At 39.7% G+C, this 57,671-nt stretch carries 46 protein-coding genes (1 of these 46 running past the window's edge); 34 read left to right on the forward strand and 12 right to left on the reverse strand.

Annotated elements, in window-relative coordinates:
* Positions 1-480 (forward strand): DDE-type integrase/transposase/recombinase (locus tag EZL74_RS05585; protein WP_161971704.1); only part of this gene is annotated, 480 nt, incomplete at its 5' end.
* A gap of 819 nt (positions 481-1,299) precedes the next feature.
* Here EZL74_RS05585 and EZL74_RS05590 read toward each other — a convergent pair.
* Together EZL74_RS05590 and EZL74_RS05595 are read right to left on the reverse strand one after the other, a co-directional pair.
* Positions 1,300-1,923: a hypothetical protein gene (locus EZL74_RS05590; RefSeq protein WP_131475617.1), complete on the reverse strand. Its 624-nt coding sequence runs from the start codon at positions 1,921-1,923 to the stop codon at positions 1,300-1,302.
* A gap of 85 nt (positions 1,924-2,008) precedes the next feature.
* Entirely contained in the window at positions 2,009-2,590 is a 582-nt protein-coding gene (locus EZL74_RS05595; RefSeq protein ID WP_131475618.1) for a Crp/Fnr family transcriptional regulator, read from the reverse strand.
* 356 nt (positions 2,591-2,946) lie between these two features.
* On the opposite strand from EZL74_RS05595, the gene EZL74_RS05600 reads away from it, so the two are divergent.
* From EZL74_RS05600 to EZL74_RS05620, 5 genes are all read left to right on the forward strand, one after another.
* Positions 2,947-4,035 carry a T9SS type A sorting domain-containing protein gene (locus EZL74_RS05600; protein WP_131475619.1) on the forward strand — a complete coding sequence of 363 codons (1,089 nt, stop codon included), beginning with the start codon at positions 2,947-2,949 and terminating at the stop codon, positions 4,033-4,035.
* Positions 4,036-4,157: 122 nt separating this feature from the next.
* On the forward strand, positions 4,158-4,571 hold the full coding sequence (locus EZL74_RS05605) for a DoxX family protein (protein ID WP_240034563.1): 414 nt from the start codon (positions 4,158-4,160) through the stop codon (positions 4,569-4,571).
* 430 nt (positions 4,572-5,001) lie between these two features.
* On the forward strand, positions 5,002-5,400 hold the full coding sequence (locus tag EZL74_RS05610) for a hypothetical protein (protein WP_131475620.1): 399 nt from the start codon (positions 5,002-5,004) through the stop codon (positions 5,398-5,400).
* Between the two features lie 180 nt (positions 5,401-5,580).
* A complete protein-coding gene (locus EZL74_RS05615) occupies positions 5,581-5,937 on the forward strand; it encodes a bleomycin resistance protein (RefSeq protein WP_131475621.1) in 357 nt (118 codons plus the stop codon).
* 113 nt (positions 5,938-6,050) lie between these two features.
* On the forward strand, positions 6,051-6,683 hold the full coding sequence (locus EZL74_RS05620) for a response regulator (RefSeq protein WP_131475622.1): 633 nt from the start codon (positions 6,051-6,053) through the stop codon (positions 6,681-6,683).
* Between the two features lie 168 nt (positions 6,684-6,851).
* Here the strand turns inward: EZL74_RS05620 and EZL74_RS05625 are convergent, their stop codons facing one another.
* Positions 6,852-8,855, reverse strand: a complete 2,004-nt coding sequence (locus EZL74_RS05625) for a sensor histidine kinase (RefSeq protein ID WP_131475623.1) — start codon at positions 8,853-8,855, stop codon at positions 6,852-6,854.
* 135 nt (positions 8,856-8,990) lie between these two features.
* On the opposite strand from EZL74_RS05625, the gene EZL74_RS05630 reads away from it, so the two are divergent.
* The 6 genes from EZL74_RS05630 to EZL74_RS05655 all read left to right on the forward strand — a co-directional run bounded on the left by EZL74_RS05630 (position 8,991) and on the right by EZL74_RS05655 (position 17,230).
* A complete protein-coding gene (locus tag EZL74_RS05630; RefSeq protein WP_161971705.1) occupies positions 8,991-9,986 on the forward strand; it encodes a WD40/YVTN/BNR-like repeat-containing protein in 996 nt (331 codons plus the stop codon).
* An 11-nt stretch (positions 9,987-9,997) separates the two neighbouring features.
* The gene (locus EZL74_RS05635; RefSeq protein WP_131475625.1) at positions 9,998-11,194 is read left to right on the forward strand and encodes a hypothetical protein; all 1,197 of its coding nucleotides are present in this window, start codon (positions 9,998-10,000) and stop codon (positions 11,192-11,194) included.
* A gap of 24 nt (positions 11,195-11,218) precedes the next feature.
* Positions 11,219-12,529: a T9SS type A sorting domain-containing protein gene (locus EZL74_RS05640; protein ID WP_131475626.1), complete on the forward strand. Its 1,311-nt coding sequence runs from the start codon at positions 11,219-11,221 to the stop codon at positions 12,527-12,529.
* A 102-nt stretch (positions 12,530-12,631) separates the two neighbouring features.
* On the forward strand, positions 12,632-13,813 hold the full coding sequence (locus EZL74_RS05645) for a hypothetical protein (RefSeq protein ID WP_131475627.1): 1,182 nt from the start codon (positions 12,632-12,634) through the stop codon (positions 13,811-13,813).
* Between the two features lie 127 nt (positions 13,814-13,940).
* A complete protein-coding gene (locus EZL74_RS05650; RefSeq protein ID WP_131475628.1) occupies positions 13,941-14,546 on the forward strand; it encodes an outer membrane beta-barrel protein in 606 nt (201 codons plus the stop codon).
* A gap of 476 nt (positions 14,547-15,022) precedes the next feature.
* A complete protein-coding gene (locus EZL74_RS05655; RefSeq protein ID WP_131475629.1) occupies positions 15,023-17,230 on the forward strand; it encodes a T9SS type A sorting domain-containing protein in 2,208 nt (735 codons plus the stop codon).
* A 520-nt stretch (positions 17,231-17,750) separates the two neighbouring features.
* On the opposite strand, the gene EZL74_RS05660 is transcribed toward EZL74_RS05655, so the two are convergent.
* From EZL74_RS05660 to EZL74_RS05670, 3 genes are all read right to left on the reverse strand, one after another.
* The gene (locus EZL74_RS05660; protein WP_131475630.1) at positions 17,751-18,152 is read right to left on the reverse strand and encodes a DoxX family protein; all 402 of its coding nucleotides are present in this window, start codon (positions 18,150-18,152) and stop codon (positions 17,751-17,753) included.
* Between the two features lie 16 nt (positions 18,153-18,168).
* Positions 18,169-18,783 carry a hypothetical protein gene (locus tag EZL74_RS05665; protein ID WP_131475631.1) on the reverse strand — a complete coding sequence of 205 codons (615 nt, stop codon included), beginning with the start codon at positions 18,781-18,783 and terminating at the stop codon, positions 18,169-18,171.
* 66 nt (positions 18,784-18,849) lie between these two features.
* Entirely contained in the window at positions 18,850-19,449 is a 600-nt protein-coding gene (locus EZL74_RS05670; RefSeq protein ID WP_131475632.1) for a Crp/Fnr family transcriptional regulator, read from the reverse strand.
* 326 nt (positions 19,450-19,775) lie between these two features.
* Here EZL74_RS05670 and EZL74_RS05675 point away from each other — a divergent pair, with 326 nt between their 5' ends.
* The 16 genes from EZL74_RS05675 (at position 19,776) to EZL74_RS05745 (ending at position 35,631) form a co-directional block, all read left to right on the forward strand.
* Positions 19,776-20,525 carry a hypothetical protein gene (locus tag EZL74_RS05675; protein WP_131475633.1) on the forward strand — a complete coding sequence of 250 codons (750 nt, stop codon included), beginning with the start codon at positions 19,776-19,778 and terminating at the stop codon, positions 20,523-20,525.
* 222 nt (positions 20,526-20,747) lie between these two features.
* Positions 20,748-20,912: a hypothetical protein gene (locus EZL74_RS13190; protein ID WP_193553751.1), complete on the forward strand. Its 165-nt coding sequence runs from the start codon at positions 20,748-20,750 to the stop codon at positions 20,910-20,912.
* 100 nt (positions 20,913-21,012) lie between these two features.
* Positions 21,013-22,410: an alpha/beta hydrolase family protein gene (locus EZL74_RS05680; RefSeq protein ID WP_131475634.1), complete on the forward strand. Its 1,398-nt coding sequence runs from the start codon at positions 21,013-21,015 to the stop codon at positions 22,408-22,410.
* Between the two features lie 164 nt (positions 22,411-22,574).
* On the forward strand, positions 22,575-23,420 hold the full coding sequence (locus tag EZL74_RS05685) for a class I SAM-dependent methyltransferase (protein WP_131475635.1): 846 nt from the start codon (positions 22,575-22,577) through the stop codon (positions 23,418-23,420).
* Positions 23,421-23,549: 129 nt separating this feature from the next.
* Complete coding sequence (locus EZL74_RS05690; protein ID WP_131475636.1) at positions 23,550-24,155, forward strand: flavin reductase family protein; 606 nt, start codon at positions 23,550-23,552, stop codon at positions 24,153-24,155.
* Between the two features lie 50 nt (positions 24,156-24,205).
* Complete coding sequence (locus EZL74_RS05695) at positions 24,206-26,506, forward strand: oxidoreductase (RefSeq protein ID WP_131475637.1); 2,301 nt, start codon at positions 24,206-24,208, stop codon at positions 26,504-26,506.
* A gap of 19 nt (positions 26,507-26,525) precedes the next feature.
* Positions 26,526-26,879 carry a four helix bundle protein gene (locus EZL74_RS05700; protein WP_131475638.1) on the forward strand — a complete coding sequence of 118 codons (354 nt, stop codon included), beginning with the start codon at positions 26,526-26,528 and terminating at the stop codon, positions 26,877-26,879.
* A gap of 20 nt (positions 26,880-26,899) precedes the next feature.
* The gene (locus tag EZL74_RS05705; protein WP_131475639.1) at positions 26,900-28,489 is read left to right on the forward strand and encodes an AMP-binding protein; all 1,590 of its coding nucleotides are present in this window, start codon (positions 26,900-26,902) and stop codon (positions 28,487-28,489) included.
* 1 nt (position 28,490) lies between these two features.
* Positions 28,491-30,071: an FMN-binding glutamate synthase family protein gene (locus tag EZL74_RS05710; protein ID WP_131475640.1), complete on the forward strand. Its 1,581-nt coding sequence runs from the start codon at positions 28,491-28,493 to the stop codon at positions 30,069-30,071.
* A 108-nt stretch (positions 30,072-30,179) separates the two neighbouring features.
* A complete protein-coding gene (locus EZL74_RS05715) occupies positions 30,180-30,602 on the forward strand; it encodes an acyl-CoA thioesterase (protein ID WP_131475641.1) in 423 nt (140 codons plus the stop codon).
* Positions 30,599-30,952 (forward strand): WG repeat-containing protein, encoded by a 354-nt coding sequence (locus tag EZL74_RS05720; protein ID WP_131475642.1) that lies wholly within the window; start codon positions 30,599-30,601, stop codon positions 30,950-30,952. The genes EZL74_RS05715 and EZL74_RS05720 overlap by 4 nt, the downstream gene beginning before the upstream one ends.
* A 5-nt stretch (positions 30,953-30,957) precedes the next feature.
* Complete coding sequence (locus EZL74_RS05725) at positions 30,958-31,938, forward strand: carbon-nitrogen hydrolase family protein (RefSeq protein ID WP_131475643.1); 981 nt, start codon at positions 30,958-30,960, stop codon at positions 31,936-31,938.
* A 42-nt stretch (positions 31,939-31,980) separates the two neighbouring features.
* Positions 31,981-32,526 (forward strand): hypothetical protein, encoded by a 546-nt coding sequence (locus EZL74_RS05730; protein ID WP_193553752.1) that lies wholly within the window; start codon positions 31,981-31,983, stop codon positions 32,524-32,526.
* Between the two features lie 118 nt (positions 32,527-32,644).
* Positions 32,645-33,754, forward strand: a complete 1,110-nt coding sequence (locus EZL74_RS05735) for a cupin domain-containing protein (RefSeq protein WP_131475644.1) — start codon at positions 32,645-32,647, stop codon at positions 33,752-33,754.
* 46 nt (positions 33,755-33,800) lie between these two features.
* A complete protein-coding gene (locus EZL74_RS05740; RefSeq protein ID WP_131475645.1) occupies positions 33,801-34,715 on the forward strand; it encodes a fumarylacetoacetate hydrolase family protein in 915 nt (304 codons plus the stop codon).
* A gap of 163 nt (positions 34,716-34,878) precedes the next feature.
* Positions 34,879-35,631, forward strand: coding sequence for a maleate cis-trans isomerase family protein (locus tag EZL74_RS05745; protein WP_131475646.1), 753 nt, complete (start codon positions 34,879-34,881; stop codon positions 35,629-35,631).
* 226 nt (positions 35,632-35,857) lie between these two features.
* Here the strand turns inward: EZL74_RS05745 and EZL74_RS05750 are convergent, their stop codons facing one another.
* The 3 genes from EZL74_RS05750 to EZL74_RS05760 all read right to left on the reverse strand — a co-directional run bounded on the left by EZL74_RS05750 (position 35,858) and on the right by EZL74_RS05760 (position 40,019).
* Positions 35,858-36,958, reverse strand: a complete 1,101-nt coding sequence (locus EZL74_RS05750; RefSeq protein ID WP_131475647.1) for a VIT1/CCC1 transporter family protein — start codon at positions 36,956-36,958, stop codon at positions 35,858-35,860.
* Between the two features lie 50 nt (positions 36,959-37,008).
* Positions 37,009-37,839, reverse strand: a complete 831-nt coding sequence (gene ygiD, locus EZL74_RS05755; RefSeq protein ID WP_131475648.1) for a 4,5-DOPA-extradiol-dioxygenase — start codon at positions 37,837-37,839, stop codon at positions 37,009-37,011.
* A gap of 68 nt (positions 37,840-37,907) precedes the next feature.
* Positions 37,908-40,019, reverse strand: coding sequence for an ATP-binding protein (locus EZL74_RS05760; RefSeq protein WP_131475649.1), 2,112 nt, complete (start codon positions 40,017-40,019; stop codon positions 37,908-37,910).
* Between the two features lie 435 nt (positions 40,020-40,454).
* Here EZL74_RS05760 and EZL74_RS05765 point away from each other — a divergent pair, with 435 nt between their 5' ends.
* The 3 genes from EZL74_RS05765 to EZL74_RS05775 all read left to right on the forward strand — a co-directional run bounded on the left by EZL74_RS05765 (position 40,455) and on the right by EZL74_RS05775 (position 42,816).
* Positions 40,455-41,162, forward strand: coding sequence for a DNA alkylation repair protein (locus tag EZL74_RS05765; RefSeq protein WP_131475650.1), 708 nt, complete (start codon positions 40,455-40,457; stop codon positions 41,160-41,162).
* Positions 41,163-41,240: 78 nt separating this feature from the next.
* Positions 41,241-41,684: an SHOCT domain-containing protein gene (locus EZL74_RS05770; RefSeq protein WP_131475651.1), complete on the forward strand. Its 444-nt coding sequence runs from the start codon at positions 41,241-41,243 to the stop codon at positions 41,682-41,684.
* 106 nt (positions 41,685-41,790) lie between these two features.
* The gene (locus EZL74_RS05775) at positions 41,791-42,816 is read left to right on the forward strand and encodes a hypothetical protein (RefSeq protein WP_131475652.1); all 1,026 of its coding nucleotides are present in this window, start codon (positions 41,791-41,793) and stop codon (positions 42,814-42,816) included.
* Positions 42,817-42,870: 54 nt separating this feature from the next.
* On the opposite strand, the gene EZL74_RS05780 is transcribed toward EZL74_RS05775, so the two are convergent.
* Positions 42,871-45,423 (reverse strand): Ig-like domain-containing protein, encoded by a 2,553-nt coding sequence (locus EZL74_RS05780; RefSeq protein ID WP_131475653.1) that lies wholly within the window; start codon positions 45,421-45,423, stop codon positions 42,871-42,873.
* Between the two features lie 439 nt (positions 45,424-45,862).
* Between EZL74_RS05780 and EZL74_RS05785 the strand changes: the two genes are divergently transcribed.
* Both EZL74_RS05785 and EZL74_RS05790 read left to right on the forward strand, forming a co-directional pair.
* The gene (locus EZL74_RS05785; protein WP_131475654.1) at positions 45,863-46,252 is read left to right on the forward strand and encodes a hypothetical protein; all 390 of its coding nucleotides are present in this window, start codon (positions 45,863-45,865) and stop codon (positions 46,250-46,252) included.
* A gap of 7 nt (positions 46,253-46,259) precedes the next feature.
* Positions 46,260-56,234, forward strand: a complete 9,975-nt coding sequence (locus EZL74_RS05790; protein ID WP_131475655.1) for a T9SS type B sorting domain-containing protein — start codon at positions 46,260-46,262, stop codon at positions 56,232-56,234.
* On the opposite strand, the gene EZL74_RS05795 is transcribed toward EZL74_RS05790, so the two are convergent.
* Positions 56,235-56,648 carry a DUF6691 family protein gene (locus EZL74_RS05795; RefSeq protein WP_131475656.1) on the reverse strand — a complete coding sequence of 138 codons (414 nt, stop codon included), beginning with the start codon at positions 56,646-56,648 and terminating at the stop codon, positions 56,235-56,237.
* Between the two features lie 3 nt (positions 56,649-56,651).
* A complete protein-coding gene (locus tag EZL74_RS05800) occupies positions 56,652-57,209 on the reverse strand; it encodes a YeeE/YedE family protein (RefSeq protein ID WP_131475657.1) in 558 nt (185 codons plus the stop codon).
* 102 nt (positions 57,210-57,311) lie between these two features.
* Here EZL74_RS05800 and EZL74_RS05805 point away from each other — a divergent pair, with 102 nt between their 5' ends.
* Positions 57,312-57,671, forward strand: the 5' portion of a protein-coding gene (locus EZL74_RS05805; protein ID WP_161971706.1) for a DUF4199 domain-containing protein. Its footprint extends 120 nt past the window's final position; only the first 360 of its 480 coding nucleotides appear in the window; it begins with the start codon at positions 57,312-57,314; its stop codon lies beyond the right edge, outside the window.

The following is a 57,671-nucleotide window of genomic DNA, read 5'->3' on the forward strand; positions in this document are numbered from 1 at the left end:
CTGAGTTTAATAACCGATGCTTATTCAAGAAAAATAATGGGATATAGTTTTCGTCAGGACCTGGCAGCAGAAGGCTGTATTGAAGCTTTAAAAATGGCATTGAATAACAGACGGTATGGTCAATCGATTATTCATCATTCCGATAGAGGCTCTCAATATTGTTCTCATAACTACGTTGATTTATTAATGAAAAATAATATTGCTATAAGTATGACTGAGAACGGAGATCCCTATGAAAATGCATTGGCAGAGAGAGTTAACGGCATCATTAAAACAGAGTTCAACCTTTACAGTAGCTCGTTAGGCTTTGATCAAACAAAACATAGAATAAGTAAAAGCATTAAGTCTTATAATGAACTAAGGCCACATGCCAGTTGTGATTATTTAACCCCTAACCAAGCACATTTACAATCAGAAATATTAAACAAGAGATGGAAAAACTATAATAGAAGTTTTAATCATGAAAAAGCAATTGTATAGCAACTTTAGGATTAAAAAGTATATTTGTATAGCTATAATAGGATTTATTTAATAACCTGTATAGTTATTTTAGGACGGGTCACCTATATAGATAAAACATACCAAAAGCATAGATAGTGTATGAGGAGTGTATGAAAAGCAGCAGGATTACTACCCTAAAATGTTTTATGATTATTTCAGGGACCTGCCGGGAGCAACAAAGCAAATACCTCATTTTGAAACTTCACTGTATGAGCAAATCTATACCGACTTCAAGGTAGTTAATTATCTCGGCGGGGTGTAAGATTTCAGAATGAAAAGAAAAAACATTACCTTCTTTTTGTGTGCCTATGGCATTCTTAGTTTACTTAAACACTTTTCTCTTTTCTAAATTAATGATTTAATAAAAACAAATCTAAAAATCTATTAAAACATATCGAGAATCCAACCATAATAATCCCCTTATCAGTAATATCATTTTTTGAGCCCACTTAAAAGACAATCGCACAAAAGCAGAAAGCCCATAAATCCCTAGCCTCTTCAACAGAATCAGGGAGACAATCTATTGATGGATTAGGATTTGTGTGCAAAAATCCTTCTGCGGATACCAAAGGCATTTACATCTTTTAAAACGAAATAAGAACCATCGGAACCTATGAATTGAGGGTAAATTCAGAAACCCTCAACATAACTTGTCTTCATATACTTATCGCTTTAGGATTTAATTATTTTCTGTTACAGATAAGATTTATCTAAGGCAAGCAACAACTAACTATTGCTTGAAAACCGCTGGTGTTCTTTTTTATTTTTTACCGAACTCTTTTATGATTAGGGTAATTGTTAGAAGTTATACCCAAAATGCAATCCAGGCTGTCCGTAGAAAAATCTTGGCCATTTATCGTCAACCTGTTGAAACGTGTCAGGCATTTTTGATTGATAAGGGCGATGAGTTATCGCAATTGAGGGTTGTATAAAAAAACGATCATTGAATAGTTTAATGTGATAACCAATCGAATAAGTGTTAAAGATTTGAAAGCCATTACCAATTGAGTTACTGTCTTCATTCACGAATTTTTGCCAAGCCGGCATCACGTCAACTTGGGCAAAAAGACCTTTCCATATGAACCTGTAGTAAGCGAGTGAAAAACCATATTCTCGAATGTGACCGGGAAACCCCTCACCGTCTGCTTCATACGATTTGCCATAAGGAATGCCAATTGGCCAACCATATTTCCATGTTTTTAATTCAAGTGAAATTACGTCTTTCCCTGTGAGGCGATAACCGAAGTTCAAATAAACCATACCCGGCGGATTATTATCAGGTATTAAATCGGCGAGCATAAATAAGGTACTCCCTATAAAATACTTTTTATAAGTACTATTCCCTTTTTCATATTGCGCATTCGCCTTTAAGCTATTTGCTATAACAAGTGCAAGTCCAATCCGTAAAATCTTCTTTTTCATATCTTTTTTACTTGATGTTAAACGATATTGCAAAGAAAGTTTGGCAATAGACTTAAAATTGTTCACTTAAGTTAAGAAATGGGTATTAATCTTTATTTTTTTCAAAAATCCTCGCTCTTAACCGGCTTAATGATTGTGGTTTTATACCCAAATAACTGGCTAATTGGTGCTGAGGGACACGTTGAATAAGGTCCGGTCTTGATTGCAATAAATTCAAATACCGCTGCTCTGGCGAAGACGTTTTAAACTCATCAAAATCCATTTGTTGTTTGGCTAACAATTCTTCAGACAAAATTCTGCACATCATCTCAAACTTTGGAAATTTACTATTTATTTCTGCTTCCATATCAGAAGTTGAAATTGTCAGAATACTGTCTTCAATACAGCTTATATAATATAGGGATGGAGTTTTACTAATTACACACGGGGGTGTTAAAGCATCCATTTCTGTATAAAAAGCAGTAGTTTTCTCCTCACAGTCTATCATATAATAGGTACGAATACAGCCCTTTAGAACAAAATAACTCTCGTTTGATTTTTGCCCTTCTTTCAGCAAAACAGTCCCTTTCTTTACTGTGCGAAACAGATCTAATGAAAGTAATGCACCCTTCTCATCCTCAGTCAAAGAGATATATTTTGATATAAAGTCAAATAGAATATCCTGCATTTTTTTAATATTGTTACTCGTTGGACTACCCAACTACGTTCCGCGCTTTCTGCAGTGGTAGCACGTTAATGAAAATGTAAGAAGCGGTTGTAACGATCAATGTATTTTCTATGAATGAAAATCTGGCTATTAGGTCAAACCGCTGTCAAAGGTAGTTTTTATTCTATAGTTTTAAAATTTTATAATTTATCCTTTTCAGAAAATTCAGTTTTGTCATAGAATCTATAACTGCCTTCACTGGGATTGTATACTGAATATTATCTAATTTATAGTGTTAAACTATACCTTTTTTCAGGTATAGTATAATTGCCTTTCTGAAATTAAGTTTACATATTGAATTTATCTAAAAGTTAAAAATGAAAAAGTGTAACAGATTACCCGTTTTAATAATTATGTGCATTGCTTTTTTTACTGCAACTGCTCAAATTACCGTAGTTGCATCAGGTTTATCAGGTCCGTATGGGCTGGCCTTTGATCAAACAACAAACAGATTATACGTATCCCAATCTGCGGATGCTCTTAATTACAAAGTATCATATATTATACTGAATACTACAGAACCCCAAATAGTTGATTTATTATCAACTAATATCATTAAACCAACGCGTCTTAAAATTTCAAACGACTCTTATTTATACGTAGTAGAATCGGATCCGAATATGGGTAAAATTTCAAGAGCTAACATTAGTGGAACAGATACTCCACAAATAACACCCTATATAACCGGTGGTTTAGTGACCCCGATGGGACTAGATCTTAAAAATGGTAATCTCTATATTGGAGATTTTGGAAATTATGCCATAAAAAAATTGACTCCTCAAGGTTCCTCTTTCCAAACAACCCTATTAAGAAATGATTTGGCTAGTGATCTGATAATAGATGGTAACATCTATTACTATTCAAACCCTTATTATGGGGTTTTTTCAAATAGTATCACTAATCCAAGTCCCGTATCTACCCAAATAACAACCGGTATCTCTAATCCTTCCTCTTTACTGCTTAATGGAGACTGGCTATTCATATCCGATAGCCAGAACGGTAGCGTCTACAGAGTTAATCTCTACACAGGCTCCTCGTCTGCTCAATTACTGATTACAGGACTAAACCAACCTCAAAGCATGGTTGTATACAATAATGAGCTTTACATCGCAGAGAGTGGTGCCAATCGTATTGTAAAGTTTGATTTAAACAGTCTAAATACAAAAAAATTTGAATCTAATCTAATCGTGACAATTTCACCCAATCCTGCCAATGATAAACTAAATATACAAACAGAGTCAGATATTAAAGACATTTCCGTATATGATATCTTAGGCAAAAAAGTTAGCATTAATCTAATTTCTGTCAATCAAATCGATTTAACCCGACTGCTGAATGGCTTATATTTCATTAAAATTACTGCCGAAAACAATGCTGTATTCTTAACAAAGTTCATTAAAAATTAAAGGTGACCCCTGAGGCAATTTAATTGTTTTAAAGATTTAAATTTAAAAAATAAAACCAAAATACTTACATGTTGAATTGAATCCTTAAAATGACAACAGGTTGTTGTTTTGTAAACATACATATGAATAACCCGAACACAATGACAGTACTTTGCTCCAATTTTATATTGCGTATCGCTCTAGCGGTAATTTTTCTGTCCCATAGCTTACACGGAATTTTCACGAATAACGATGTTAACGATTTTGGGAACCTGTTTTTAAATAAAATTGGATTTGCTCCTTTTGGAAATTTAATTGCTTGGTCAGTTGTAATCCTCCAAATTATTACCTCTTTTTTACTGATCATTAACAGATATTGCAAAACGGCCTGTGCAATAAATATTTTCATTCTCACAGCCGGTATTCTAACCGTTCATTTACGTGAAGGTTGGTTTGTAGTAGGTGGAGGTAGAAATGGTATGGAATTCAGTTTCTTACTTATCTGTGTATTACTGTCAATCATCATATCAAAAAATTATAAAAAACATGTTTCATAATTTAAAAAAATATTAGAAACCTGCCGGTTTTAGTCAATTATCATTCCATGACAATTATGACCAAATTAATATCCAAAAACTCCATACAGGAAGTTACTTTTAAATATTCAGTCAGACAATAATACACTGGAAACCTATAACAATAACAAATACCGTCTGCCCAATAAATAAGTATAGAAGCTTTACATTTTTCAGAACAACACATCATAGTATACAGTTTTTCAATTGTTGATTCTGGTAAACTTCCATACTGTATTTAATTGTAATCAAACTTTAATTTAAAGTCAAATAACTCTCGATATAAAAGTAAATACCTGATTACAGGTATAAAACTTCACTACTTTCTAGGTATAGCAAAATCAATTTGTCACCGGTAAATTTGTCTTTCAACTTAAAAACAAACACTTTAATTAAAAATTAATCAAATGCTATGAAAACAAGATTAAACACGCTATTAATGATTCCGGTTACGATTTTTGCACTTATTTTCTCATTGCTCTTATCATCCTGCAGTAGTGATAGTAGTTCAAATACAACTTCATATCCAAAGAATGTTGAAATCATGTATCGGGTTACCAGTACAACTACCAACAGCACTGCAATAGTCCAATACAAAAATGAAACCGGCGGCAATACTGATGTAACCAATGCTTCACTGCCTTACACAAAATCACTTCAAAGAACAGTCAATAAAAATGATGTATTATCATTGGGCTATGGTACTAACACGAATCAAACGGTAAAACTGGAAATACTGGTCGGAAACACTGTAGTAAAATCTCAGACCTTTCAGAGCACATCAGGGGCAGTAACTTATTTGTTCGAATAAAAGGCAGACATTTGTGTAACAAATAATTTGATTGAACTTCTATTGACTACTTCTTTCACTTTTAATCTGTATATTCAGTAAATTTGAAGTGTAGATAAAAGAAGTTCAGTCTTTTTTATTTTCTGAAATACCATAATGATAATCGTCAAAAACAAAAAAAGATTTAATTTAAAAAAGATTATGCTCCTTAACATAAGCCCAAAATTACCCATGAGAGACCGGAATGTCAGTATTGACTTTTATGTCAATAAATTAGGTTTCGAAAAAATAGACAGCGAGGAATATGAATATTACCTTATGGTAAAAAAAGATAACGTAGAAATACATTTTTTTGAATTTAAAGAGCTGGATATCAATGAAAATTATGGTCAGGTCTATATCAGAACTGATGCAATTGAACAACTATTCATATCATTTTTGGAGAAAGATATCGTGATACATCCAAATGGTCATCTGTCTAAAAAATTATGGGGCCAAAAGGAATTTTCTATTCTTGACCCCGATAACAATTTACTTACTTTTGGCCAACCAATTTAAAGACAACAGTTAAATAACTAATCTAAATATACAAAATCAGGAAGCTCTTTTCGATGATTGTATTTGAACTGAAATATATTTATAACCCGTAAGAGTAATTCAAATTGAAATCTATGCATCTGAAAAAAAAGATAGCGATACTTGATGATCATCCCCTAATAATAGAGGGATTAGTAATGCTTTTTTCAAAATCTGACGATTATGAAGTAATAGCCGGTTTTCAAAACAGTACTGACTTATTGACTTATAAAAAAATTAATACCGTTGATGTATTATTATTAGATGTTTTTCTCTCAGATGAAAATGGAATTGATGTCTGTCAAAAAATAGCCAAGAAACATCCCAGGATAACGATACTCGGGATGAGTAGTCAGGCAGAAAGAAGTATTGTGTTACAAATGATTAAAAATGGGGCTAGTGGTTATTTATTAAAGAGTGCCAGTCTTGATGAATTTTTATTTTGTATCAAAAAAGCTCAAAACGGAACCGTGGTGTTTAGTAAAGAAGTCAAATCTTTAATGGATAAAGCTCAGTTTTCAGACCTGAAAAGTGTTCCGAGATTGACTCGAAGGGAAAAAGAAATTCTAAAATTATTAATAGAAGGTAAATCCACTCAGGAAATATCAGACATCCTGTTTTTAAGTTTTTTAACCACTCAAACACATCGCAGAAATTTACTGAACAAATTTCAGGTTAAGAATGTAGCAGAATTAGTTAGTTTTGTTATCAAAAATGCCCTAATTTAAAAGGGCAGGAGTCCTTAAATTTAGAGTCTGATTATCGCCAAAACCGCTTTATATAAATTACCTCACTCTTTGCATTCCTTATTTTATTACTGTTTTTTTGGCATCATTTATTGTTTATTTAGTTGTAACTGTTTTTAAAATTTCAGAGCCAACAACAAACAGCTTATCTCATTCATTATTTATCTGCAATTCAATATTAAAAACACTCCCCATATTTGGAATTGATTGTATTTCCATTTTTCCGTTAAGTAATGCTATACGGTTCTTAATATTATTAATTCCAAGACCTGTGACAATTTGATCCTCATCATTCTTGAACCCTTTTCCGTTATCTTCAACTACAATTAAGAAAAGATTGTTGTTTTGACTACAATCAACTATAACCTCCGTACATCCCGAATGTTTTAAAGCATTATTAATGAGTTCTTGCACTATTCTGAAAATGGTAATCTGATCGTTAGACTTTAAATCTGTTTTAATTTCATTAGCGGTAAAATAAATCTTGATAGTTTCTGTCGACATGGAACAACACAAATCTTTTAATGCTGCTTCCAGTCCCAATTTTAAAAGCGCTTCGGGCACCAAATTAAAAGCTACTTGTCTGAGTTCTGTTATCGAAACGGTCAATAGATTAATCAACTCATTAAACTCATTCTTATTCTCAACGCCTTCGATTTTTTGGGCCATCTGCATCTTCAACGATGACAACCTACTCCCTACTCCATCATGTAAATCACGAGCCAATCTGGTCCGTTCTTTTTCCTGCCCATCAATCATGGCCTGCATGACATCTAAAGTTTTCTGTGATTTTAGGCTTTCTAAATTTTGAATATAGTTAATCTCTTTTTGTTTAGCTAACTTCCCTTTATTCTTTGAATATCTCCATAAAAAAACCACAATAACTAACAATAAAACAGCAACCAAAATAAGTAGTAAATGATACCATTTGTTTCGCTCCGCATCCAAAATCATCATCTTCTTTTGGATTTCCAAAAGATGAATTTTCTTTTGATTTTCTGCGTCTTTATACTTTGCTTCCAACGAAGCTATTTCCTTTTCATAAGACTCTGTATTTAAACTATCGCTAAGTTTAATATACTCATCAATATAAAATAATGATTTGGGAAGGTCGTTTAGTTTTTTACATAGCCAGGATAGCTCCCTTATACAATTTTTTTTATCAATGATATGAATATCTTTACTGTTTATAACAGTCAGCAATAAATCTCTTGCCTCAGTAAATCTTTTAAGCGCTTTAAGAGTATCGTACTTTATCAAATTTATCCTTACTACTGAAAAGTTATCCTTGTTTAATTTGGCTAATCTTATCCCTTCGTCGTAGGCTATGAGTGCTTCCTTATATTTTCCCTTACTATGCTCAAAAAGCCCTTTAGTATAATAGTAGGATGGGTAAAGATTTGAATTGGGATGCTGTTGCAATTTCTTCTGAGTCTTTCGCAAAAGATTATCCACATTTTGAAACTTACCTTGTGTAATAAGTATTTCCGAATAAAGCAAATAACTTTCAATTAAACTTTCACTATAAGTAGAACTGGAATAAGTCTTTTTTTCAATATTCTTAATGCACTCTTTAATATAAAACTCAGCCTTATCAAATTTAGAATCGTTGTAAAATGTTATTGCAATTGATTTACACAAAATTCCCATCATTTCTGAATCATTTGCATTTTTGGCCATAGGAACAGCCTTTTCAAGTAATATCTTAAATCCTAACTCAGGCTTATTCATCATGGTTAGATTGATATACTGACTCCTGTACAACATTGACCTCATCGAATAAACTTCCCGAAGAGAATATTTACGCAAATGACTGTCTGCTTCTTCTAATGCCCTTTGATACAAAGCCCGATTCTTGGTAAAAATGTACTTTGAACTACTGAAATAATACGAGATATCATTTAGATAGTTATTTCCCGCTCCAAATCGTTGACCTGCTTTCAAATATTTTAAATACAACTTTTCATTTCCGTCTTTCAAATAAATGTTGGATAGTTTAAAGCTAAGTATTGCCTTAATACTATCCGTTTTGGCATGATTAATCTCAGTCTTTAAACTATCAATCATACCCTGGTCATCATATAATGAGTAAAAACTCTGAGCAGAAATCAGAGCGGTATAAAACAAAAAGAAAGGCAAAAAATAATATTTCATTTAACGCCAAATTTAATTCATTGATTCAAAACGATAACTAAAAACGATAAAAATACCTGAATACAGGTAAATACAAATACTGCTTATAAGCGATTTTCAATGCGCTTGGAACTCATTAATTTTGAATTAAAAACTATGAAAAATTCAATTTATCTTTTGGCAGCTATTACCCTGTCAGTATTCTATTCCTGCAGTAGTGATTCAACAAACAACACCGAGACCATCCCTGATTTATCCTTAAGTAACCTGATTACAATAAATGCAAACATTCCTCAGGACTACTATGACGGTTTAACTTTTACCGATGAAAATACAGGCTATGCAGTTTCAAGATTAGGCAAGATTGTCAAAACAACTGATGGTGGTGTCAATTGGAATCTACTGAATTCTAATGTCACTTTTCCTCTGAAGGAAATTCAATTTGTAACCCAAAATACAGGGTTTGTAATAGGAGGAGACAATACGGGGAGTTACCTTCTGAAAACTACTAATGCTGGCCAATCATGGACAACTATCAATTTAAACAATACCGCAAACGGCGCCCCAAACGGAATGTTCTTTAAAAATGAAAATGAAGGATTTATAACCGGAAATAAACTATTCATAAAAACAACTGACGGAGGATTAACTTGGACCTCTGTTTTAGCCAATGCAGACGAAAATTTTAATGATGTAAAATTTAGAGACAGCAATTATGGTATAGCAACGGTAAATAGTAGCGCTTACTATAAAACAATAGATGGAGGACAAAATTGGCAATCAATTGACTTAATCAACCAAAACAATCTAAGTAGCATTTATTTTGTTTCCGGGAAAACAGTAGTTAAAAACGAAGGAAAGTTGATTAATCTTTTGGATAATAGTTCCATTACATTACCTAACCCTGTAAATAAACTGCTATACTTAAATGCGTTAAAATGCATAGGTATTGGCCAACACTATGAAAATAGTTTCTTTCCTTATGGAGATATCTTATTGACCAACAATAATTGGGGTACTTTTCTGCAAAAAAGCTACCAACCCTCAAGTGAAGCGATGAACTTTACTGCTGTAGCCAAAATGGATAGTCATAAAATTATGATATTAGGAAATGGTCAATTACATACAATGGTTGTAAAACTTAACTATTAAAAAAATAAAAAATGAAAAAAGTGATCAAAATTTTTACCGCATTACTAATCGTAACAAATGCCTTCGCAACAGACCGCATCGTGCAGGAAAACGGAGCAGCAGGAACATACCCGACGATTTCTGCCGCGATTACGGCAGCCGTTGATGGTGACCGAATCATTGTATATCCAAAAATTGGTGACAATCCATTCATTGAAAACATCACTATCAATAAATCTCTGGAATTTGCTACTGCTGAAGATGGGGTGCGATACAAAATTCAGGGAAACATTTCATTGGAAGCTTCAAACAACAGGGTTATTACCATCATAGGAGCACACCTAGTATCCGGAAATATTCAGGGATTAACTTCAGGATGGCGCACTAACGTTAACATTATGGGATGCTTACTCGAAGGGGGAAATATCAATTTCAGTAATCAATACTATGTCAATGTCGTTTCAAACATTTTATCAAATGGCAACATCAATATTTCTCACGGAAAGGTAATTGGAAATGAAATCAGCAACCAGATAAACCAAATTGCCATTCAGAATTCCACTTCAATTTCAAATGACACTGTAGATATCATTGCTAATAAAACGCCCAGAATAATGTGTTCGGGAAATGTCTTTTTAAACATCCAAAACAATTTTATAAAAGCACTGAATCCAGATTCATCAAATGCTTTCTTTTCCATATATTATTTCTACTCCACAACAACCAACATGATGAATATAATCAACAATACCATAATTGTTCCTTATGGTACGAGTTCCTTCTCTTCGGAAAGACCAAAATATTTCAACCTCAATGCACCGGCCAGGATTAAAAATAACATAATTCAGGTATCATCAACCACCACATCATATAATCCGAATGTATTTATTACAGCAGGAAGTAGCAGTTCGTATAATTTCATTATCAATACCGTAGGACAATACAACTCCTTATCGTCTACAGACACAATTGTAGCCTCACCTATGGTTGATCAAACTACGGGTCAGTTAGTACAGTCATCACCGGCAAAAAACGGTGCTGATCCAAGTTTTGAATTTTATGATCTAGATCTCACACGTGGGGATGCAGGATGCTACGGAGGTTCATATTCCTTAGAAAACTATTTCCCAATAACCGGTAGTTCAAGAATATATAATATTGATATGCCTTTTGGCATTTCTACCTCAGGGGGACCGCTAAACATAAAAGCAGATGGATTTGACAGATAGCAGTAGATAGTAAAAAATAATATTATGAAACATATACTGGTATCCACTATACTACTATTCACAATATGGGCGCATGCACAGTCAATTGTAACCGCTGAATATTTTTGGGATGTTGACCCCGGACAAGGCAATGGCAATGCCTTATACGCAGCTGATGGAAATTTTAATCAGGCAATTGAAAGTATCTTGGAAGCTACTGCTTCACTTCCTAATCCGGGTAACCATATTTTAGGAATTAGAATTAAGACAAATGACGGTAATTGGGGAATTGTCTGTAAAAGAGTGTTTAGGGTAGCTAACGATAATCATTCAAATAATCTTGTCAAGATAACTCAGGCTGAATATTTTTGGGATGTTGACCCCGGACAAGGCAATGGCAATACAATGTTAGCATTTGACGGTAATTTTAATCAAGCGCTGGAGAATATACTAAGCAATAATACAATACTGCCAACCTCCGGAAATCACATATTAGGAATCAGAGTAAAAGCAGATGATGGTAATTGGGGCGCTGTTTTCAAAAAGGTGCTGAAAGTTTCCGAAAACAACAGCTCAAATAACTTGGCAAAAGTAACTGAAGCCGAATACTTTTGGAATTTAGACCCTGGACAAGGTAACGGCAATACAATGTTGGCATTTGATGGTAATTTCAATCAGGCATTTGAAACCATAAGTGTTGCTGATGCTCTACTGCCTACACAAGGGTTAAATGTTATACATGTCAGAATTAAAGCCAATGATGGTAGTTGGGGACCTGTTTTTTCCAAAGTAATTGGTTTGAATATTACCTTCAACAGCCCTGTTTTATTAATATCTCCCGCAAATAATGCAACCCTTGTATCATTAAACAACCATTTTGTTTGGAACGAGGTTTTCGGGGCTAATACCTATGAATATCAATGTGCAACTGACAATTCTTTTTCTAACATAGTCCAATCAGGAATCACAGGTGAATTGACGGCCGCATTCAACACACTCTTACCTGACACGACTTATTTCTGGAGGGTACGGGTCAATATGCTTGAAAATGTCAGTTTATGGTCTGAGACATGGAGTTTTACAACTGACGAATCATTGGGGAATGATGATTTGGATACAGAACATCAGATAATACTGACTCCAAACCCTGCTTCAGACTACATCAGTATAAAACTTTCAGCGCTTACTAATTATTATCATTATGAAATATATGCTTCTGATAGTCGAACGGTAGCCAAAGGCATAAGTCATAATAATGACATGATCAACATAGAAAAAATTGCTTCCGGAATGTACATAACCAAAATCACAACGGATACCGGTGAAACCTACTCTCTCAAATTTATAAAATCATAACACCAAGTTAAATTTAATTAAGTTAGCCACAAATACCCCTCCCTTAAACTAAATAGTTCAAGTTATCATTAAAGAATCAATAATATAATCAGATTACAGATTATGAAGTCACTTTCGAATATAATAATCCTTTTTTTTGCTCTTACTCTCCAAGCTCAAACAGAGAAAGAAATGTATCTGTTTTCAGATGATATAGCCGCAAAAATTGAAAAAGATACCGTATCCTGGAAATATCAAATTGGAGCAACGGACTATTCTATAAGTGGTTATCATAATCAGGCTTTGACAACTTGGGATAAAAACGGTTCAAGAAAACCTAAAATAACCAAAGAGGATAGTTTATACTTTAAAAATTTCACAGCCCACAATGCTAAAGAATACATAATCAAACGGTCAAAAAAAGAGCAAATAATAATTATAAATGAAGCACATCACAATGCAGGTCATAGAGTGTTTACCACCTCATTGCTAAACGATTTATACCAAAATGGATATCGGTTTTTAGGGTTGGAAGCAATCAACGATACTTCAATTAACAATCGTAAGTTTGCTACAAAAGATAGTGGCTATTATACAAATGAACCTCAATTGGCCAACATGATTCATCAGGCAATACAGATTGGTTTTACAATTTTTAATTATGAAGCTTCTGAAGAAAAAAACGGCAAAGAAAGAGAGATTGAGCAGGCTGAAAATATTGCCGAAATCATTGAAAAAAATCCACGTTCAAAATTTTTGATTCACTGTGGATATGACCATGTTATTGAAGGAATTCCGGGTAATAAAAGTTGGGAGAAAGCAATGGCCGGGAGACTAAAAGATTTAGTTAATATTGACCCTTTTACTATAGATCAGGTTTCATATACTGAGCATGGAAATGCTGAGTTCAACTCCCCATATATTCAAATGCTTAACAAGGATTTCCCTTGCATATTAGCCGATAAAAATAACAACCTATTCACTGGAAATCCCACTAACAAGCAAACCGATTGTAGAATTATTCATTCTAAAACAAAATACAAAAAGGGACGACCTACTTGGTTAACCTTAAACGGTCAAAGAAAATATTTCAACATTCCAAAATCAAAAATCAAACAATTCCCGGCATTAGTTTTAGCATACCGAATGGGAGAATACGAACAAAACGGTATTCCGGTAGACATACTTGAAATCCAAAACAATCAACAAAACACTACTCTAATCTTAGAAAAAGGAAGATATAACATTATTGTAAAAAACAAGGATTATCAGGTTATAGAGCATTTTGAACAGATTATAAAATAACTTTTAACACCCAAAAACAACTTTTTCAGGTATAAAAAGTACTTCTTTGGTGATTACTCGAAAATAATAAACTGGCTGTTTTAAACGAAAATTAATACTTCTTAATAATATCTAAATAAAAACCAAAATGAAAAAATCAATTTTAACTACACTACTTTTAGCATCTAATTTTATAATGTTAGCACAGGAGGGAGAAAATAATACTAAACAATTAACAGAAGTACATTCAACCGCTTTTGCAATTAAAACAAAACTAGGATTCTCTCAATTAGAAATTGACGATTATGGAATCATAAATGGAAATTCAACACAAATAGATTTTGCTGTGCTCTCCAAAATCAACAAACATTTGGATATTGACTATGGTTTAGGATATAATGAATTTAATACAAACTATTTTTCAGACAATAAATCTAATCCTATAAAAAATAAATACTTAAGGATTCCGGTAAATTTGATTTATAAAAGCCAGTTCTCAAACCAACTTATTTTTAATACCGGAGTAGGGCTGTTCGGAAACTATCTTTTTAAAAGCAACGTTAGTAATGTTACAAATCAAAAGGATCATTATATGAATATGGGAGTCAGTGTTTTCTCCGGAATTGTTATAAAAGTTGACCCAAAAGTCAATTTTGGTATTATGATCGAAGGTCAATCTGAATGCTTTAAAGGGAACAAGCAAATACTAAAACAAACTTCTTTGATTTCAATTAATTTCATCTACCTCTTGTAAAAAAATAGTAGAATAACTACTACTTATAAAATTTAGGCTTGACATTAGCATAATATAGTCTATATAGTTTTTATTTGATAAAATAACAGTAGTGAGATATTTGAGAAAAAAATCTTTCTGGTAAATGGTTAAATAATTATCGAGAATACCTCCTATTTTGAAAGACAATCCGTATGGGTTGTCTTTTTTATTTATCAGCAATACTATTACTCCAATAATATTTAGTACAAAAAATACATATTATGATATGTTTTGCTCGGTAAAGCCGCCAAAAAAACCTGTTTTCAGGTAGTGCAAAATACCCTTTTTAAGGGATTCCATGTCTGATGTATTAAGAATAGATTTGAACATAAACATCTATCAAGAAAAGTATGCTGTTCTTTTTACTATAATATGCCATAGCTCACATTATTATGGTTTAAGAACAATAATGAAAAATATATTAAAATAAAATACAAAACCTAAAAAATATAGCTATGAAAAGAAAACAAAAAGTAATTCTAACAATTCAATTATTGGTCTCATTATTAATAAATGGGCAAGAATGGACTTATTACAAAGATTTCCCAAATAACATATCAACCAAAGAAATTGTATTGAATGATGCAGGGACTTTGTTTTTGTGGACATCGGATAATAGGTTTTTTTATAAAACTATTACTAATGGTAGTTGGATAGAATTTAGTAACGAACAGTCAAATTCACCTATAAACCCACGCTGTATTTCCGTTGATAAAAGCTCCAATCGATTTTATGTTGGCGACAGTTATAGCGGAGGTTTATACTACACATCAGACTATGGGCTTACATGGCAACAAAGTTTCTTCGCTAACAACACTGAGACTGGTCTTCATGAACCGATTACAAAATTATCAAATATCAAAAACCAAAATAGATTCTATGGAGCAACTATCGGAGAAATTGGTTCCGAAAATATGATTGTAAAATACACTAATTCAGGGCAACAAGCTGAATTTATTGAATATGACCCGAGCATGAATCCAGATAATGCAATATCCGAATTATTTTATACTACAAACCAAAAATTATTGATCGGAACTAAAGCCGGTGGAATATGGGTTGGCGATAACAACGGTACAAGTTTTAATCAATCGAACTTCAACCATTACAAAATATCATGTTTTACAGAAGATTCAAGTGGAAGAGTGTATGCACTGGGGAATGACGAAAATGCTGGAACTCCATTCTTAATTTATTCCGATAATTACATCGACTGGCAATATATAGCTCTACCGAATCAAACAGAACATTACACAACAATTCATTACGATTTATTTTCACAAAACTTATGGTTAGGTAGTGAAACAAAAATATATAAAACAACGATAATCAATAATGCAACTAGTATTTGGTACAATGCGTTATTTAATAATGGGGAACAATCTGAAATTAAAATAATAGGAGACAATAACGGAAATCTCTATAATTTTTCTAAACAAAAAATAGCACAAAAACTTAATGCAGAGGGAGATAATTGGATTAATATCAACAATGGTTTGTCTGGCACCATAACTAAAGCATTATTTAACTCAAACAATCAAATTTTTGCTTCTAATTATACAACAAATAACATATCAATAGCATTAAATCAATTCGCAGATTGGACAAATGTCAACATTGGGGGTAATAATAACTCGGGTATACGAAATATGTTTATGACAACTAATGGAATTCTGTACGTTAATACAGGAGCAAAAATAAAAAAATCAACTAATAGTGGATTAACATATACTGATATTACTCCTCAAAACACAAACTATATCTTTCAATTTTATGTAGGTGAAGCAGGTGATTTATTCATTGTAAATTTTAATCAACAAGATACAGTTTATCATTCAACAGACCAAGGTCAATCATGGTCTCTACTTCATACATTTCCATCTTTTTTCTCCTTTTTCCCCGATCCAATAAAAACTATTGCTCAAGACAGTAATGGCGTTATTTATGTAACTATGTCTACAATTGAAATTTTCAGCGGAATTTATAAAATTTATTATTCAACTAACGGCGGTTTAACTTGGAATACCAAAGTAATTGACGACCCTAATATAGACCATTATGATGTGGCTGTATTTACAAAAAACAACAAAACATTTGTCCAACTTGGAGGATTTGTATATTCGTTTAACTATGATCAGCCAAATGATTTAGTAATAGTTAATGCTCCATCAGTATTTGATCATTTAAATTATTTATGGGTAGATAATTTGGATAATTATTATATATATGATTCTGGACTGTACAAGTCAAGTGATGGTGGTGAAAACTGGACTTATTTAGGCAAACCAGATTCCCTCCCAACAGACGCAATGATAGATGATTTACTTTTTGACAGCAATAATAGGGCTTACATTGTTGCATCACATACAACTTTACCTTCACAAAGAGGTTTCTATTATGTTTCAGAACTACTATCTGTCGAAAATCCTGTTAACAAAAATGATTGGATTGTATTTCCTGTGCCGGCCGAAAACACGCTTAATCTTAATACTTATAATCAAATTAAAAAAGTTTCAATTTATGATATGTTAGGGAAAAAAATTGAACAAATTGATAATCCGACTAATACTATTGATATAAGCAAACTGGCAAGCGGTAACTATTTATTGTCAATACATGATTTCAATTCACAAGTACGCTCAGTCAAATTTGTAAAAAAATAATAATTTAAAAATAGTGAGAGGTTTGTAATTTGGATAATTTCATAATTGGTGTAAGTTGATTGTCAAAAACCTCTCCTATTTATAAATCATTTTTTTATAAAAATAAATCGGCATCTGAATCATAAAGCAAGTTTCATTTCATAAATTAAGTGTTCAATTCAGTACTCCAATGTACATGTTTAATGATAGACACTTAACAAAACTAACCAGATTGCCTTGTCTTGAAATAGCTATTCACAAAAGCAGTTGTATAGCAACTTTAGGATTAAAAAGTATATTTGTATAGCTATAATAGGATTTATTTAATAACCTGTATAGTTGTCAATCCTATAGCAAAGGCATAGCTAAAGCATAGCAAAGGCATAGATAGTGTATGAGTAGTGTATGAAAAATACACATTATGTAAAATGAGAAAGACACATTTGTCTAAAACTAAGAAAAAAAACTACTGGGTAAAAATCAAAAAAACAGCCAAAACCTAAGTCCTGCCTGTCTTTCAACCAATTGTAAAACTAAACATCTAATCCCACCGGTGTTCGCTGGAAACCGCCAAACGGCCGCCACCGGTAAAAAACAACCCCAAGGCTACCAGTATATAAAGGGCTAACAATTCAACCGCCCAGCCGCCATAGGCATTCAGCGTAAAGACAGCTCCGGTTTGTGTGAGCAACAAAGCCACCAGGCTGTTGAGGGCAAACAACAAACCCGCCAGGCGCGTGCGGTATCCCACCAATAAAGCTATGGGAGCCACAATTTCCCCCAAATAAACGCCATAGGCTACAAACGAAGGCATCCCCAAAGCGGTCAACAGGTCTTTGATAAAACCGATGTCGTTAATCAATTTACTGATTCCGTACACCAACATCGGGAAGGCAATCGCCACCCGGATGACAAACAATCCAATACTGTTTTCTTTTTTCATTTTTAATTATTTAAGGTTAAATCGTATAACGGATAAACACACCCAGATTGGACAGCTTTTTCGCAGCATTCGCAAATTGGTCAAAGTTCCCGGCCAAACCATAGCGAAGCTTGTCCTGCTTAAGTCCTACCCGTACTTGCTGTACACCCCTCATATACGATTCCTTGCTGATGTTGGCCACGCCCTGCACCCGAAAAAACAAGTGCCGGCCGGCGCTTACGGGAGTGTTGTATTCCAACAAAACAAAAGGTTCAAAACTAAATTCCCGCTGGTAGGTAACGCCCCCACTGCACATCAGGACAATCCGTGAGCTGCTGTAATGGTACAATACCGAAGCCGTACCAAAAGCGCCCGGATTCTTGACACCGTGCGCCACACTGAAAACAATGCTTTTAGAAGCCGCATAAGCCAGAGTATTGCGAAAAAAATACAGTACGGCTTTGGGGTCATCATAGGCTGCATCGTACAGGGAGGTATTGCGCAGTTTCAGTTTATCAGTCAACAAAAAGGTCAGCTCGTGCTGATAAAACGAGGAGCGGTGGCCCAAAACCACTTCGGGAGTCACCGTCAGAGGCTGTGCGGCTAAAAAAGAGCACTCCGCAAACAGGAAACACAAAACAAGGCGTACCATCTTCATAATCGATTATCATTATGAAGCAAAACTAGAGGAGGTGAAGCAGAAAAAAATTAAGATATCTTAAGAAAGACGGGAGGCGTATTTTTTTCTCAGGTAACTGAGGTTTTCGGGAGTAGTGCCCAAATAGGAGGCAATAATATATTGGGGCACCCGCTGTTCGATATGACGGTATTGCGTACAAAACTTCACGTACTTTTCAAAAGTATCGGTACTCATATTGTCGAGGGTACGCTCCTGCAAAGCCACATAACCGCTCTGTATCTTAAGCCTGAAAAAGGTATTCATGGCAGGAATCTCGCGGTAAAGTTTTTCCAATACGTCACGGTGAATCTGAAGCACCAACGTCGGCTCCAAAGCCTGCAGGTACATGCGCGAAGGTTGTTGGGTCAGGTAACTGTACAGGTCGTTAATCCACCAGTGCTCAACACCTATTTGTAAAGTATGCTCCTCCGAATCTTCGGTCAGGTAATAACTGCGCATACAGCCCGATGCTATATACCGCATGTGACTCGACACCTGCCCGGCAGTAAACAGGAACTCCTTCGGCTGAAGTGTGGCAAAGGTAACGCTCGAAGCCAACAGCGCAGCCTCATCATCCCTAAGGTCAACTACTGTTCTGATGTGGTCCGTAAACTGACTGATGGCGGCGGCGGTTTCCATAGGCTAAAAATACAGCTAAAATTCGCAAATCTCAAAACAGAAAGACACAAAATACTCAAGAAATTCAGTTGTTTTATTCTCTCACCACAACAGCCCCCTATCAATCTATCATCTATCCGTCTATCATCTATCCGTCTATTATCTATTATCTATCAGTCTATCATCTATCCGTCTATCATCTATTCGTCTATCATCTATCCGTCTATCATCTATCACCCACCAACCGTAACATTTTCCCCCTTACAGCTACTCATGCCTCAAAATAACATCAATCAAATCAACAGCAAATGAACAAAATCACCGCCTTTTCAGTGCTGAGCCTCATCATGGCTGCCTGCACCCCTTTCAAACCGGCTCTCAACAATGCCGATGCCCTGACCGAATACCCCGTAAAAGGACGGCAAGGCCTGCTCATCAACCAAAAAATCAGTTTCGACACTTACACCTCCTCCAGGGTAAAACGCTCCTGGACCAAAGGAGGCAACACCCGCCTGCCGGTAGCCGTCAATCCGGTGGTCGATTTCTGGTACCCCGAACTGCTGGCTGTAGACGCAACCGATAAATCGCAAACCTTCTGCTTTCAGTTGAGCGACGGACTTCAAAACCATAGCGATGCCTACGCCTCCGCCCATTTTGAAACCGAAAGACTGCTCGTGGGCAACAACCCCAACAGCGTGGTAAACATCATGCGGGATGTGATGAGCGTTGACATCGACCGGGAAAACATGTTTTATGCTCAGGTATTCATCAATCAGGACGCCAAACCCTGGCAATTGGTCTTAGACAACATCGAGTCGCAAAAAAACGCCAAACAATACACCGGCCTGTTTGAATACGACAAAGGCCGCTATTACCAACTGAAACCCATCACCCATTTACAAACCTCTCAAGGGCCCAAAGCCGTGTGGATGGGCTCAGTAGGATACGAAATCAGCAATCCCGCCGGACAAACCGTAGCAGCCGTTTCCCTGATGGACAAAGGCATGGTTTACCTGTCAAACGCCAACGCTGAAGAGCGCTTCCTGTTAGCCAATTTGTGCACCATCCTGCTGTTGCAGCAAAATTTAGCCGAGTAAAGCACGGCTTAAAATACACCATACTTATAGCCATCAACAGTAAGAGCCGCCTGAATGAGCGGCTCTCGTTGCAAATGGGAAAACTTAACTGAGGTATAAAAAAGTAATGCATCCACCCGCAAAGTGTTTTCCTAACAAAAGGTTTTATAAAAACTTTGCTTACCTTTAGCAGCACTAACTGTGGTATGGTGAACACTACCATACCCCATAACACCAAAAGCCATGCGAATATTCATGCCTATAGTATTCTTCATCCTCTTTGCAGGTTGGGTACTCTACCGCTTACTGCTGAAAAAAGACCTACTGAAACACAAAGCCGAATTATACCTGGGCATTTTTTTTATAGCGGTTTGGGCAGTCCTTTACTACTGGATTGAGCTCTTTTAGCCTGCCACCACTGAATAACGGCAAACCTTCTCTGCTAAACAGCTCAGACAGCAATCCTGATACAGCTACTATTGTTAACCTCAGATAAACTACTACTTTTATGAAAAAAATAGCCTTATTTGCTTTGGCTTTATGCTCCTCAATTATTGTTTCGGCCCAAGACATCACCGGACAGTGGAACGGACTTCTGACAGTACCCGGCGCCAAACTCCGTTTAGTGGTACACATTACCAAAACCACAACAGGATACACCGCCACCATGGACAGCCCCGATCAGGGAGCCAGCGGTATCCCGGTAACCACCACCACTTTTGAAAGCAACAAACTGAGTTTAGCCATTCCGGCCGGACGCATAACGTACGACGGCGAACTTAAGGACAACCAAATAATGGGTACTTTTAAACAAAACGGAATGGAATTTCCCATGAACCTATCTCGCGAAGCAATCGCCAGGCAGGAAATCAAAAGACCTCAGGAACCCAAAGAACCGTTTGGGTATTACACCGAAGAAGTAACGTTTACCAACAGCAAAGACAACATCACTTTAGCCGGAACCTTATCCTTACCCAAAAAAGAAGGGGCTTTTCCGGTAGTGGTACTAATAACCGGGAGCGGCCCGCAAAACCGCAACGAAGAACTGCTGGGACATAAACCGTTCCTGGTATTGGCCGATTACTTAACCCGACACGGCATAGCTGTCTTGCGATACGACGACCGCGGTGTGGCTGCCTCAAAAGGAAACTTTGAAACCGCTACCACCGCCGATTTGGCAACCGATGCGCAAAGCGCCGTAGCCTACCTCAAAACCCGAAAAGAAATCAACCCCAAAAAAATAGGACTCATAGGCCACAGCGAAGGCGGCATCATAGCCCCCATGGTAGCCGCGGCTTCCAAAGACGTGAGCTTTATAGTGCTCTTGGCAGGAACCGGGTTGCGGGGCGACCAACTGTTGTTGTTGCAACAGGAATTGATTGCCCGTGCCGAAGGCGCCACAGCCACCGAAATCAAAGACACGCAAATAATGAACAGCTACTGTTTCAACAAAGTCCTGAATTCAAAAGACGATACAACGCTCAAAAGCGAACTGACCACCTATTTGAGCGGCATTCTGAAGGACACTCCCAAAGAGCAAAAACCGGAAGGCCTCAGCGATGAAGAAAACGTAGCCCAGCAGGTCAAACAAATCACCAGCCCGTGGATGCTGTATTTCCTGCGCTTCAACCCGGCTACCGTATTGGAAAAAGTAAAATGTCCGGTACTGGCCGTTAACGGCGAAAAAGATTTACAGGTACCGCCCAAAGAAAACCTGGAAGCCATCACCAAAGCGTTGCAAAAAGCCGGCAATAAAAAGCTAACCACCAAAGTATTCCCCAACCTCAACCACTTGTTTCAGGAATGCAAAACCGGCTCACCCAACGAGTACGCCGAAATTGAACAAACTTTCGCCCCCGTAGTGCTCGAATATGTTACCCAATGGATCAGCAATCAGACTAAATAACGGTCTTTTAACCAATCTGCCGATGAGAATCGATACAATTAATCGTTAAAAAACAATCAGATACCATCGATAATTCGTAAATTTGAGGTCATTCTGCTCCACTTGTTCACAGTCCTGAACAACATGACCTACGACCTTTTATTAACGGTTAACAGCAAAAAATCATGGAACAACAACTCGAAGAAATCCGGGAACAGCAAAAAGCCTCATGGAATAAGTTTTCCCCCGGATGGAAAAAATGGGACGCCCTCATGATGGAGTTTCTCAAACCCATGGGCGATGAAATCATCGGTGTACTGAACCTTCAACCCACCGATACGGTTTTAGACATAGCGGCAGGAACGGGAGAACCCGGACTTACCATAGCCACCAAAGTGCCCAAGGGCAAAGTAATCCTCACCGACCTCTCGGAAGACATGCTGGCCATAGCCCACGAAAATGCTCTGTCGAGAAACATCAGCAACATTGAAACCCGGGCCTGTGACGTATGCGAACTGCCTTTTGAAGACAATACTTTTGATGCCATCAGCTGCCGGTTTGGCTTCATGTTTTTCCCCGACATGCTACTGGCTGCCAAAGAAATGGCCCGTGTCTTAAAACCGGGCGGACGCATAGCCACCGCAGTATGGAACGGTCCCGAGAAAAACTTTTGGGTAACTGCCGCCATGGGAACCATCAACCGCAACATGCAATTGCCGCCACCGCCACCGGGTGCACCGGGCATGTTCCGCTGTGCCCAAGACGGATTCATGGCCGATTTGTTCAAACAGGCCGGTTTGCAAAATACCCAACAAACAGAAGTAACCGGTAAACTCAACAGCCAAACCGCAGATAACTACTGGACCATGATGACCGAAGTAGCGGCTCCCATAGTGGCAGCGCTGAGCAAGGCCGATGAAGCCATGAAAGCTAAAATAAAAACAGAGGTCTATGAAGCCCTGCAGCAGCAATACCCCGACGGAAAGGTCTGCATCGACTCGAGTGCCTGGGTCATTTTCGCAGAAAAATAAACAGATTACACCTTCAAAAATACAAATAGGGATAAAATAAAAGTATCCCTATTTTTTATGCTTATAAATTAAATACTGAGTAAAAAAATAACAAAAAATAACGTTAATTTGTAATAAACAAACAACACTATGCAATTTGATCCCAAAGAACTGGAGCATACTGCCGTATACAAACTACTGACCGGAGCCATTATCCCAAGACCCATCGGCTGGGTTTCAACCATCAGTGAAAACGGCATCAACAACCTGGCACCTTTCTCCTATTTTAACGCTGTAGGCGAAGACCCGCCACACGTCATGTTTTCTACAGGCCGCGGAAATAACACCAACAAAGACACCTTAAACAATGTGTTGACCACCAAACAGTTTGTCGTAAACATGGTAACCGAAGAACTGGCCGAACAGATGAATATAACCGCACAATCGGTCCCCGAACACGTGGACGAATTCGAACTGGCCGGAGTAACTCCCATCCCCTCTCACAAAATAAAGCCCATGCGGGTAAAAGAAAGCCCTATCGCTTTCGAATGCGAACTGGTACACCACTATTTTCTGGAAGGACACCAACACGGCGGTGCCTGCGTAATCATCGGAAGGATTGTCATGATGCATTTTGCTGATGAAGTGCTGTCAGAGCATTACAAAATCAACTTAGACGCTTACAAACCCATTTCAAGATTGGCAGGGGCTAATTATGCCAAATTAGGCGAGTTATTTGCCATCAAAAGAAACTAACCCAAAAATTGATACAGCACAATTATCAATAATCAATTACCAATTGAACCATGAAAATAGCAGTTATAGGTGGAGGTCCGGGAGGACTCTACTTTTCGATACTTACTAAAAAAGCAATGCCGCACTGTCAAATTGATGTGTACGAACGCAACAAACCCGATGACAGTTTTGGTTTCGGAGTGGTGTTCTCCGATGAAACGCTGGGCGAATTCCTCAAACGCGACATGCAGTCGTATGAACTCATCCGCACCAATTTTGCCTACTGGGACGACATCATCGTAGCACGCGACGGACAGGAAGTCAGCATAGCCGGTAACGGTTTTTGTGGTTGCTCCCGAAAAACCCTCCTGCAGTTGTTGCAACAGCGTTGCCGTGAAGAAGGCGTTACCCTTCATTTTGAACAAAATATTGAAGACCTGAGCCCATTCAAAGAGGCCGACATCATCATAGCCGCCGATGGTATCGGAAGCCAAATCAGAACCCAATACGAAAAAGAATTTGGGACAAAAATAGCGCTGAAACAAAACCGATTCGTCTGGTTAGGTTCTACCAAACCCCTCGATGCCTTTACCTATTTCTTCCGCAGTACCCCTCACGGGACCATAGTAGCCCACACCTATCAATACGAAGCCGGCATGAGCACCTGGATTTTTGAATGCAGCGATGAAACTTGGCAAAAGCACGGCTTTGAAGTCACCAATGAAGCCGACACCATGGCCAAGATAGCTGAAATATTCAAGGAGGAACTCGACGGCCATCCGCTGATTTCCAACAAATCGCATTGGCGCCAATTTCCGCATGTAACCAATGAAAAATGGTATCATAATAATATTGTACTCCTGGGTGATGCGAAAGCCACCGCCCACTACTCTATCGGCTCGGGAACCAAACTGGCCATGGATTGTGCCATTGCCTTATCGGATGCCGTAATCGCCAACCCAACCCACGTGCAGGCAGCCTTCGAACAATACGACAAAACGCGAAGAAACACCGTAGAAATGATTCAACATGCAGCATTAGTTTCCCTGGATTGGTTTGAACACATGGACCGTCACATGCAGCATCCGTTTTACCAATTCGCCTTTGGCTGTATGACCCGCTCTAAAAAAGTAACCTATGAGAACTTGAGATTACGCGACAAATCGTTTACCGATAAAGTATTAGCCGAGTTCAATACCACACAGCACAGCATTACAAAACAAACACCAGCAGCTTTTACTAAATTCCGTTTGCGTGCACTCGAACTGCAAAACCGCATCGTCATGGCTCCCATGGGGCAGTACACCGCCGAACACGGCAATATAACCGACTGGCATTTGGTGCATTACGGCAGCAGAGCCACCGGAGGAGTCGGACTCATACTGACCGAAATGACAGCGGTATCCGAAACCGGTCGCATTACTCCGGGTTGTGCAGGCCTATACACTCAGGAACAAGTGAGTAAATGGAAAACGGTTACCGATTTCATCCACCACCATTCCTCAACCAAAATAGGCGTACAACTGGGGCATTCGGGTAGAAAAGGAGCCGTAAAAAAACCGTGGGAAGGAACAAATGAACCTATAGAAGTACCTTGGGAATTGCTTTCGGCCTCTCCTATAGCCTACAACGACCAAATGCCGATTCCACGGGAAGTAACCCGTGAAGACATGGATAGGCTCGTTGCCCAATTTGTACAGGCCGCCAAAAATGCGGACCATGCTGGTTTTGATATGATTGAATTACAAGCCCATCACGGATTTCTGCTGGCTTCCTTCTTGTCGCCCTTAACCAACCTGCGCAAGGACGAATTCGGCGGCAGTATCGAAAACCGATTGAAATTCCCACTGCGCGTATTCACCGAAATGCGAAAAGCCTTCCCGAAAGACAAACCAATGTCGGTCAGAATCTCTGCCTGCGATTGGGCCGAAAACGGGATATCCGAAGAAGACGTCATTGCCATAGCCACCGCTTTCAAAAATGCCGGTGCCGACATCATCAATGCATCTACCGGAAACACCGTAGCCCACCAAAAACCGCAAATCGGACGCATGTGGCAAACGCCTTTTGCGGATGCTATACGCAATACGGTTCACATCCCGACGATAACGGCCGGCTACATACAAGACCTTGACCAAATCAATACCATACTGCTCAACGGCCGAGCCGATTTGGTAGCCTTGGGCAGACCGTTATTGGCCGACGCTAATTTTGTCCGCCATGCTCAAGCATACGAACAATGGGAAGCTAATGATATTCCGAACCCATACAAAGCAGGAAGTTCTCATTTATATCCGTTAAAAGCAACCGAACGCAAACAAACCGAAGGCATGAAAAAAGCCTTGAAACCAAAAAGCAATAAGAAGAATTAGGAATTACGAATTGTGAATTATGAAAAAAGATAATGTTGTTCAGGTGAAGAGTTATGCGTTTGCTGTTAAGGTTATAAAAACGTATCAACAGTTATGTGCCTCCCGAAAAGAATTCGTACTGAGTAAACAACTCTTACGTTCCGGAACCTCTATCGGAGCTAATATTGAAGAAGCTATTGGCGGACAATCAGAAAAAGATTTTTATGCAAAACTAAGCATAGCGTATAAAGAAGCCAGAGAAACAAATTACTGGATAAGACTGCTAAAAGATACCGATTATCTCAATGAAGAAGAATCGGACAGTCTGTTAAACGATATTGATGAATTACTGAGGATTATTGGCTCCATCCAAAAAACACTTCGTAATTCCTAATTTATAATTCGTAATTATTTATGAAACATTATGACGACAATTTCGCGCACGACCACTTGCCAAGTCCCGACTTGCAACCCGATTATGTGTTCTTAGACGCACCGCAGTTTAACCGGCCGGAAATGCTCAATTGTGTGCACCGTCTGTTAGATTACCATATAGAAAAAGGCCATGGAGATGCGGTAGCCATCCGTACTTTTGATACCGTCTGGACCTACCGTGAACTATATGAAAAAGCCAATCAGTTAGCCCATGTACTGGTTGAAGATATGGGACTGAAATCGGGAAATCGCGTTTTAATTCGTTCGGCCAACAACCCGATGATGGTAGCCTGTTGGTTTGCCATACTCAAGGCAGGCGGAATTGTAGTGGCCACCATGCCGTTGCTTCGGGCTAAAGAATTAACAACAATCATTGATTGTGCCGAAATAACGTTGGCGTTATGCGACAGCGAATTGGCCGATGAAATGCAGTTGGTAAAATCCGATTACCTCAAAAAAACAAGGTATTACGGCAATGCACAACTGGAAACGCTGATGGCCGGCAAACCAAAGACGTTTACCAACTACCATACTAAATCCGATAGCATAGCACTGATTGGATTTACCTCCGGAACGACCGGCTTACCCAAAATGACGGCACATTTTCACAAAGACATTTTGAACATCTGTGAAGCCTTTCCGCAATACTCCTTGCAACCCACCCCGGAAGATATTTTCACCGGAAGTCCGCCACTGGGCTTTACGTTCGGATTGGGAGGTTTGGTGTTGTTTCCGTTGTATTTCGGAGCGTCAACGTTCTTAATTGAAAAACCGACTCCCGATATGCTCCTGCAGGCCATACAAGAGTATAAAATTACCATTTGCTTTACCGCACCCACCGCCTGGCGTGTGATTACGTCAAAAGTGAAAGAGTTCGATATCTCCAGCCTGCGCAAATGCGTTTCCGCGGGTGAGACCCTGCCGCTTAAAGTTTGGCAGGATTGGTATGATGCGACCGGGTTAAAAATCATTGACGGCATTGGTGCTACCGAAATGTTGCATATCTTTATATCTTCAAACGAAACCAATATGAAACCCGGCGCTACCGGTGTAGCCATAACCGGTTACGAAGCCAAAATTGTAGACCCTGAAGGCAAAACGGTACCGGCTAACGAACCGGGAAGATTAATGGTTCGGGGGATTACAGGGTGTAAATATCTGAACCGTGAAGACAAACAACGCGAATACGTATCCGGGGGCTGGAATTTTACCGGTGACATCTTCCGCCAAGATGAAGACGGCTATTTCTGGTTCGTGGCACGCGGCGACGATATGATTATTTCTTCGGGGTACAACATTGGCGCCATCGAAGTGGAAAGTGTATTACTGACCCACGAAGAAATAGCGGAATGTGCGGTAGTGGGGTTGCCCGATCAGGAAAGAGGAATGCTGGTTTGTGCCCACATCGTGCTGAAAGACAAAACCAAAGCTACCGATAACATGAAAAATCATATCCAGCACTGGTTCAAAGAAGTTGCGGCACCCTACAAATATCCGAGAGTGATTTATTTTACCGATGCCCTGCCCAAAACAGAAACCGGTAAGATTCAACGATTTAAATTAAAATAAAATGAGAAAAGCATTTTTAGTTTTTGCGATTACTACACTGTCTATCATGGGACTACTAACCTATGTCAACTGGAAGTTTAGTTTCTTAGGGTTAATATTTATTCCGCTAATCCTGATGGGGTTTTTCGACATGTTCCAATCCAAAAGAACCATTCGCAGGAACTTTCCCTTGTTGGGCAGAATGCGCTACTTATTAGAAGCTTTGGGACCGGGAGCCCGACAGTATTTTATTGAAAGTGATACCGACGGCAAGCCGTTCAACCGTTTGCAGCGCAGTTTGGTATACCAACGCAGTAAAAAGGAAATTGACACCATGCCTTTTGGTACCCAACTCAACGTTTACGAACCGGGCTACAAGTGGATCAACCACAGCATCAAAGCCATTCCGTTTGCAGAGGTTGATGCCAATCCAAGGATAAAAATCGGTTCCTCGCAATGCGAAAAACCATACGAGGCCAGTTTGTTCAACATCAGTGCCATGAGTTATGGCTCTTTGAGTAAAAATGCCATCATAGCGTTGAATGACGGTGCCAAACAGGGCGGCTTTTATCACAATACCGGAGAAGGCGGCTTATCGCCTTACCATTTACGCGGTGGCGATGTAGTGTGGAACATCGGAACCGGTTACTTCAGCTGCCGTGGCAAAGACGGGAAATTCTCTTATGAGGAATTTGTCAAAAGAGCCACCTTGGACAATGTGAAAATGATTGAAATCAAATTCTCCCAAGGTGCCAAACCCGGACACGGCGGTATCTTACCCAAAGAAAAAGTAACCGACGAAATTGCCACTATTCGTTTGGTTGACAAAGGACACGATATCATATCCCCTCCCACCCATTCCGCTTTCAAAACGCCATTGGAACTGATGGAATTCATCAAACTATTGCGTAAAGGTTCGGGCGGAAAACCCATCGGTATGAAAATCTGTATTGGGAATAAATCTGAGTTCTTAGCCATTTGTAAAGCCATGGTGGCCACACAAACGTATTTCGACTTCATTACCGTAGACGGTGGCGAAGGCGGTACCGGGGCGGCTCCTCAGGAATACTCCGATCATGTGGGCATGCCCCTGCGCGAAGCCTTAGCTTTTGTATACGACAGCCTCAACGGTTTCGGCATCAAAAACGAAATCAAAATCATCGCCAGCGGCAAAGTCATCACCGGTTTCGATATTATCAAATGCTTATCAATCGGTGCCGACCTCTGCAATTCAGCCCGTGGTATGATGTTCGCCTTAGGTTGCATCCAGGCGTTGGAATGCCACAAAAACACCTGCCCGACCGGAGTAGCCACCCAAGACCCGCGATTGACCAAAGGTCTGGTACCCGAAGAAAAAAGCATCCGCGTGGCGCGTTTCCAACACGAAACCGTGAAAAGTGCTATGGAACTCATGGCCTCGGCCGGACTCAAACATCCGGATGATGTCGACAGATCAGTAGTCAGCGCCCGCATCAGCGGCACCAAAATTGAAACCTATTACGAAACCTATCCCGAAATCGAAACGGGTTGCCTCTTACACGAAAATACCGTTCCTAAGGAATATTTGTATTTTTGGAAGAAAGCAACGGCTGAAAGTTTTTAGGAGCTGGTTCCCGCTGTCCGTGCTACACGGTAGCTTGCTCCCATCGGGGCTATTTAAAGTTAAAAGAAGGACAACCGCTGGTTGTCAGGCACAAAAACAAAAATATTAATGAACAACTATTTTACTAAACAAGAAAAAATCCGTTTCAAACATGTTGATTACGCCGGTATCGTTTTTTATCCGCGTTTCCTCGAAATGCTCAACGACTTGGTTGAAGACTGGTTTGAAGAAGCACTTGACCGACCTTTCTCCAAAATCCATGAAACCAATGGCATTCCAACCGTCGATTTGAAAGTGCAATTCAAAAAAGCCGCCCGCATTGGGGAAATCCTCACCAAAAAACTCTGGGTCATCAAACTGGGAGGATCCTCTGTACATTGTGGTTTCCGCTTTGAAGACGAACAAGGCAACACTTGTTTGGAAGGCGAAGTAACCTTAGTTAATGTTGCCATTGCAGCCGACAGACACAATATAAAATCAGAACCTTTTTCGGAAGAAATAAAATCAAAAATCGCTAATTATACATTATGAAAAAGTACTTATTACTCTTATTGCTCTCTGTTTCGCTCAACGGAATGGCTCAGGAAAAAAACCATTATAAAAAGGTTTTCAATTATGGCGAATACAAAACTGATTGGGCTTTAGTGCAAAACATCACCGGAACGTATGGCTTTATCAACAAAGAAGGTAAAGAAGTGGTGCCGGCAATCTATTTAAAAATTTACCCATTCGAAACTCACAAAAATAAAAAGTACGCCCTGATCAAAAATGTGGCCGGTGCCTACGGGTTCATCGATGAAAACGGACAAGAAGCGGTAAAAGCCATTTACTGGAAAAAAGAAGAAGCCACCCAACAGCTAACCATGCTTACCAAAAAATAAACGTCATGACCTTCAAAAAATTCAAAGCCGCCACCGTACAAACGGCACCTGTTTTTCTCAACGTAGAAAAAACAATAGCCAAAGCGATTGCTTTTGTCAAAGAAGCTAGCGAAAACGGGGCACAACTCATCGCTTTTCCCGAAGTCTTCGTAGCCGGTTACCCGTACTGGAACTGGATTATGACACCGGTACAGGGGAGCAAATGGTATGAGCAATTGTATAAAAACTCCGTTGCCGTAGACGATGCGGCGATGCAACCGCTGTACCAAGCTGCCAAAGACCATAACATGCATATCGTTATCGGCATCAATGAGAGAGGAACAAGCTATGGCGAAATTTACAACACCAACCTCATCATTGATAACCACGGAAAACTCATTGGCAAACACCGCAAACTAGTCCCAACCTGGGCCGAAAAGCTCACGTGGACCTCCGGCGATGGTTCATCCTTGAAAGTGTATGATACCGAAGTAGGTCCCGTCGGCACCTTGGCTTGTGGCGAAAACACCAATACCTTAGCCAGATTTACGCTGTTATCGCAAGGCGAATTGGTACACATCGCCAATTACATTTCCCTGCCCGTAGCCCCACCCGATTATGACATGGCCGAAGCCATTAAGATTCGTGCTGCGGCGCATTCCTTTGAAGGCAAATTGTTTACGATTGTTTCTTGTTCCACCATTTCGCAGGAAATCAAAGATGCCTTGCGTGCGGATGTGCCCAATGTAGACGAATTGTTATCGCGCAAAAGTTCGGCCTTCTCCGGATTTATCGGTCCGAACGGTGCGGTGATTGGTACACCGTTAATTGACGATGAAGGAATTGCATACGCGGATATTGATTTAGAAAAATGCATCCAACCGAAACAAATGCACGACATTCTTGGGCATTACAACCGCTTTGATATTTTTGATTTAAGGGTAAATACCGCTCCGACCAGAAAGATTACCTTTGTAGACAACCACGAAGAGTTTAATAAACCCTAACAGGGTTTAAAACCCTGTTAGGGTTATAATTAAAGAAAAATAATGTCAGAAAAAAAAGAAACTATCGAACAAGGATGCTATTACCACATTTACAACCGTGGAAATAATGGCTGTGATGTTTTCTTTGATACAGAAAGTTATAATTACTTTCTGAGACTTTATGATAAATATATTTCACCGGTAGCGGATACATTTGCCTGGTGTTTACTTAAAAATCACTTTCATATTTTAGTTTATATCAAACTTAATCATGAAGTTGATATAGAAAAAATGGAGTTCTCAACAGTTAAACTGCCTAAAGTCATTTCGCCATCAAGACAATTTTCCCACTTATTCAATGCTTATACCCAAGCCATAAATAAAAAATTTAATCGCACCGGAAGTTTATTCGAAACCACGTTTGAAAGAAAAAAAGTTACTTCTGATGCTTATTTACAAAAGCTGATTTTTTATATTCACAACAATCCCGTACACCATGGATTTACACAACATTTAAATCTTTATCCTTGGTCGTCATATGACACAATACTTTCAGATAAAACAACTAAACTAAAACGGAATGATGTTATTGATTTTTTTTGGGAGTAAAAGTAATTTTGTAGAAATTCACAACTCAAAACAAAACTTAGAAGATATAACCAATTTAATCATCGAATAAAACCCTGTTAGGGTTTGAAACCCTAACAGGGTTAAATAAAAACAACCTATGGAAACCAACAACTACTCAGATGACGTCATCGGCCGTGCCCGAGTACAAGATACCCCCGAACTCGAAGCTTATTATAAAGAATTAGAAACTTTGGGAGCGGGCGCACTTTGGAAGGTGGCCAACGATATCGAACCCTGGGAACCCCGAACCAACTCGATACCCATGTTGTGGAAATACGACGACTTACGCAGTTTGGTCTTAAAATCTTCCGAACTCGTAACTCCGGAACAAGCGGGACGCCGTGTGGTGTATTTGGTTAACGACAAACGCAAAGACGTTTCGGCCGCTGTGGGTTGGTTGTACACCGGAATTCAAGTCACCCGCCCGGGCGAAAGTACTTCGGCACACCGCCATCGCGCCTCAGCTTTACGCTTTATTATGGAAGGCTCTAAAGGCTACACCGTGGTGGATGGAAATAAAATCATGTTAGAAGTCAACGACTTTGTCATCACACCCAACTCCGCTTGGCACGAACACGGGGTAGAACCCGACGGACAAACCTGCATTTGGCAGGACGGACTGGATATACCACTCGTAAATGCTTTAGAAGCCAATGATTATGCGGTATACGATGGCAAACAGCCCTTAGTAAAACCCATCAATCATTTGCCGTTGAGTTACAGTTGTGCGGGTTTAATTCCGGCCGACAAAACTTGGGACAAACCGTATTCGCCTCTATTCAAATATTCGTGGAGTAAAGTGTACCCTGCTCTTTTAGACGCTCAAATCGTAAACCATCCGGATCCGTTTGACGGGATATTGATGCAGTACTCCAATCCGCTTACCGGCGGTCATGTGATGCAAACGATGGGCGCTGCGATGCAATTACTACCGGCCGGTTTCAAAGGGAAAGCGCACAAACACACAGGGTCTTTTGTGTACCAATGTGCCAAAGGGAGCGGCTACACCATCATCAACGGACAACGTTTTGACTGGAAGGAACGCGATATTTTTTGCGTACCGTCATGGGCGTGGCACGAACACCACAATTCTTCAGACACCGAAGACGCCTGTTTATTCAACTTCAACGACCTGCCGGTAATTGAAGGCTTGGGCTTATTTCAAGGCAGAGACTATACTGAAAACAACGGACATCAATTAATTTAACAAACAGACCCATCAGAGACTTTGCTACTCTGCAACTTTAAAACAAATGAAACTACTAACCTACATTACCAAAGACACCGAACCCCGATTGGGCTTTCTTCACAACAACCAAGTCATCGATATGGAAGACTTTGGTGAGATTTCCAATTTTCCCTTGCCGTCTGATATGCTCGATTTGATTGACATGGGCATTGAAATTATAGAGGAATTAAACGAAATGGTGGCCGATACTCCCGAAAACTACTTCAACGAAATTGCTTATGCTATGGATGAAGTAACCCTACTCGCCCCGATTCAAAAACCGAGAAAAAACATCATTGGGATTGGGTTGAATTACACCGAACACGTAGCCGAGAGTGCCCGGACTTTAGATACCACCGGTAAATTACCGCAAAAACCGATTATTTTTTCCAAACCGCCTACCACTGTAACCGGAACGAATACTGAGATTATTAAAAACACCAAACTCACTTCGCAACTGGATTGGGAAGTGGAATTGGCAGTGGTCATAGGCCAACACGGCAAGTACGTTCCTAAAGCGGAGGCCTTGGATTATGTGTTTGGCTATACGGTGATTAACGATATTTCGGCACGCGATTGCCGCAGAGAAGGCCAATGGATTGTATCGAAAGGACAAGACACTTTTGCACCTATGGGACCGATTTTAGTGACCAAAGACGAAATTGAAAACCCGCACAACCTGAATTTATCGCTGAAAGTGAACGGTGTAGAAAAGCAAAACTCCAACACCAAATTCATGTTGTTCAACATCAACGACTTGATTGAAGACTTGAGCACGGTGTTTACCTTAGAACCCGGAGACATCATCGCTACCGGAACACCCGCGGGTGTCGGTGCCGGTCGTGACCCCCAGGAATGGTTGTACGACGGCGATGTGGTGGAAGCCACAGTGGAAGGCATAGGAACCCTCGTGAATACGGTAAAGGAGATTTCTAAATAAATGACTTACTGCGTTGGGGATTGCAGTGGAAATCCTTTTTAAATTGCCATGGGTTTTAACCCGGGGCATTTTAAAAAGATTGTAACGGAAAGCCCAACCCGCCAAAGGCGGGTAACGCCCAAAAAGTTAAACTCACCGCTAACTACTTGAAACTTGAAACAAAATGAACAAAAAATATAGAATAGGACAAATAGTTCCGTCGTCGAACGTGACGATGGAAACCGAAATACCGGCCATTTTCAGGGCCCGAGAAACGATATTGCCGGAGCGTTTTACGTTTCACAGCAGTCGCATGCGGATGAAAAAAGTGACCAAAGAAGAATTGGAGGCCATGGATGCCATGAGTTTGAAGTGTGCCGAGGAATTGTCGGATGCGCATGTAGATGTGATGGGCTACGCTTGTTTGGTAGCGATTATGAGTATGGGACGCGGCTATCATTGTGTGTCGGAAGTGAATTTGCATCAGGAAACGGTGGCCAACGACTTCCCTACTCCGATTGTAACTTCGGCCGGTGCTTTGATTAACGGATTGAAAGTATTGGGCGCAAAAAAAGTATCGATTATTACGCCCTATATGCGTCCGCTGACCGACTTGGTTGTGGATTATATTGAGCATCAGGGTTTTGAGGTGGTGGACAGTATAGCGTTGGAAATTCCGGATAATTTGGAAGTGGCTGCGCAAAACCCGATGAATTTATTGGCGATTTACAAACGTTTGGATTTGACCGGTGTGGATGTGATTGTGGCTTCGGCCTGTGTGCAAATGCCTTCGTTGGAAGCCATTGATTTGATACAAAAAGAAAGCGGCATTCCGGTGACTTCGGCGGCGGTGTGCACGACCTACGAAATGATGAAGAAATTGGGCATTGAGGCCAAATCAACTATTGGAGGAGAATTGCTCAACGGTGATTACTAACATGCTGTAAGATTTGAAATACTAACGCGTTAATTAATCGTTAAAGCATTAATTACAAGCACAATACGTCAAATTTAATTGTAAATTTGTGTGTGATTTTGATTAATTACTTGAAGATTCTCAAAAAGAAAATTCAATAGTTGGATGTACAAAAACGGTACAAGTTAATAATGATAAATCAAAATCATGATGTTTAATGAGGAGGTTCAAGCGAACCTCCTTTTTTTTATCCCATAACCGAAACCCCAATCAGTTTTCCGATTCCGAAAGTAATCGCGGCTGCCATTAACCCAAACAAGACTTGGCGCATGCCGGAATACCAAACGCTTTTCCCGGTAAATAACGTAATGGCAGCCCCTATCAGAAACAAACCTCCGGCACTCAATACAGTACTGATTATAACGGCCTCCATGCCTCCCCAAAAGAAAAACGGAAACACCGGTATAATGGCACCAATGGCAAAAAGGAAAAAAGAAGTCAGGGCGGCTTCCATAGCCGAACCTTTTAAATCTTCCGGGTTAATACCTAATTCTTCTTTGATTAAGACCTCGTGGGCATGGTCTTTATTTTTTATGATATCGGCAGCCATTACACGAGCCTGATCTTCGGGTATGCCTTTGGCCATGTATATCAAAGCCAACTCTTTTTCTTCGCCTTCCGGATTGGTTTCCAGTTCCTCCATCTCCAACTGCATTTGGTTTTCATACAATTCCAATGAACTCTTCACCGATATCCATTCGCCCAAAGCCATAGAAAGCGCTCCGGCTAGTAATCCGGCCATTCCGGCTAATAATACTTCTTCCTGACCGCTGGTAGCTCCGGCTATTCCCATCACCAAACTGAAATTGGACACCAACCCGTCATTACCGCCTAAAACCGCGGCTCGCAGGGCATTTCCACCCACAGAGCGGTGGCGTTTTTCAAAACGCGCCAAGTTGGGCCCCGACACTTTTTTATCGTTATTGAGGATATTTTTTAAAATGGTGACATGTGCCGTATCCGATAATGATTCGGCAGTATTCGTCTTTTTACGGGCACTGAGCACTGAAGAAGAAATGCTTTTTTCGGTGTCTAACAAAACGCCCAGTATATAATCATACCCCAAAATTTTACCTATGAAATGTAACGTCTTGGCCCTGCCCGAAGGAGGAGGCAAATGTGAGCTGTCTTTGCCGTATTTGGCCAAAAAAGCAATAGCATGTTGGTGTTCTATCTCACTCATTTGGTGGAATACACGAGCCACATTCTCATCCTCTTCATGGTCGCCCAACACTTTATATAAGTAACTGGCATCAACTTCGGTCTGGATATTTTTTAGATTAATCATAAGCTTGGATTATTATTTTTAGGTACTTATCTGATTTTAAATTGTAAGTTTTAAGCTACTTTTACCGAAGTCATGCTGAGACTGCCGGCTACCATTTTATCGTTAAACAAACTCAGGTTTTCTCCTTTTTGTTGCAGTCCTAACGTATAAAGTAAAGGCAGGTAATGATCAGGCGAAGGGATGGCCAGATTAAAGGCTTTCCCCTGTCGGTCATAATCCAACAAAGGTTGGTAATCTCCCTGCAACAGATAACTGTTTATGGTTTCACGAGCTTCCAAGGCCCAATCGTATCCGTAATCTTCCTTGTTAAAATTATGAAAATCAACCAAACGCAGGTTGTGAACTATATTACCGCTACCAATAATCAACACTCCCTTATTGCGCAGTGCCTGAAGCTGTTTACCCAAACCAAAATGAAACTCTGCCGGTTGAGTATAATCAATGCTCAACTGAATAACCGGAACATCCGCCAACGGATACAAATGCTTAACAACCGACCAAGTGCCGTGGTCGAGCCCCCATTCCTCATCGAGTGTTACCGAAACAGGTTGCAATAATTGTTGGGTTTCCTGAGCCAAAAGCGGACTCCCCGGTGCCGGATACAGCACGGCAAACAACTCTTTAGGGAAACCACCGAAATCGTGAATAGTTCTCGGCATAGACATAGCCGTAACTTTTGTCCCGCGGGTGAACCAGTGTGCGGATATACAGACTATAGCTGTTGGCTTTTGCAGGTCTTTTACACTGTTGCGAAACCCTTGCACAAACTGATTTTCTTCTATGGCATTCATCGGACTGCCGTGACCAAAGAAAAACACAGGCATCTTGTCTGTGTTGGGAAACGTTTGAGCAATGTAGTGCAAGTCGTTTAACGTTGTCATTATTGGGTGTTTATAATTAGGATAAAGTTAAACTTTTTTCAATGACAACCGACTTTATTTCCTGTATTTTAAACGACAGCGTTACCGTTCCCTAGGTATTTCTTCAATAAAACAAATAGTTTTTCTTTATCCAACGGCTTAGTGATATAATTGGTAAATCCGGCCGAGAAAATACGCTCTTCGTCTTCTTTGGAAGCATAGGCCGTTTGAGCAATTACAGGTAGCCCGGGACGAAACGAATGAATGATTTCAAGAGCCTGAAACCCGTTCATAACCGGCATTTTAATATCCATCAACACCAAACTTACCGTAGGATCCTCGAGGCAAATGGTTACCGCTTCCTGACCGTTTAAAGCCCTGATGATGTTGAAATTTTGCAACTTCAGTATTTTTTGTAACAGGAGGAAGTTGATGTTATCATCTTCAGCAACAAGTACTGTAGCGGTACTTTCGGTATGAATCTCGCGGACTAATTTGACCGGCTCTTGCGGTAAAACCGGCATGCGGTCGTATTGCAACGGAATGGTAAAGGAAAATACCGAACCTTTACCCGGGATAGAATTCAGAGTTATGGTTCCTTTCAATATTTCGACATAAGCTTTGGTTATGGCCAATCCCAGTCCTAACCCGCCTTCACGTATGGCTAAATCGGTATCAACTCGTTTAAAACGGTCAAAAATATACTTCTGATTTTCTTCAGAAATCCCTAAACCGGTATCCTCTATGCGGAACTGCAACTCCTGTTTCTCTTCATTCAATGTATACCCAAAACTTACCGTTCCGTTTTCGGTATATTTGATACCGTTGGTAACCAAATTGGTAAGTATTTGCTTGAGTTTGGTTTCGTCGGTAACGATGTTGCGTTGGGGCAATGTAGCCGTTTCATTGATACACAACATTACTTTTTTGGTTTTCGGTATGGTAATTTTAATAGTTTCGTACAATTCATGAATACAGGCTTCCAGATTGATGCTTGAATAGTTAGGAGTCACCTGATTGGAATCAATTTTCGACATCTCAATCAAATCGTCAATAATTGACACCAAATTTTTACCGCTTTTGTCGATGATTTTTAAATATTCCTCTCTTTCCTGTTGCGGCGGATCGGTAGTCATCAACAAATCCGTGAACCCATTGATGGCATTCATCGGCGTTCTGATTTCGTGAGAGAGGTTGGCCAAAAAGGATGATTTCAACTGATCGCTTTCCTCTGCTTTTATCTTGGCATCAACCAATTCTTTTTTCTGCTCGTTATTTTCCTCAAAAAGGTTACCTATATCTCTGAATTCACCCGTGGTATTCTTGAGTGCTGTAATCGATTTTTTATCACCGGTCTCCAATACATTGCGAATCAAATGAAGCGGATAATAAACCCAATTACGGGTAAGCATCAAACTAAGCATCAGATTGACAAAAAAGGTAAAAATAATTAGGTATAATATGGTTGTAGTATTCTCAAAATACACCTCAAAATTGCGCTGAAACTGCAAACAACCGCTGACGGTATTGTCATAATTATTTAGAATAATCTGAGCCGTGATGATGTTTGTGTTTTCATCAACAGGCTTACACTGGTTTTGCAAAGCAATCTTAGCTCCGGTCAACTTTTGGAGGGTATTCAAATAGGCGGCATCCAACAAACGTACTACAAAGAAATAACCACCGGGAGGAGTCTTATCTTTGTGTAAATCAAATGACGGGTGTACTGAAGCTCCAAAAACTTCAGCTGTACCGTAAGGGGTTTGCATGTAAAAATGACTCAAGCCTTTGCGATTCAACGCCGTCATGGCTTGTGGTGGTATGCGCAGTTTAGAGTTGATTTTTGGAGTGAGGGTATGGGTAACAAACTGCTTTTGGGCATCGTAAGCCACCATATAATCCGCCTTGTATATTCCGAGCTCTTTGGCAATAATTTGATTGTACCAAACGGTGTCTCTTTTTCGTATGAATGCTCCAAACTCATCCCAATTGGTATCGTTGTTTATATATACCGCTGGAGGCCTCGCATTCAGTTCAAGCAACTGGGCAATCTGGCTTTGGAATTGTTGGGTAGAATCAGCGTATACTTGTTCCTGTACTTTCAAATTGTAATAATACAATGAAGCATAGAGCAGTATAAAAATAATACTGGAGGAAAAAATCAACAGTACTATTTTGGGATATGTTTTTTTAACTACCATCGGTTGTTTTTAGATTTCGGGGGAATGAAAGTAATAAAAAAACTTTATAAACTGTATTTACATTATGTTAATACCATACTTTTCCTCTCGAAAACAACCTACCTGAGCTGTCAATAAGAGCTTATTTTGAACGGAATGATTTTTATCGCTATACCTAAAAAAAACAAGTATTACTGCCCAAAAAAACCTATCAAACCAAGGCCTGATCCGATTAAAAAAAAGAAAAGATTTTATCGGCAAAAAAATAAAAATAAAGAAAAAACCATACCTTAAATCTGACCTTTCAACCTATTTCGGGAGATAAACCTTACCTGTGCAGCAGGAACACGAACCGTTTATCTAAAACCGCTACTTCGCAAAACGAATACCAATCTAAATCAGCGTTTTTTTTATACTTTTAACTTCAAAAACAACCTTGTTTAAAAACAAAACATTATGACTGTAGCCGAAATCATGACTGAACTTGAAGTCAAAGGCAGTGACAACATCAAAAAAATATTCCTGAAACACGGAGTAAAAGAGCCCTTTTTCGGAGTAAAAATTGAATACCTGAAAGCCCTTGAAAAGAAAATAAAAAAAGATCACGCGCTGGCACTGCAACTGTACGCTACAGGTAATGCCGACGCCATGTACCTGGCCGGATTGATATCCGATGACGATAAAATGACCCGGAAAGATTTACAGACTTGGGCACAACAGGCTATATCTACCAACATTAGCACTTATACCCTGCCGTGGGTAGCAGCCGGAAGCTCCTTAGGTTTTGAATTGGCTCTGCAATGGATTGAGGCCAAAGAAGAACACATAGCCGTGGCAGGCTGGGCTACATTAAGCGGTATGGCAGCCCTGAAAGAGGATGTCGAATTAGATCTCGTTGTCTATAAAAAATTACTACACCGCGCAGGGGCGGAAATTCACTCAGCTCGAAACTCTGAAAAACAAGCCATGAACAGTTTTATCATAGCCGTTGGCACATACATTGTAGCTTTAAATGAAGAGGCCAAAGCCGTTGCAGATAGTATAGGAACAGTTCGCGCTGATATGAATGGCACTGCCTGTAAAGTCCCTCTTGCTTCGGATTACATCCAGAAAGCAATTGACAAAGGCATCGTTGGCCGAAAGAAAAAGAAACTCAAATGCTAACGACTTCTGTAATGGGTTGTTGCAAAATGAGTTGGTTTATACTTATCTTTGCCCCGTTAAAAATTAAAACAAAACCTTATGAAATTTGTTGCATCGCGCCTTTCTTCGGGCAATAAACTGTTTCCGGCCGAGATTTATTTGGAACCTACTGGAGTAACCATCAAGATTCCGGGACTTTTCAGTGGAGAAACCAAGCATTTCGACTACGATCATATTGCTTCGGTAGAAATAGACACCCCACTGGTGGGCTTTTCTTCAATAACTATATTTGCCGGGGGCACGATGATGGCCGCTAATGGGTTTACCAAAGCGGAAGTGAAACAAATCAAAGAAGGTATTGAAAAAGGGAAAACCGACATCAAAAATCAACAACGTGAAATGGCTCAAAACCAGACTCCAACTTCAGCAGTAACAGGAAACAGTTTGGCTGATGAGTTGAAAAAGCTCAAAGACCTGATGGACGCCGGCGTTATCACAACGGAAGAATTTGAACAACAAAAAAGAAAAATGCTGGGACAATAAAATCGTTCCAATCCTATACGAAGAGGCGCACTGATTGCGCCTCTTTTGTTTTGGTAAATATCCTGTCTGTGGTTAAACTTTTGTTACTTTAGCTAAAAAAAAGAATATGCTGCAACAACAATTGGAACTGACCCATGAACAAACCTCTCCGTTGTTCAGAATCATGTGGATACAAAACCCAGACGAACCTCATCGTCGTCATTTTGAAAACAACATTTGTGCATTCCACATCGGAAACGGATTGATTCTCACAGTAGCACATAATTTGAGAACCGAAGCCAAAGCATTTAAATCGATCGAACAATCACTTTTCGAAACCGCAGTTTTACCCCGGTTGAATTCGGTTCAGGCACAATTTTTTGAGACTTGTTTTGTTTTAGATACCACTACAAACAAAAGATATTGGAACAGCTCCAACCCTGCTGATTATCAGTTAGCCGTTGATATTTTGAGGCAAATCCATTTTGACACTCGTTGGATAACATTGATGGATAAAAACATGGCCAAGCCCCATTTAATTATTCAATTTAAAAACAATCAGTTTTACAATGACGAAACTTTGACAAAGCATTTTGGCACGGAAAGGTATTTTGAAGAACCGGGCATCAACAGGCATACTTTTTTGCTCGAATTAGAGTTGAAAGAAGCATTCTACAGTGAAGATATCGCTTTGTATAAAATTATAAATACACCTGCTGAAATAATTCAGGCAATGCCTTATCTTGAAGTTGATTTTTCTGTTTTGAATGACAACCAGGAACGGTATTACTGTTTGCAAAGTTCCCCTACCAGTGAAATCGGTAAGCTGCTTAACAAAGCACAAATAGAAGGGTACACCGATCATTTTAGTTTCTTTCAGGATGCTATTGGGGGCAACTATACTTTTGAAGGGTTGCGGTATTTAATAAAGGGATATTTCCGATTTGGTTCCTCGGGGGCGCCTTATGTTTTTTATGATGAGCAAACTAAGCGATTTAAGGTAAATGCCATTCAAAGTGAAGCCTGTCCCATTCAACTTTCCATTGAAAACAAAAGAGATGGGAATTTTCAATATGTCAATGCCTTGGCTTCTCCCTTATATATAATTAAGGAACAACTGGAAAGATATCTGACAGTTTCAAATAATTCATAAAAAAAAACCACCACATAAAGTGATGGTTGGTTGATAATGATAACAGGGTTAATGTTAGTTCATCAACGTTTTTTTGATTATTGTTACATCGTTATCCAATGTTATTTTCACCAAAAGAGCCTGTGTTCCCACTAACAAGTTTCCGGATTGGAAATGATTAGTGTTTAAGCCTTTCTGAGATAAGATTTGTTTTCCTAAAATATCAAATACTTCTACTTTGGCAATTGGCATAGCATCGCAAAGCACTGTCAATTGGTTTTGGTTGGCTACAACAATAACTGCTGCATTGTAATCCGGAGTTACAGTACCTAAGGCGCTGTTGGTAAAATGAAGTTCAAAGCGATCGTCAAAGGTACCACTGGCAGTGTTGAAATCAACCGGGCCTGCTTTAATATCGTGATAAATACCGGTTACTTTGTCTAACAAGTACACGTTTTGAGTTTCGAATAAACCGTCTAAATTATCCAAAGAAAGTGTAAGCGTTCCGTTAGTAGTTGAACTGTATCCTACTGGAATTACCTCGTTTTCTGAAAAAGGTAAGCTTCTTCCTTGAATTGATAAATCGTACTCTCCTACTTTAGTATAAATAGCTACAGGATTTCCTACCGGCATGGTTTTACCATCAAACATAGCATCAAAATCATTGGTAGCTCCTTCAACATAGCCCAACAACATTTGGTTGTAAGCTCCTTGTGCATCGGTTAGTGACAACCATAATCTGTGTCTTTCAAGGCTACCTGAAACAGAAGAAGTGGCTGCACTGTTACTGTTTCTGAAGAATTGAGCATTGTTTCCTGCCACACGCATTGAATTTTTGAATGAAGCTGTATAGGTTCCGTTAGCCTTAGCCGAATTGGCTTCGATGAAAAACCCTTGACCGGCTCCGATTTTTCCGGTTGGCAGAACACCTCCGGAGAGGGCTGCTGTTGAAGTTCTCACACTACCTGTAAAATTGTATTTGGCATAATCATTAATGGTGTAGTTATTATTGGTAATGCTGGTATTGTGTGTCCAAAAATATACGGTTCCGTTAACAACTCCTGAATTGGCAGCATCAGTCAAAAACAAATCAACATCGATAGCTGACGGGTAAGGATTTCCGATAAGGTTGTAAGTTCCTGCACTTTTAACAATAGGTACATTAACTACTCCATTATTAGGTACTCCAACAAAATTTGTTTTCAATGTAGCAGACAATAGAGGATCCGGAGTTCTTCCTATATAACCAACACCCGGAGTCATAGTAGTTGAGTTGGCTTGGTACACCCAGTTATTGATGCTTGGACTGAATGAAAAACACAACGAATTAGTAGCTAATTGACTCAAAGTAGCGTTAGCCACCGGTGAAGACCAATATGTATAGTCATATAATTTAAGTGGAGACGTTTCTCTTCTGTATGTAATATTACCCGAGTTAACAGCAGCGTCATTAGTTTGTACTAAACTGGCTGTATCATCAAAAGACAATGATCCTCCGGTAACTTTTACTTCATTAACAACACTCAAGGTAGTACCCGTAGTAAAAACCACAGTTCCTGAAGTAACATGACAAGAACAACCGGTCACATCAGATGAAGAAGCATAATCACCGGCAAAAACAATTTTTTGAGCACTTGTAGGCGGTGTTCCGGTTGACCATGAAGTACCATTCCATGTATTAGTAGGAACGCTCAATGTTATATTGCTAGCAGAAGACACACATCCTGCACTATTTTTTACTGTAACATTATAAGTACCGGCAGCAACGGATGTAAAACTACCTGTCGAATTTGTGTAGGTTGAACCATCTATACTGTATGTATATCCTGCTCCTGTTGGTGCAGTGACAGTGATAGACCCTGTAGAAACACTACAAGTGGGATTCACCGGAGTTAAACTAGGAGAAGTAGGTGTCGGAGTTACAGTAACTGTTACGGCTTTTCTTGGTGTAGTCGTTGATCCGGTAGTAGCCTCAACATAATATGTAGTATTGGCAGATAACACTGGCGTAGTGTAAGTAGTAGAATAAGGACTAGAACTAACCGTAGTAGTTAAGAAAGGGCTTCCTGATGTGGCTACAGTATACCATTTATAAACTGTTGAAGCTGTTGGTGTAGGATTTTTAACAGCTGTAATAGTAGCTGTCCCAGAACCACATATAGTTGAAACGGTAGTATTTACTGTGTTGTATCCTCCTCCGGAAACCAAAGCCGGAAAATCCATTAAAACTCCACCGCCGCTACCATTACATGAAGCTACTTTTACGCTTCCTATTTTTATCAAATCTGAAGCACTACAGTTGGTACCTGCGCTTAAATTTCCTCCCGGTTCAACGATTATAGAAGAATTGGCCGCAAATGACAAATCATAATTTCCATTGGAGAAATCAATATTGGCGTTGTTTCTGATAATAAACTGGATGGCCCCCAAACAAGTCAAATCCAAATTAGCATTAATGTTCAAGACAGTGCTGTTGGTTCCGTCGCCAAGATAAATAGTCGTACAAGAGGCCAATGATGTACAAGTTAAAGTACTTGAATTAACGGTAGCTCCGGTTATGGTACATTGCGCTGAAGCTGTAACTGAATAAGCTAAAGTAGTCAATAATAAAAGTAATGCTTTTTTCATATCTTTTAATTTTAATTATAGATTTGGGTAAAAACTACTCTGCAAAGCTACCTTCATATCAACACTTTACACAAGTAAGTCGATATTTAACCGAAAAACTCTACAAACGACACAAAAACGACACTTATTAACAATTCAACCCTAGTTATGAACACTTCGCCGACTACCTGTTTGACTACTTATTATTCATACACAAAACCTACACATTTATGCTTATTTCATTAAAAAACAAATAAAAAATCAATAAAAAAATAAAAAACTTAAATGTTTTTTAACAAAACTCTTAATTCATTTTGAAATTTATTATTCAATTTATTACATTTGAATTAAGTTTTTATTAACATTTAATTTCATGATTTATATTCTGAAAACAAAGACAATCAAGGCTATAGCAAGCAAGCATACGCTGATAGGTCTTCTTGTATTTATTTGTAGCGATATGAACGCAGTTAATTTTTATGTTAATGACAACTGTTTGAAGGGCGATTTGTACACTCGATCTATTGGTAATGATGGTAACGACGGTCTTACGCCCGATACTCCTAAACTAACCCTGACAGCAGCGTATCGCTTAGCCAAAGAAGGGGATATCATTTATGTAGATTACGGCAACTACAAAGAATTAAACGCTAGTGGAGAATTACTGTTCGAAAACGAAAAGAGAGTACTTTTTGTCATAGCCGGTACATCAAGTAAAGTATTTTCTAAATTACCGTTTCCGACGAACGAAAAAATTGCACCCGAAATCTTTTACATAAAAAATGACCTACCTGTCAGCAGAGAAACCTACTTGAAACATTTGCCAAGTAATTCTAAAAAGACTAATTAAGACGGGGATGAAGACGTTAATTTTACAGGCACTCTTATGTTTAAATCTTATCGGTTTTTCAAACATACTTTATGCACAACCTGCTAATGATGCTTGTTCATCTGCCACACCTATAACAGTAACTGTCGGGAGCTGTAGCTCAACTTTATATACCAATGTAGCGGCAACTTCAGTGGGAGACCCGTCAATACCCTCCTGTTGGTTACCTAACAGTTTGAGTCATAGTGTTTGGTTTTCTTTTGTGGCGACCACCGCAGACATTGAAATTTCAACCAATTTCAGCGGATCATTAGCCAACACTCAATTAGCGGTATACAGCGGATCTTGTGGCTCTTTAACTCAAATCGCCTGTCAGGAAGACATTAACGCAGCCTCAGGATTATTTCATACAGATGTTGTATTGCATGGTCTGACCATTGGAAACACGTATTACCTAATGGTTGACGGTAACGGAAACACCACCGGTACATTTGGCATTTGCGCACAAGAAGCACTACCCATTGGTCCTACCTTACCCGTTCAAGATTGTGTGACTGCCTTAACATTGTGTAATCTCAACAGTATATCGGTTCCGAACGGAACCGGTAGTGTGGGAATCAATCAGGAAAGCCCCTCTTGTTTTGGGGCTCCGGGAGAACGTTCTTCTAATTGGTACAGCTTTACGGTTGCTACATCCGGGATATTGCAATTTGCTATAACCCCAAATTCGGTCATCGATTATGATTTTGCGGTTTTCAACACCACTTCATCCTGTCCGGGAACAGAAATATCATGCAACTGGAACGGTACAACAGGACCTGGTGGTGTTACCGGGTTGGGATGTTCCGGACCACAGTGTAATCCCACTATCAATGTTACCGCAGGGCAAACCTACACCATCCTTGTAGACCGATTCACCTCTACTTCATCGGCAGGATTTACTCTTGATTTTACCGGGACGACAGCTACCGTCACAAGTCCGAATCCCTCTTTTACTGCAACAACTGTCTGTATAGGTTCGCCTACACAATTCACAAATACCACTAACGGAAATTATACATACAATTGGAACTTCGGTGATGGATTTACCTCAACATTGGAGAATCCGTCACATACTTATGCCAGTGCCGGAACCTATAATGTGACACTGTTATTGACGGCTGTACCCGGTGGATGTCAAAATGCTATTACATTACCGGTTACTGTAAAACCCTTACCGATTGTAGATGCGGGAACTGCAGCTCCTGTCTGCTCTGGCGGATGTACAACATTAAACGGATCAACTAATGCACTCGGTGCCATTGAACCGTTTTCATTTTCCAACAATAACACCTATGCTATTCCTGACAACAGTACCACTGGTGTTTATTCACCTGTAGCTGTAAGCGGAATCATTCCTGCAACAATTAACAACACATCAATCGCCTCCGTTTGTTTGTCTATTGCCCATGCCTGGGACGCTGATGTAGACATTTTTTTGGTATGTCCTAACGGAACCCAAATAGAATTATCAACCGACAATGGTGGTTCGGGCGACAACTATACCAATACTTGTTTTACGCCTACAGCCGTTAATCCAATTACTTCAGGAGTTCCTCCTTTTACAGGAACTTATGCCCCAGAACAAGCTTTCAGTTTATTAAACGGATGCAATGCTAACGGAACCTGGCAGCTTTTCGTAAGAGATGATGCCGGGGCAATAACCGGAAATATAACCGGTTGGACCATAACTTTTAACAACAATATACCGCCTTACACATGGTCACCTACAACAGCCATGACCAATTCTACTACATTAACCCCTATGGTTTGCCCGAGCTCAACCACAACTTATACTTTAACCGCCAGTAATGGTACCGGATGTACCACTACTGATACGGTTACGGTAACTGTAAACACACCGGTTACCCCAACTTTTACGGCTGTCTCACCTATTTGTTCCGGGGCAACATTAGCCGCATTACCAACTACTTCTAACAACGGTATCACCGGTACGTGGTCACCAGCACTTAATAATACAGCTACTACGACCTATACTTTTACACCTGCGGTTGGACAATGTGCAGTACTAACAACATTAACCATAGTAGTTAACCCAAATATTTCTTCGGTATTCAGCGGTGTCACTCCTATATGTTCAGGAGCAACATTAACTCCGCTACCCACTACTTCCAACAATGGTATAACGGGAAGTTGGTCCCCGGCATTAAACAACACCACTACTACTACGTATACTTTTACACCAACTGCGGGGCAGTGTGCGACTATCACAACTTTGACCATAACGGTAAATCCAAACGTAACTCCTGCATTTACGGCAGTAACTCCTGTTTGTTCAGGAGCAACAATAACAGCGTTACCAACTACTTCAAACAATGGAATCACAGGAACTTGGGCACCGGCTTTAAACAATACTGTTACAACAACGTATACTTTTACACCAAACTCAGGGCAGTGTGCAACTTCAACCGGTTTGACGGTTACTGTTAATCCCAACATTACCCCAACATTTACAGTTGTAGCGCCTATTTGCTCCGGAGCTGCTTTAGCTGCCTTGCCAACAACTTCCAACAACGGGATTAGCGGAACATGGTCACCTACCATAAACAACACTGCCACAACACCTTACACCTTTACCCCTACTATCGGGCAATGTGCTACAACCGCTACTACATCTATTACAGTCAACAGTAACCCAATCATAACAGGCACATTGACATTTTGCAACGGTAGTACATCTCAACTCAACGGTTCAGGAACACCCGCAACAGTCAATCCGTGGATTTCATCTAATACCGGAGTGGCAACCGTAAGCAGCACCGGTTTGGTAAGTGGTATTTCCAACGGAACTTCGACCATTACTTACACCGACAGCAATGGCTGTTCAACCACAACTACCGTAACAATAGCTACTAATATAATTCCAACCTTTACGGCAATTGCTCCTATCTGTTCAGGAAGTACTCTATCGGCTTTGCCCAATACTTCTAATAACAGCATTACAGGAACATGGACACCCGCTATAAACAATACCGCCACTACAACATACACTTTTACCCCAAATACCGGTCAATGTGCTCAAAGCACTACCTTGACAATAACCGTCAATCCTAATATTGTACCTACTTTTACGGCTATAGCTCCAATTTGTTCAGGAGCAACTTTATCAGCATTACCAACTCTTTCTAATAATGGCTTTACCGGAACTTGGTCACCGGCACTTAATAACACTTCAACAACCACATATACCTTTACTCCAACGGTTGGTCAATGTGCTACAACCACTACCTTGACAATATCGGTTAATAATAACGTTATTCCAACGTTTACAGCAGTAGCACCTATCTGTTCAGGAGCTTCTCTTTCGGCTTTGCCAACCACTTCAAACAACGGTTTCACGGGAACTTGGTCACCGGCATTGAACAACACAGCAACGACAACTTATACCTTCACACCTACAACGGGGCAATGCGCTACTACAACTACTTTGACCGTGACAGTTAATTCAAATACAATTCCAACATTTACGGCAGTAGCTCCTATCTGTTCAGGAGGAACGCTGAGTGCATTAACGACTACATCCAACAATGGTTTTACCGGAACTTGGTCGCCGGCATTAAACAATACAACCACTACAACTTACACTTTCACTCCGACCGTGGGACAGTGTGCCACAACAACTACATTGACAATAAACATCAATCCGAATATTACTCCAACTTTTACCGCAATACCGCCCATTTGTTCAGGAGGAACACTTAGTACATTACCTACAACTTCAACCAATGGATTTACGGGCAGTTGGTCTCCGGCATTGAACAATACCACTACTACAACTTATAGCTTTACCCCAACGGCAGGACAATGTGCCACTACCGGAAGTTTGACTGTAACTGTAAACCCAAATATTACCCCGACTTTTAATGCCGTTGCGCCAATATGTTCGGGAAGTACTTTATCGGCTTTGCCCAATATTTCTACCAATGGATACACAGGTAGCTGGTCTCCGGCTTTGAATAATACGACAACTACAACTTATACCTTTACCCCGACAATAGGACAATGTGCTACCTCAACAACAATAACGGTAAATGTCAATAACAATCCAACCATCAGTGGGAGCTTAACCTTTTGTAACGGAAGCTCCTCACAACTTAACGGTACAGGAACACCAGCAATTGTGAACCCTTGGATTTCTTCCGATACCAGTGTGGCAACCGTAAGCAGCACCGGTTTGGTAAGTGGTATTTCCAACGGAACTTCGACCATCACTTACACCGACAGCAACGGCTGTTCAACCACTACAACAGTAACAATAGCTACTAACATACTGCCGACATTTGCCGCAGTAGCACCAATCTGTTTCGGAGAAACTTTGACGGCATTACCAACAACTTCAATTAACAGCATAACCGGAATTTGGTCACCGGCTTTAGACAACACTAATACTACAACTTATACTTTTACACCTAATGCCGGACAATGTGCCTTGACTACCACTTTAACTATCACTGTTAATCCGAATGTTGTCCCAACGTTTACAGCCATAGCACCTATATGCTCAGGAACAGCAATTTCACCATTACCTACCACTTCAAATAATGGATATACCGGAACCTGGTCTCCGGCATTGAACAATACGGCCACTACAACTTATACATTTACGCCTACCTCCGGTCAATGTGCCACTACAACTACTTTAACCATAACCGTTAATCCGAAAATCACACCAACGTTTACAGCTGTTGCTCCAATTTGCTCTGGAGCTACCTTATCAGCTTTACCAACCACTTCAAACAACGGTTTTACCGGAACTTGGTCACCGGCCCTGAACAATACGGTAACAACTACATACACCTTCACGCCTACTGCAGGACAGTGTGCCAATATCAAAAAACTAACCATCACGGTTAATCCTAACGTTACACCAATATTCACAGCCGTGCCGCCAGTTTGTTCAGGAGAAACTATAACACCCTTACCAACCACTTCTACTAATGGATACACAGGGTCTTGGTCTCCGGCTTTAAACAATACAGCTACCACTACCACTACCTATACTTTTACTCCAACGGTTGGTCAGTGTGCAACCACTACAACCTTAACTGTGACTGTTAATCCAAACATTACTCCTACCTTTACGGCAGTAACTCCTATTTGTTCGGGAGGTACTTTGACACCTCTTCCTACTACTTCAAACAATGGATATACAGGAAACTGGTCACCGGCTTTAGACAATACTAATACCACAACTTATACATTCACCCCTACCGCAGGACAATGTGCAACTTCGGCAACATTAACAATAACTGTTAATCCGAATATTACTCCAACCTTTACGGCTGTAAGCCCGATATGCTCTGGCGGAACTTTATCATCCTTGCCAACCACAGCCAACAATGGGTATACCGGAACTTGGGATCCGGCTTTGGATAATACCGCTACAACAACCTATACTTTTACCCCTACTGCGGGACAGTGTGCTACTCCCACTACTTTAACCATAACTGTTAATCCGAAACCTACCATTTCCGGAAATCTGACATTCTGTAGCGGCAGTTCCTCACAATTAACAGGAGTTGGGACTCCTGCGTCAGCTAACCCTTGGATTTCATCAAACACAGCCGTCGCTACAGTAGATAATTCAGGATTAGTAACCGGAATTAGTGGCGGAACGTCTTCAATAACTTATACAGATGAGAATGGGTGTTTTGTAAAAGCAACCGTTTCAATTGTTACGAACATTCTACCTAACTTCTCAGCAGTGTCACCTATTTGTTCCGGAGCTGCGTTATCTGCTTTACCTACAACGTCAAATAACAGTATTACCGGAACTTGGTCACCAGCTCTGGATAATACCGCTACTACAACTTACACCTTTACTCCAACTGCGGGTCAATGTGCTACTGTCTCTACTTTAACTATAATCGTTAACCCTAACATTACACCAACTTTTACGGCTGTGACTCCAATTTGTTCAGGAGGCACCTTATCGGTTTTGCCTACTACCTCTAATAACGGATACACCGGAAGCTGGACACCGGCTTTGAATAACATGGCGACTACCACCTATACTTTCACTCCAACAACGGGGCAGTGTGCCATAACGACAACTTTGACGATAACCGTAAATTCAAACTTAACTCCCACTTTTACAGCTGTTCCATCGATTTGCTCGGGAGCAACTTTATCGGCTTTGCCCACCATTTCAAACAACGGATTCACCGGAACGTGGGCTCCGGCATTGGATAATACCGTTACAACAACTTACAGTTTTACTCCTGCAATAGAGCAATGTGCCACTTCAACCACACTGACAATCACAGTTATTCCCAACGTAATACCTACCTTCAATGCTATCGCACCAATTTGTTCGGGAGATGCATTATCGGCGTTACCTATTATTTCCAACAACGGTTATACCGGAACATGGACTCCTGCTCTCAATAATACCGCAACAACAACTTACACCTTCAATCCGACGGCAGGACAATGTATTACACCGACAACATTAACCATAACCGTTTATGCTTTACCACAATCAAATTCGGTTCCGCCATTGTATTATTGCGATCCTAATAATGACGGTTTCGGCGTTTTTGATTTAACGCAGGTAATTCCTGTCATAACCGGTGGAAATCCTTATCCGGTAAGCTTTCATGAAACGATAACAGACGCTGAGATCAATGGGACAGTCATTCCTAATCCTTCGGCTTACCCTAATATTTTTGAAAACCATCAAATCATTTACATAAGAGTCGAATCAGTTGAAACACCTATGTGTTATAAAGTTATCACTTTGGAACTGATTGTAAACCCAACACCGGAAGCCCAAAAACCGAATGACTATCATGTATGTGACAACAATTATGATGGCTTTGCCAATTTCAATCTGACAACAATCACTTCTGAAGTAATGGGCTCCATAAATCCGGCTACTCATAGTATTGTTTACTACACTAATTTAGCAGATGCTACATCCGAAACCAATCCGATTACTAACCTTGTTGACTTCACCAACCAGACTGTTAACGCGCAAACGTTATGGATTAGGGTTGAAAATATCGCTACCGGTTGTTATGATATTGTTACTTTACAGCTGATAGTCGATCCGTTGCCAACCACTATGCAGCCAAGTTATACTCCTTACAGTCTTTGTGATACTTCTTTGCCTGACCAATATGAGATATTTGATTTAGGCTCTAAAATTCCGGATATTCTGATGGGGCAAACTGGAGTGAATGTAACGTTCTATTTCAGTCAGGCAGATGCTTTGGCCGGAATAAATGAATTACCGTTGCTTTATACCAATGCTGTTCCTGCCGTACAAACGTTGTGGATTAGATTAGAAAATAACGACAGTGGATGTTTTGTTCTTTCTACTATTGACATACGCGTTGAACCTATACCGAGTCCGATTCCCCCGGATGAGCCTTATACCATTTGTGATACCAATCAGGATGGCATCAGTGCTTTTAATTTAAACACATTGACTTCCGATATTCTGCAAGGGGCAAATTATACAATAACGTATCATGAAACTCTTACCGATGCGGAATTAGGAAATAATCCTTTGGTGAGTCCGTATTTTAATCTGTATCCCTTTGTGCAATTTATTTACGCTGCTGCGGTTGATAATACCAACGGTTGCCGAAGTGTGATTCCGATTGAACTGCATGTTGATCCTCAACCTGAAATCCCTGTAAACATTGATTCAGTGATTCAGTGTGATCAAGACAATAATCCGCAAAACCAATCGATGGTTTTTAATTTAACACAGATTACTCCTTTGGTATTGGCTGAGCAAGACTTACCGGCCTCGAGTTATAGTGTTACCTATTACACGACACAAACTAATGCGATTTCCGGACTGAATCCGATCATCAATACCACCAGCTATACCGGGTTTAACCATCAAATCATTTGGATTAGAATAGAAAATAACAGCACCTATTGTTTTGCCATTGGTTGGTTTGAATTGTTAATCAATCCGCCATTGGCTTTGACCACGCCTACACCGCTTAACATGTGTGACGATGACAATGTACCCAACAACTTATATACTGTTTTCGATTTAACTGTAAAAAACAGTGAAATCACTCAAGGGCAGCCCAACATGATTGTGACCTATTATCCGAGTCATCCTGTAACAGCTTCGAGTATTCCTATTCCGAATCCGACGGCATATACCAATACAATACCTGCCGTACAAACGTTGGGCGTTATGGTTACAAATGCTCAAGGCTGTCGAAGCTATACAACATTAGACATTAGGGTTTTACCTATTCCGACACCTAATAACCCGCATATCACTGTTCCGGAAATGGTTTTGCCTGCTCAATGTGAAACCGTTGCCGGGTCGGATGTGGCTGTTTTTGACTTAACAACTTACCAAAACTACATTACGAATGGTGATCCAAATGTTGAGCTGCATTACTTTCCATCACATACAGATTTGGTTAACAACACCAACGAAATAGTAAACCCCGGTTCAGCTACCGTTGGTGATGCCTCTATTGCAGGCATCACTATTAATCAAATCCAATACGTTTATGTAGCTGTATCAAGCAAGGTTTTTGCTGATTATATGGGAAGAAAATGCTACAAAGAAGTACAACAGGGCTTTATTGTTAATCCATTACCGGTGGCAGCCGCTGTCTCGGATTATCAGATATGCGAAAACGATCCTTCGGGTATCAACGATGGTATTGAAATCTTCGATTTAACTTCACAAACAACCGCATTATTAGCAGGTAATCAAACTACACCCACGTCAAATTACAGCATACGATTTTATGAAGACAGTACTTTAACACAACCCATTAATACCCCTTCAAATTACACCAACATAACCAACCCGCAACTCATTTTTGTACAGATTACCAATACAACCACCGGATGTAAAAGTGCTGTTGGCAGTTTTACCATCAAAGTCAATCCGAAACCAACCGCTACCGCTCCGGCCAATTTTGAAACTTGTGACACGGATGGAGTTAATGATGGATTCTATACTTTAGATTTAAGCACCTACATCAGCGGAATTATTGGTAGTCAAACCAATGTGAACACAACTTTTTATAACAATTTATCCGATGCACAAAATGGGGTTAACGCGATAATAGATTTAATTAATTATCAGGCATATACTCATACGCTTTGGATTCGGGTAGAAGATATGACCACTGGATGTTACCAGTTAGCCCGGTTCGTTTTGGTTGTTGAGAAACTGGCTGAACCCATAATTACCTCTGAAAGCGATACCATTTGTGTAGCTTATGGCAGCAATACGCTAATCAGCGGAACACAATTGAACAGTGGTATAACTAACAATAACTATACTTTTTCCTGGTCATTGAACGGCACGGTAATTCCGAATGCAACCGGACCGACACATCTTGTAAACACTGCTGCTCCCGGAAACTATACAGTTGCAGCCACGAGCAACAATCCTCCTCTATTAGGCTGTACTTCTCTTGTCTCAAATACTTTTACGGTAATCCAATCGGGACCTCCTGTGGCTTCAAATCCGGCCTATACAATCAGTAATGCTTTTGAAGACAACCAAACGGTAACAGTCAATGTTTTTGGATTTGGGGAGTATGAATACAGTTTGGATGACGGTCCATTCCAAAGCAGCAACATCTTTCAAAATTTATCATCTGCTCCGCATACCATAACTATTCGGGATGTTAAAACAAATAACAGCTGCGGAGAAATTGTTTTGGTCGATATTCAAACGATAGATTATCCGCATTATTTCACGCCTAATAATGATTCTTACCACGACACCTGGAATGTGACCGGTCTGGAAAATAAACCGGCACGCTTGTACATATTTGACCGTTACGGAAAATTGCTGAAACAACTCAGCACATCAGGCGATGGTTGGGACGGGACATACAACGGACACGAACTACCGGCCACTGATTATTGGTTTAAGGTAGAATATCCTGAAGGGTCAGAATGGAAAGAATTTAAAGCTCATTTCTCGCTCAAACGGTAATTAGTGAGGCAATTTATCTTTGAAAAAACCATATAGAAAAGTTCCGAAAACCGCACCAAACAAAACCAATCCGACACTTAAAAAGCCTGAGCCTAGAAGAATGAAAATAGGACCCGGACAAGAACCTACCATAGCCCAACCCAACCCAAACAATAGCCCCCCGATAAGGTATTGAGCGGTCCCTTTTTCTTTGTCTTGTATAACTATCGGATTACCTTCAATGTCTTTTAATTGTTTTCGTTTAATGATTTGAATCCCTATTGCTCCGGTAGCAATGGCCACCATGATGATACCGTACATGTGGAACGACTGAAACTGAAACATTTCATAAATGCGGTACCAGGAAACCGCTTCGGCTTTGGTTAATACAATTCCGAAAATAAAACCCACCAATATAAATTTCAATAATTTCATAGCTTAAAAAATCAGAGGTAAAATAAAATGTGCCATAATCAATCCGCCAACAAAGAAACCGATGACCGCTTTTAAAGACGGTAATTGCAAGTTACTCATCCCTGAAATGGCATGACCGGAGGTACATCCGCCGGCATATCTTGAGCCAAAGCCAATTAGCATACCTCCTACTATCAAGATTAAAATCATTTTAGGTGATTGAAATACCTGATTACCGAATAAAGCATCAGGCAATACTTTTCCGTTAGGAGCCTCAATGTTCATTACCGCTAACTGTTCTACCGTTTTGGGGTTTAAGGTAACATTGGAAGGATCGTTCAAAAAATGAATGGCCACATGTCCTCCCAACATAGCTCCGACTACAACAGCCAAATTCCAGCGTTGCGATTTCCAGTCCCAATCAAAGAAAGGCACTCTTTTACCAATTCCCGTCATGGCACATAGCGAACGAAGATTCGAGGACATTCCAAATACCTTTCCGAAGTAAATAAGAGTCAGCATTATTAGACCTATCAGAAAACCTGAAATAGCCCAATGCCATGTGTGAGTAATATATTCCATTTGTTGTTTTTTTTTTGCAAAAATAGCAATATTAACCATTTATACCTTTATTCCTTTTTGGTAAAAATAAAGTACTTTTGGTTCCAAATTAGTAAGTCAAAAATGAAAAACTATTCAATTGAAATAAAATGGGCCATTCGCTTTAGTCTACTTACGCTGGCTTGGGCCATTGGTGAAAAATTCGTAGGATTGCATGACGAACGCATAGCCGACTATGCCCTTTACACCAACCTTTTCGGATTACCGGCCTTGTTATTCTTTGTTATGGCTTTGAAAGAAAAGAAAAAATATTTCTTCAACGGAACTATGACGTGGACGCAGGGATTTGTCAGCGGTGTAATACTGTCGTTTATCATTGCACTATTGACTCCGTTGACGCAATACGTGATTTACAAAAGCATCACCCCTCATTTTTTTGAAACTATTATTGCCTACAAATTAAAAAGCGGTTTCATTACCGAG

The organism is Flavobacterium silvisoli, assembly GCF_004329815.1.
GTDB lineage: Bacteria > Bacteroidota > Bacteroidia > Flavobacteriales > Flavobacteriaceae > Flavobacterium > Flavobacterium silvisoli.

Bases quoted from the DNA above. Each gene is read 5' to 3' on its own strand.
- EZL74_RS05725 (WP_131475643.1), top strand. From the start codon at position 30,958: ATGACCTTCAAAAAATTCAAAGCCGCCACCGTACAAACGGCACCTGTT.
- EZL74_RS05735 (WP_131475644.1), top strand. From the start codon at position 32,645: ATGGAAACCAACAACTACTCAGATGACGTCATCGGCCGTGCCCGAGTA.
- EZL74_RS05720 (WP_131475642.1), top strand. From the start codon at position 30,599: ATGAAAAAGTACTTATTACTCTTATTGCTCTCTGTTTCGCTCAACGGA.
- EZL74_RS05670 (WP_131475632.1), bottom strand. From the start codon at position 19,449: ATGGAAACCGCCGCCGCCATCAGTCAGTTTACGGACCACATCAGAACA.
- EZL74_RS05635 (WP_131475625.1), top strand. From the start codon at position 9,998: ATGAAAAAAGTGATCAAAATTTTTACCGCATTACTAATCGTAACAAAT.
- EZL74_RS05800 (WP_131475657.1), bottom strand. From the start codon at position 57,209: ATGGAATATATTACTCACACATGGCATTGGGCTATTTCAGGTTTTCTG.
- EZL74_RS05610 (WP_131475620.1), top strand. From the start codon at position 5,002: ATGAAAACAAGATTAAACACGCTATTAATGATTCCGGTTACGATTTTT.
- EZL74_RS05655 (WP_131475629.1), top strand. From the start codon at position 15,023: ATGAAAAGAAAACAAAAAGTAATTCTAACAATTCAATTATTGGTCTCA.
- EZL74_RS05795 (WP_131475656.1), bottom strand. From the start codon at position 56,648: ATGAAATTATTGAAATTTATATTGGTGGGTTTTATTTTCGGAATTGTA.
- EZL74_RS05680 (WP_131475634.1), top strand. From the start codon at position 21,013: ATGAAAAAAATAGCCTTATTTGCTTTGGCTTTATGCTCCTCAATTATT.
- EZL74_RS05750 (WP_131475647.1), bottom strand. From the start codon at position 36,958: ATGATTAATCTAAAAAATATCCAGACCGAAGTTGATGCCAGTTACTTA.
- EZL74_RS05650 (WP_131475628.1), top strand. From the start codon at position 13,941: ATGAAAAAATCAATTTTAACTACACTACTTTTAGCATCTAATTTTATA.
- EZL74_RS13190 (WP_193553751.1), top strand. From the start codon at position 20,748: ATGCGAATATTCATGCCTATAGTATTCTTCATCCTCTTTGCAGGTTGG.
- EZL74_RS05760 (WP_131475649.1), bottom strand. From the start codon at position 40,019: ATGGTAGTTAAAAAAACATATCCCAAAATAGTACTGTTGATTTTTTCC.
- EZL74_RS05780 (WP_131475653.1), bottom strand. From the start codon at position 45,423: ATGAAAAAAGCATTACTTTTATTATTGACTACTTTAGCTTATTCAGTT.
- EZL74_RS05615 (WP_131475621.1), top strand. From the start codon at position 5,581: ATGCTCCTTAACATAAGCCCAAAATTACCCATGAGAGACCGGAATGTC.
- EZL74_RS05675 (WP_131475633.1), top strand. From the start codon at position 19,776: ATGGCTGCCTGCACCCCTTTCAAACCGGCTCTCAACAATGCCGATGCC.
- EZL74_RS05690 (WP_131475636.1), top strand. From the start codon at position 23,550: ATGCAATTTGATCCCAAAGAACTGGAGCATACTGCCGTATACAAACTA.
- EZL74_RS05730 (WP_193553752.1), top strand. From the start codon at position 31,981: ATGTCAGAAAAAAAAGAAACTATCGAACAAGGATGCTATTACCACATT.
- EZL74_RS05710 (WP_131475640.1), top strand. From the start codon at position 28,491: ATGAGAAAAGCATTTTTAGTTTTTGCGATTACTACACTGTCTATCATG.
- EZL74_RS05595 (WP_131475618.1), bottom strand. From the start codon at position 2,590: ATGCAGGATATTCTATTTGACTTTATATCAAAATATATCTCTTTGACT.
- EZL74_RS05740 (WP_131475645.1), top strand. From the start codon at position 33,801: ATGAAACTACTAACCTACATTACCAAAGACACCGAACCCCGATTGGGC.
- EZL74_RS05630 (WP_161971705.1), top strand. From the start codon at position 8,991: ATGAAAAATTCAATTTATCTTTTGGCAGCTATTACCCTGTCAGTATTC.
- EZL74_RS05685 (WP_131475635.1), top strand. From the start codon at position 22,575: ATGGAACAACAACTCGAAGAAATCCGGGAACAGCAAAAAGCCTCATGG.
- ygiD (WP_131475648.1), bottom strand. From the start codon at position 37,839: ATGACAACGTTAAACGACTTGCACTACATTGCTCAAACGTTTCCCAAC.
- EZL74_RS05695 (WP_131475637.1), top strand. From the start codon at position 24,206: ATGAAAATAGCAGTTATAGGTGGAGGTCCGGGAGGACTCTACTTTTCG.
- EZL74_RS05625 (WP_131475623.1), bottom strand. From the start codon at position 8,855: ATGAAATATTATTTTTTGCCTTTCTTTTTGTTTTATACCGCTCTGATT.
- EZL74_RS05770 (WP_131475651.1), top strand. From the start codon at position 41,241: ATGAAATTTGTTGCATCGCGCCTTTCTTCGGGCAATAAACTGTTTCCG.
- EZL74_RS05660 (WP_131475630.1), bottom strand. From the start codon at position 18,152: ATGAAAAAAGAAAACAGTATTGGATTGTTTGTCATCCGGGTGGCGATT.
- EZL74_RS05765 (WP_131475650.1), top strand. From the start codon at position 40,455: ATGACTGTAGCCGAAATCATGACTGAACTTGAAGTCAAAGGCAGTGAC.
- EZL74_RS05715 (WP_131475641.1), top strand. From the start codon at position 30,180: ATGAACAACTATTTTACTAAACAAGAAAAAATCCGTTTCAAACATGTT.
- EZL74_RS05620 (WP_131475622.1), top strand. From the start codon at position 6,051: ATGCATCTGAAAAAAAAGATAGCGATACTTGATGATCATCCCCTAATA.
- EZL74_RS05600 (WP_131475619.1), top strand. From the start codon at position 2,947: ATGAAAAAGTGTAACAGATTACCCGTTTTAATAATTATGTGCATTGCT.
- EZL74_RS05590 (WP_131475617.1), bottom strand. From the start codon at position 1,923: ATGAAAAAGAAGATTTTACGGATTGGACTTGCACTTGTTATAGCAAAT.
- EZL74_RS05745 (WP_131475646.1), top strand. From the start codon at position 34,879: ATGAACAAAAAATATAGAATAGGACAAATAGTTCCGTCGTCGAACGTG.
- EZL74_RS05640 (WP_131475626.1), top strand. From the start codon at position 11,219: ATGAAACATATACTGGTATCCACTATACTACTATTCACAATATGGGCG.
- EZL74_RS05645 (WP_131475627.1), top strand. From the start codon at position 12,632: ATGAAGTCACTTTCGAATATAATAATCCTTTTTTTTGCTCTTACTCTC.
- EZL74_RS05790 (WP_131475655.1), top strand. From the start codon at position 46,260: ATGAAGACGTTAATTTTACAGGCACTCTTATGTTTAAATCTTATCGGT.
- EZL74_RS05700 (WP_131475638.1), top strand. From the start codon at position 26,526: ATGAAAAAAGATAATGTTGTTCAGGTGAAGAGTTATGCGTTTGCTGTT.
- EZL74_RS05605 (WP_240034563.1), top strand. From the start codon at position 4,158: ATGAATAACCCGAACACAATGACAGTACTTTGCTCCAATTTTATATTG.
- EZL74_RS05665 (WP_131475631.1), bottom strand. From the start codon at position 18,783: ATGGTACGCCTTGTTTTGTGTTTCCTGTTTGCGGAGTGCTCTTTTTTA.
- EZL74_RS05785 (WP_131475654.1), top strand. From the start codon at position 45,863: ATGAACGCAGTTAATTTTTATGTTAATGACAACTGTTTGAAGGGCGAT.
- EZL74_RS05705 (WP_131475639.1), top strand. From the start codon at position 26,900: ATGAAACATTATGACGACAATTTCGCGCACGACCACTTGCCAAGTCCC.
- EZL74_RS05775 (WP_131475652.1), top strand. From the start codon at position 41,791: ATGCTGCAACAACAATTGGAACTGACCCATGAACAAACCTCTCCGTTG.